General features: G+C 62.8%; 55 protein-coding genes and 1 pseudogene (1 of these 56 running past the window's edge). 22 read left to right on the top strand and 34 right to left on the bottom strand.

Going from position 1 to position 56372, the window contains the following annotated elements:
• Positions 1–116: 116 nt before the first annotated feature.
• Genes I1969_RS11080 through I1969_RS07515 form a run of 3 tightly spaced genes read right to left on the bottom strand, consistent with a single transcriptional unit; the run spans position 117 to position 4459 of the window.
• Complete coding sequence (locus tag I1969_RS11080; protein WP_229028327.1) at positions 117–2294, bottom strand: MurT ligase domain-containing protein; 2178 nt, start codon at positions 2292–2294, stop codon at positions 117–119.
• A 45-nt stretch (positions 2295–2339) separates the two neighbouring features.
• Positions 2340–3383 (bottom strand): hypothetical protein, encoded by a 1044-nt coding sequence (locus I1969_RS07510; RefSeq protein WP_161194305.1) that lies wholly within the window; start codon positions 3381–3383, stop codon positions 2340–2342.
• Positions 3383–4459, bottom strand: coding sequence for a tetratricopeptide repeat protein (locus I1969_RS07515; protein ID WP_195234271.1), 1077 nt, complete (start codon positions 4457–4459; stop codon positions 3383–3385). Before I1969_RS07515 ends, I1969_RS07510 begins: the two co-directional genes overlap by 1 nt.
• 500 nt (positions 4460–4959) lie before the next feature.
• Between I1969_RS07515 and I1969_RS07520 the strand changes: the two genes are divergently transcribed.
• From I1969_RS07520 to I1969_RS07540, 5 genes are all read left to right on the top strand, one after another.
• Complete coding sequence (locus tag I1969_RS07520; protein ID WP_022093871.1) at positions 4960–6183, top strand: iron-containing alcohol dehydrogenase; 1224 nt, start codon at positions 4960–4962, stop codon at positions 6181–6183.
• A gap of 131 nt (positions 6184–6314) precedes the next feature.
• A complete protein-coding gene (locus tag I1969_RS07525) occupies positions 6315–7370 on the top strand; it encodes a glycerol dehydrogenase (protein ID WP_229028335.1) in 1056 nt (351 codons plus the stop codon).
• Positions 7371–7521: 151 nt separating this feature from the next.
• Positions 7522–8775: a 4Fe-4S binding protein gene (locus tag I1969_RS07530; RefSeq protein WP_195234275.1), complete on the top strand. Its 1254-nt coding sequence runs from the start codon at positions 7522–7524 to the stop codon at positions 8773–8775.
• A gap of 113 nt (positions 8776–8888) precedes the next feature.
• Positions 8889–9965 (top strand): redox-regulated ATPase YchF, encoded by a 1077-nt coding sequence (gene ychF / locus I1969_RS07535; RefSeq protein WP_117800540.1) that lies wholly within the window; start codon positions 8889–8891, stop codon positions 9963–9965.
• Positions 9966–9976: 11 nt separating this feature from the next.
• On the top strand, positions 9977–10360 hold the full coding sequence (locus tag I1969_RS07540) for a DUF1648 domain-containing protein (RefSeq protein ID WP_118384797.1): 384 nt from the start codon (positions 9977–9979) through the stop codon (positions 10358–10360).
• Between the two features lie 9 nt (positions 10361–10369).
• Here I1969_RS07540 and I1969_RS07545 read toward each other — a convergent pair whose 3' ends face one another.
• On the bottom strand, positions 10370–10759 hold the full coding sequence (locus tag I1969_RS07545; protein WP_195234277.1) for a hypothetical protein: 390 nt from the start codon (positions 10757–10759) through the stop codon (positions 10370–10372).
• 76 nt (positions 10760–10835) lie between these two features.
• Here I1969_RS07545 and I1969_RS11335 point away from each other — a divergent pair, with 76 nt between their 5' ends.
• The gene (locus I1969_RS11335) at positions 10836–11054 is read left to right on the top strand and encodes a helix-turn-helix domain-containing protein (protein ID WP_035136926.1); all 219 of its coding nucleotides are present in this window, start codon (positions 10836–10838) and stop codon (positions 11052–11054) included.
• A gap of 21 nt (positions 11055–11075) precedes the next feature.
• Here I1969_RS11335 and I1969_RS07555 read toward each other — a convergent pair whose 3' ends face one another.
• The gene (locus I1969_RS07555; RefSeq protein WP_195234279.1) at positions 11076–12089 is read right to left on the bottom strand and encodes an asparaginase; all 1014 of its coding nucleotides are present in this window, start codon (positions 12087–12089) and stop codon (positions 11076–11078) included.
• A 267-nt stretch (positions 12090–12356) separates the two neighbouring features.
• On the opposite strand from I1969_RS07555, the gene guaA reads away from it, so the two are divergent.
• Complete coding sequence (gene guaA, locus I1969_RS07560) at positions 12357–13955, top strand: glutamine-hydrolyzing GMP synthase (RefSeq protein ID WP_035136929.1); 1599 nt, start codon at positions 12357–12359, stop codon at positions 13953–13955.
• Positions 13956–14572: 617 nt separating this feature from the next.
• Here guaA and I1969_RS07565 read toward each other — a convergent pair.
• Positions 14573–14986, bottom strand: a complete 414-nt coding sequence (locus tag I1969_RS07565; RefSeq protein WP_195234281.1) for a helix-turn-helix domain-containing protein — start codon at positions 14984–14986, stop codon at positions 14573–14575.
• Positions 14987–15126: 140 nt separating this feature from the next.
• Between I1969_RS07565 and I1969_RS07570 the strand changes: the two genes are divergently transcribed.
• From I1969_RS07570 to I1969_RS07580, 3 genes are read left to right on the top strand one after another with little or no spacing between them, the layout of a single operon-like run.
• Positions 15127–15330 (top strand): hypothetical protein, encoded by a 204-nt coding sequence (locus I1969_RS07570; protein ID WP_006681531.1) that lies wholly within the window; start codon positions 15127–15129, stop codon positions 15328–15330.
• 1 nt (position 15331) lies between these two features.
• Complete coding sequence (locus I1969_RS07575) at positions 15332–16402, top strand: site-specific integrase (RefSeq protein ID WP_195234283.1); 1071 nt, start codon at positions 15332–15334, stop codon at positions 16400–16402.
• Between the two features lie 5 nt (positions 16403–16407).
• Complete coding sequence (locus I1969_RS07580) at positions 16408–16830, top strand: plasmid mobilization protein (protein WP_006234663.1); 423 nt, start codon at positions 16408–16410, stop codon at positions 16828–16830.
• 14 nt (positions 16831–16844) lie between these two features.
• On the opposite strand, the gene I1969_RS07585 is transcribed toward I1969_RS07580, so the two are convergent.
• Positions 16845–17450, bottom strand: a complete 606-nt coding sequence (locus tag I1969_RS07585; RefSeq protein ID WP_271748097.1) for a restriction endonuclease subunit S — start codon at positions 17448–17450, stop codon at positions 16845–16847.
• 63 nt (positions 17451–17513) lie between these two features.
• Here I1969_RS07585 and I1969_RS07590 point away from each other — a divergent pair, with 63 nt between their 5' ends.
• Genes I1969_RS07590 through I1969_RS07600 form a run of 3 tightly spaced genes read left to right on the top strand, consistent with a single transcriptional unit; the run spans position 17514 to position 22238 of the window.
• Positions 17514–20714 carry a type I restriction endonuclease subunit R, EcoR124 family gene (locus I1969_RS07590; protein WP_195234287.1) on the top strand — a complete coding sequence of 1067 codons (3201 nt, stop codon included), beginning with the start codon at positions 17514–17516 and terminating at the stop codon, positions 20712–20714.
• Positions 20715–20767: 53 nt separating this feature from the next.
• On the top strand, positions 20768–21331 hold the full coding sequence (locus I1969_RS07595) for a restriction endonuclease subunit S (RefSeq protein WP_271748096.1): 564 nt from the start codon (positions 20768–20770) through the stop codon (positions 21329–21331).
• On the top strand, positions 21312–22238 hold the full coding sequence (locus I1969_RS07600; RefSeq protein WP_006234658.1) for a site-specific integrase: 927 nt from the start codon (positions 21312–21314) through the stop codon (positions 22236–22238). Before I1969_RS07595 ends, I1969_RS07600 begins: the two co-directional genes overlap by 20 nt.
• On the opposite strand, the gene I1969_RS07605 is transcribed toward I1969_RS07600, so the two are convergent.
• Entirely contained in the window at positions 22235–22792 is a 558-nt protein-coding gene (locus I1969_RS07605) for a restriction endonuclease subunit S domain-containing protein (protein ID WP_229028328.1), read from the bottom strand. The two genes, I1969_RS07600 and I1969_RS07605, sit on opposite strands and share 4 nt — an antisense overlap.
• Positions 22793–22852: 60 nt before the next feature.
• On the opposite strand from I1969_RS07605, the gene I1969_RS07610 reads away from it, so the two are divergent.
• Complete coding sequence (locus I1969_RS07610; RefSeq protein ID WP_195234345.1) at positions 22853–23404, top strand: restriction endonuclease subunit S domain-containing protein; 552 nt, start codon at positions 22853–22855, stop codon at positions 23402–23404.
• Positions 23401–23871, top strand: a complete 471-nt coding sequence (locus I1969_RS07615) for a restriction endonuclease subunit S (protein WP_229028329.1) — start codon at positions 23401–23403, stop codon at positions 23869–23871. The genes I1969_RS07610 and I1969_RS07615 overlap by 4 nt, the downstream gene beginning before the upstream one ends.
• Before the next feature lie 116 nt (positions 23872–23987).
• On the opposite strand, the gene I1969_RS11085 is transcribed toward I1969_RS07615, so the two are convergent.
• From I1969_RS11085 to I1969_RS07645, 5 genes are all read right to left on the bottom strand, one after another.
• The gene (locus tag I1969_RS11085) at positions 23988–25202 is read right to left on the bottom strand and encodes a restriction endonuclease subunit S (protein WP_229028330.1); all 1215 of its coding nucleotides are present in this window, start codon (positions 25200–25202) and stop codon (positions 23988–23990) included.
• Between the two features lies 1 nt (position 25203).
• Entirely contained in the window at positions 25204–27765 is a 2562-nt protein-coding gene (locus tag I1969_RS07630) for a type I restriction-modification system subunit M (protein ID WP_195234300.1), read from the bottom strand.
• Positions 27766–28302 (bottom strand): DUF4357 domain-containing protein, encoded by a 537-nt coding sequence (locus tag I1969_RS11340; RefSeq protein WP_411161043.1) that lies wholly within the window; start codon positions 28300–28302, stop codon positions 27766–27768.
• Positions 28303–28593: 291 nt separating this feature from the next.
• Positions 28594–28806 (bottom strand): YlcI/YnfO family protein, encoded by a 213-nt coding sequence (locus tag I1969_RS07640; protein ID WP_229028331.1) that lies wholly within the window; start codon positions 28804–28806, stop codon positions 28594–28596.
• Between the two features lie 142 nt (positions 28807–28948).
• Complete coding sequence (locus tag I1969_RS07645) at positions 28949–29251, bottom strand: hypothetical protein (RefSeq protein ID WP_006234653.1); 303 nt, start codon at positions 29249–29251, stop codon at positions 28949–28951.
• A 544-nt stretch (positions 29252–29795) separates the two neighbouring features.
• Here I1969_RS07645 and I1969_RS07650 point away from each other — a divergent pair.
• The 6 genes from I1969_RS07650 to I1969_RS07675 all read left to right on the top strand — a co-directional run bounded on the left by I1969_RS07650 (position 29796) and on the right by I1969_RS07675 (position 34549).
• Complete coding sequence (locus I1969_RS07650; RefSeq protein ID WP_040358739.1) at positions 29796–30167, top strand: YraN family protein; 372 nt, start codon at positions 29796–29798, stop codon at positions 30165–30167.
• A 206-nt stretch (positions 30168–30373) separates the two neighbouring features.
• Positions 30374–31138 (top strand): ParA family protein, encoded by a 765-nt coding sequence (locus I1969_RS07655; protein ID WP_195234302.1) that lies wholly within the window; start codon positions 30374–30376, stop codon positions 31136–31138.
• On the top strand, positions 31125–32081 hold the full coding sequence (locus I1969_RS07660) for a ParB/RepB/Spo0J family partition protein (protein WP_195234303.1): 957 nt from the start codon (positions 31125–31127) through the stop codon (positions 32079–32081). The genes I1969_RS07655 and I1969_RS07660 overlap by 14 nt, the downstream gene beginning before the upstream one ends.
• 211 nt (positions 32082–32292) lie before the next feature.
• Positions 32293–32739: a hypothetical protein gene (locus I1969_RS07665; protein ID WP_006234649.1), complete on the top strand. Its 447-nt coding sequence runs from the start codon at positions 32293–32295 to the stop codon at positions 32737–32739.
• Positions 32727–33998 carry a relaxase/mobilization nuclease domain-containing protein gene (locus tag I1969_RS07670; protein ID WP_195234306.1) on the top strand — a complete coding sequence of 424 codons (1272 nt, stop codon included), beginning with the start codon at positions 32727–32729 and terminating at the stop codon, positions 33996–33998. The genes I1969_RS07665 and I1969_RS07670 overlap by 13 nt, the downstream gene beginning before the upstream one ends.
• Positions 33995–34549, top strand: coding sequence for a hypothetical protein (locus I1969_RS07675; protein ID WP_006234647.1), 555 nt, complete (start codon positions 33995–33997; stop codon positions 34547–34549). The genes I1969_RS07670 and I1969_RS07675 overlap by 4 nt, the downstream gene beginning before the upstream one ends.
• 205 nt (positions 34550–34754) lie before the next feature.
• Here I1969_RS07675 and I1969_RS07680 read toward each other — a convergent pair whose 3' ends face one another.
• The 20 genes and pseudogenes from I1969_RS07680 to I1969_RS07770 form a co-directional block, all read right to left on the bottom strand.
• A complete protein-coding gene (locus I1969_RS07680) occupies positions 34755–35486 on the bottom strand; it encodes a class B sortase (protein ID WP_195234308.1) in 732 nt (243 codons plus the stop codon).
• A gap of 72 nt (positions 35487–35558) precedes the next feature.
• A complete protein-coding gene (locus I1969_RS07685) occupies positions 35559–37706 on the bottom strand; it encodes a VaFE repeat-containing surface-anchored protein (RefSeq protein WP_324248658.1) in 2148 nt (715 codons plus the stop codon).
• 183 nt (positions 37707–37889) lie between these two features.
• Positions 37890–38288, bottom strand: a pseudogene (locus I1969_RS11265) (thioester domain-containing protein); the annotation flags it as partial.
• A 12-nt stretch (positions 38289–38300) separates the two neighbouring features.
• On the bottom strand, positions 38301–38759 hold the full coding sequence (locus tag I1969_RS07690; RefSeq protein WP_195234312.1) for a DNA gyrase: 459 nt from the start codon (positions 38757–38759) through the stop codon (positions 38301–38303).
• Positions 38760–38868: 109 nt separating this feature from the next.
• A complete protein-coding gene (locus tag I1969_RS07695) occupies positions 38869–39870 on the bottom strand; it encodes a hypothetical protein (RefSeq protein WP_200831540.1) in 1002 nt (333 codons plus the stop codon).
• Between the two features lie 2 nt (positions 39871–39872).
• Positions 39873–40571: a hypothetical protein gene (locus I1969_RS07700; RefSeq protein WP_195234320.1), complete on the bottom strand. Its 699-nt coding sequence runs from the start codon at positions 40569–40571 to the stop codon at positions 39873–39875.
• A 30-nt stretch (positions 40572–40601) separates the two neighbouring features.
• Positions 40602–42203 carry a glucosaminidase domain-containing protein gene (locus I1969_RS07705; RefSeq protein WP_229028332.1) on the bottom strand — a complete coding sequence of 534 codons (1602 nt, stop codon included), beginning with the start codon at positions 42201–42203 and terminating at the stop codon, positions 40602–40604.
• Between the two features lie 2 nt (positions 42204–42205).
• Positions 42206–44683 (bottom strand): VirB4-like conjugal transfer ATPase, CD1110 family, encoded by a 2478-nt coding sequence (locus I1969_RS07710; RefSeq protein WP_073293312.1) that lies wholly within the window; start codon positions 44681–44683, stop codon positions 42206–42208.
• Complete coding sequence (locus tag I1969_RS07715) at positions 44652–45077, bottom strand: PrgI family protein (protein WP_073293314.1); 426 nt, start codon at positions 45075–45077, stop codon at positions 44652–44654. The genes I1969_RS07710 and I1969_RS07715 overlap by 32 nt, the downstream gene beginning before the upstream one ends.
• A gap of 12 nt (positions 45078–45089) precedes the next feature.
• Positions 45090–45305 carry a hypothetical protein gene (locus I1969_RS07720; protein WP_006234636.1) on the bottom strand — a complete coding sequence of 72 codons (216 nt, stop codon included), beginning with the start codon at positions 45303–45305 and terminating at the stop codon, positions 45090–45092.
• A gap of 83 nt (positions 45306–45388) precedes the next feature.
• Entirely contained in the window at positions 45389–47206 is a 1818-nt protein-coding gene (locus I1969_RS07725; RefSeq protein WP_195234322.1) for a VirD4-like conjugal transfer protein, CD1115 family, read from the bottom strand.
• Complete coding sequence (locus I1969_RS07730) at positions 47203–47754, bottom strand: hypothetical protein (RefSeq protein ID WP_195234324.1); 552 nt, start codon at positions 47752–47754, stop codon at positions 47203–47205. The genes I1969_RS07725 and I1969_RS07730 overlap by 4 nt, the downstream gene beginning before the upstream one ends.
• 57 nt (positions 47755–47811) lie before the next feature.
• On the bottom strand, positions 47812–48345 hold the full coding sequence (locus I1969_RS07735; protein WP_195234326.1) for a peptide ABC transporter substrate-binding protein: 534 nt from the start codon (positions 48343–48345) through the stop codon (positions 47812–47814).
• 202 nt (positions 48346–48547) lie between these two features.
• The gene (locus I1969_RS07740; RefSeq protein WP_195234328.1) at positions 48548–49336 is read right to left on the bottom strand and encodes an ATP-binding protein; all 789 of its coding nucleotides are present in this window, start codon (positions 49334–49336) and stop codon (positions 48548–48550) included.
• A gap of 14 nt (positions 49337–49350) precedes the next feature.
• The gene (locus tag I1969_RS07745) at positions 49351–49866 is read right to left on the bottom strand and encodes a hypothetical protein (RefSeq protein WP_075279313.1); all 516 of its coding nucleotides are present in this window, start codon (positions 49864–49866) and stop codon (positions 49351–49353) included.
• A 5-nt stretch (positions 49867–49871) separates the two neighbouring features.
• A complete protein-coding gene (locus I1969_RS07750) occupies positions 49872–50120 on the bottom strand; it encodes a helix-turn-helix transcriptional regulator (RefSeq protein ID WP_071129839.1) in 249 nt (82 codons plus the stop codon).
• Between the two features lie 78 nt (positions 50121–50198).
• A complete protein-coding gene (locus tag I1969_RS07755; RefSeq protein WP_101677789.1) occupies positions 50199–50417 on the bottom strand; it encodes a helix-turn-helix domain-containing protein in 219 nt (72 codons plus the stop codon).
• Positions 50418–50998: 581 nt separating this feature from the next.
• Positions 50999–51745, bottom strand: coding sequence for a hypothetical protein (locus I1969_RS07760; protein ID WP_101677790.1), 747 nt, complete (start codon positions 51743–51745; stop codon positions 50999–51001).
• Positions 51746–51747: 2 nt separating this feature from the next.
• The gene (locus I1969_RS07765; RefSeq protein ID WP_130811361.1) at positions 51748–52266 is read right to left on the bottom strand and encodes a hypothetical protein; all 519 of its coding nucleotides are present in this window, start codon (positions 52264–52266) and stop codon (positions 51748–51750) included.
• Between the two features lie 537 nt (positions 52267–52803).
• Entirely contained in the window at positions 52804–53586 is a 783-nt protein-coding gene (locus I1969_RS07770; protein WP_458795821.1) for a radical SAM protein, read from the bottom strand.
• Positions 53587–54076: 490 nt separating this feature from the next.
• On the opposite strand from I1969_RS07770, the gene I1969_RS07775 reads away from it, so the two are divergent.
• On the top strand, positions 54077–55189 hold the full coding sequence (locus I1969_RS07775; RefSeq protein ID WP_195234330.1) for an IS110 family RNA-guided transposase: 1113 nt from the start codon (positions 54077–54079) through the stop codon (positions 55187–55189).
• A gap of 577 nt (positions 55190–55766) precedes the next feature.
• Here the strand turns inward: I1969_RS07775 and I1969_RS07780 are convergent.
• Positions 55767–56372 carry the 3' portion of an Abi family protein gene (locus I1969_RS07780; protein WP_075844146.1) on the bottom strand. 357 nt of this gene lie beyond the right edge of the window, so the window shows 606 of its 963 coding nt (coding positions 358–963); its start codon lies beyond the right edge, outside the window — the gene reads right to left on this strand; the stop codon is at positions 55767–55769.

Here is a 56372-nt window from a genome sequence, read left to right on the forward strand (position 1 = left end):
GGGGCCGCGGGGGCGTTCAGCTAACTGCGGGAATGGCCTATTTGCTCAATGTGTTCGGCTGAGATCGGAAATCAACCCACCACAAAGGTGCCTGTCCCCTTTGTGGTGGTGAAGTGCTAGGGGAGGAGCTTCATGGCGGCGTCGTGGGCGGCGTGCTCGTAGGTGTCGTCGAGGGGTTTGAGCGGCAGCAAGGCGGCGGCCTGTGCATCGCCATGGTGCTCGAGGGCATGGGCGATCAGCCAGTCGGCGAGCTCGGGGTTCTTGGGCAGCGCCGGGCCATGCAAGTACGTGCCGATGACGCCCTTGTAGATCAGGCCCTCAAAGCCGTCGTCGCCGTTGTTGCCGGTACCCGTGACGACGGACGTTCCGAGCGGCGTGACGTCTGCGTCGAGCAGGGTGCGACCTCCATGGTTCTCGAATCCCACAAAGGGCTCGGGTGACAGGTCGGTCTTGACGGCGACGTTACCGATCAGGCGATTGGCGCCGCGCACGGTCTCAGCGGCAATGACCCCCAGACCTTCAATGCGATTTTCGCCCATATAGTACGAACGGCCGAGCAGCTGATAGCTGCCACAGATGGCAAGCAGCGAGCCGCCATCCTCAACATAGGCCGCGATCTTGTCTTTTTGGGCGAGCAGCTCGTGTGCCACGGCTAGCTGGTCGCGGTCGGAGCCGCCACCCATCATGACGATATCGGCATCGGTGAGATCGAGTGACTCGCCCATACGGACCTCGTCCACGCGCACGGGAATGCCACGCCAGGCGCAGCGGCGCTCGAGGGCGATGACGTTGCCGCCGTCGCCGTAGAGGTTAAGGGCATCGGGATACAGGTAGACGATGCGCAGCGGGTGCGAAAGCTCGACTGGCGCGATGCCGACAGGAAGAGCGCTGCCGTCGGCACGGGCTACGGCGCGCCCGGCAACAGCGTCGGCGGTGGCGCCTTTCAGCCCGTCGAGCTCCTTGACCAGCGGCGGGAAGGCCGTGTAGTTGGCGACGGCGTAGAAGGTGTCATCGGCGGCCTCGTCTGCCACGGCGCCAATTGCCTGCGCGACGTCCGAGATAATCGCGGCATCGATGCCGGCGTACTTGAGGCGCACCTGCATGTCGTGCGCGCGCGTGCCTCCGGCAAAGGCGACAAGACCCGGCGTGTCGGCGATGCGCTCAAAGTCGACGTCGTAGATCCACGATACATCGTGTCCGTCGGCGTCATTGTCGTTAAGGAAGAAAGCGCAGAGTCTGCCGCCTGCCGTCTTGATGGACTGGATTTGTCGATCGAAGCCTACGGGATTCTTAGCCAGGTTGGCCTCGACGGTGCGGCCGGCGATATCCCAGCGCCCCATACGTCCGCCGGCGGGGACGTAGGCATCGAGCGTAGGCTGTAGAAGCGCCGTATCCACGCCCAACTCGTGCGCGGCAAAGAAGGCGGCGGCAACGTTGTAGACCATGTACAGGCCGTTGTAGCGTGTGGCGATGTGTGCGGCAGCCGCGTCGGGCGCAGATCCAAAGACCAGGTCAAAGTCGTAGCCGTCGCAGCCGAGCTCCACGCCCGTCACGCGACGGACAAGCACAGGGCGGGCCCAGCCGCACGAGGGGCAATGGTAGGCGCCGAGCTGGCCGTATTGCACGTAGTCATACTCCAGCGGCGCGTTGCACTGTGAGCAAAAGCGCGAATCGCTAATACGGTCGGACTCGGTGTTGGTGGCGCCGTCGATGCCAAAGGCGATGTTTGCATTGGGAACGCGTGCGGCGATCGCGGCACACAGCGGGTCGTCTGCGTTGTAGATGAGCGTTGTTGCCGGAGAGAGCTCCAACGCATGGGCGATGACCTCCTGGGTGTGATCGATCTCGCCATAGCGATCCAGCTGGTCGCGGAACAGGTTGAGCAGCACGAAGTACGTCGGCTTGAGCTTGGGCAGGACGCGCACGGTGTAGAGCTCATCGCATTCAAAAACGCCCACGCGCTTGCCGCCGCCGGCTCGCTTGAGGCCGCTGCGCGCCTCGAGCAGTGCACCCACCACGCCCGGCTCCATGTTGTTGCCGGCGCGGTTGCATACCACGGTGGCGCCGCTGGCGGCAACGGCGTCGGCGATGAGGTTGGAGGTGGTGGTCTTACCGTTGGTGCCGGTGATCACCACGCTGCGGTCGATAAGGCCGGCGAGGTCGCTTAGCAGCTCGGGGTCGATCTTCATGGCGATGCGGCCGGGGAGTACGCCGCCCTGGCGTTTGAGGACAGAGCGCAGTCCCCAGCGAGCGATATCGCTCGAGGTACAGGCGAGAGATGAGCGGAGGTTCATGAAGCCGTTCCTAACATAGATGACATGGTCGGGGCGATCGCGTCGCTAAAAGCCGTAGCGGCGCGCAAATTCCTGGGCGAGCTGCGATACATCTTCGCAGGCGTTGGCCCAGGGGGCAAAGTCTGGGGTGTCCGAGATGATGCCGTCGGCTTCCCAAACCGCCTGGTGCGAGAGGTCCCAAGGGTCGCGCGGCTCGGGTCGGCAGGGAAGATACGGCGTCTGGTACATGGGGTTCAGCAAGAAGAACGCGCCACCCTCGCAGCGGTTGGCGAACTCACGCAGCGCGCGCGTCGCCGGGCGCATCTTGTTTGTTTTGAACAGCAAGATCGTGCGGGCGAGCAGGTACCAAGGAGAGTTTTCGAGTGCGTCTGCCCCCATCTGTTCCTCGAGCTGATGCGCCAGGGCAAAAAAGCCGTCCTGGTCTTCCAAGCGGGCGAGGGCAAGCAATACGGTGCCGGCGGCCCGGGTGGGATAGCCCTCCGCCTTAAGGACACGGCGAGCATAGTTGGCGGCGGCGCGGTAACGAGCGCTCGCCATGCACAGCTGCGAGATGGCCTCGAGCGTGTGGAGCCACCCGATAAGGGCCGGCTCGCTCACGGTGAGGTCTGCTGCGGTGACACCGTCGGCCAAAACATTATTGGCCCAGTAGTGCGGGGCCTCCATATCAAACCCGGGCACGCCCTGTTGCAGGTAGTCGGCCGTGCTCGTCTCGAGCTTCATCAGGTCGCCCAGGCAGGCGTCGACGGGCGTGTCCGCCAAAATGATGGCGAGCAGCTGGGCATCGACGGCCAGCGCATCGATGCGGACGATCTTGAGCAGCTCATCACGCATATCGTCGAACAGGCGGTTGCGCGTCTGCTCAAACTCCTCGTCGCTGCCCATGTCCTCGATGCGATGGAGCTCGTCGAGCAGGTGGCGATGAACACCGGCATAGGACAGCAGCGCCTGAGCATGCTCGGACTGCGCATACTTTTGGGGATTCGCGCTAATGTCGTTATGGACAAGCTCGCGTGCTGCATCGGTGAGCTCGGGGTGCGACGCCAGATAGGTGCGCTCCAAGTAGGCGGGGATGTAGACGCTCGGATCCATTAGAGGTCCCCTCCCTTAAATGGAAGCCCCTGCTCGGCTGCACGCAGGATGCGCTCGTCGATCTGGGAGCGCACGATGTCGTTGGTGGCGACCCAGGCGGCAAAGCTGGCGTTGTCGGGCGCGCCCAGGCCCTCCTGTAGCACCGGCGTCGCCTCGGACAGGGCAAGGACGAGCTCATCGGTGGAGCCCACGCCCACGTTGACGCGGGCATAGACGCCATCGGGAAACTCGGTTTGGAAGTAGAGCGCCTCGGCTGCGTGCGGGCATGAGCGCACAAGGATACGCAGGTAGTGCTCGGCGCCCTCGTAGTCCAGCTCGCGCCAGGCAGCGCTCATCAGCGCGATGAGCGTCCACGGGTCCAAGTCGCGCTCCGCATCTTTGGGACGACGGCGCAGCGGCGTGTTGGCGAGATAGGGGACGGAGTGGGCAGAGCGAAATCGCTTGAGCTCCTCGGCGGGGTATTCGAGCTTTGCCATAGCGAGCATCGCGGTGTGGCGGACACCAGCGGGGTCGTTGGGCGCAAAGTCCAAGCTGCGATTCGCGGCTTGGAGCGACATGCGGTAGCGTCCGCTAATGAGCGCGCGCGATGCCAAGGCGGCAAGCCAGCGCAGGTAGGGGCGGCGCATAAGGTCGCCAGCGGCCTCACGCTCGTAGGGGTCCTGCGCCGAGGCGATTTTGAGCGCCAGGTCATGCTCGACTTCATCGCGCTTGGATGCCAAGTACTGTACGTATTCCTCGTTGGAGCTGGCGGTGAGGGCGGTCAGCATGCGCTGGGCATCCCAGTTGGCCGGGTCGAGCGCGGCTGCCTCGCGGAGCATGTTCTCGGCAGCTGCCTCTTCTTGCTCTGCCTGGGTATCGTCAGGGATAAAGGGAATGCGGTAGTCGACAGCCTCGACCACCTTGGCAATGAGGTGCCCGGCGCGGTCGCGGTCGTGCACGATGAGCGGTGCGGGGTTGCGGGTGAATTGTTCCATCAGACGCTCTACGGCGGCACCGTCGGTGAGCGGGATATTGTCGCGGCGCAAGGCCTCAAGAACGAGGCGATGGCAATCCTCTTGAATGGGATCGAATGCCATGGGGCCTCCTTTGCTGCGGTTAGGGTTCAAATGTTTCTATATAAGGTTCTAGTTTACCCGCATGTGGCACACCGGGGGTGCCGCACTTGGACTTGCACCTTTGCACCACGAAGACGGATGTCGCACAAATGTCGGCACCTTGGACGACCGAGTGGTATCACGGTGCCGCAAACGGTCGATTTTTGGCGGCGAACGGTGCATATTTTGGAGGGGCACGGTCCTGCCCGGGATATGTAGTCAACCTTGATAAAACGTTTGCCCAGCTTGGGAGTATGAATGCCGCACAAGGGTCTTCAGGGATAGAAAAAACGTTTCATCATTGGCGGCTTTAGGTGAATAACTGACCAACCAGAACGGTAAAATAGTGTTTGTCTGAGCGTTGAGACGTTTAGACATCGCGCATTGTCATCGCCGGCAACGCGCAAACCGGTCCTAACGGAGCCAATTGGGTGCTCCGTTATATACGCAAGTCTAAGAGGGGCTTGTTTAGGAGGCACAGTATGGGACGTTTTACCAATCCTCGCGATCTGTACTTTGGTGAGGGCGCTCGCCACGAGGTGAAGAACCTCAAGGGTAAGAAGGCCATCATCGTTTCTGGCGGCAGCTCTATGCGCCGCGGCGGGTTCCTGCAGGACGTTGAGGCCGACCTCAAAGAGGCCGGCATGGAGGTCAAGCTGTTCGAGGGCGTCGAGTCCGATCCCTCCATCGAGACCGTCATGAAGGGCGCAGCCGCTATGCGCGACTTCGAGCCCGACTGGATCGTTGCTATCGGCGGCGGTTCGCCCATCGATGCTGCTAAGGCCATGTGGGTCTTCTACGAGTATCCCGAGGAGTCCTTCGACAACATTATCCAGCCGTTCAGCTTCCCCGAGCTGCGTCAGAAGGCTCACTTCTGCGCCATTTCCTCTACCTCCGGCACTGCTACCGAGGTCACCGCATTCTCCGTCATCACGGATTACGAAAAGGGCATCAAGTACCCGCTGGCCGACTTCAACATCACCCCTGATGTCGCCATCGTCGACCCCGAGCTCACCTACACCATGCCCGCCAAGCTGTGCGCTCACACCGGCATGGATGCTCTGACCCACTGCATGGAGGCCTACGTTTCCACCTGCGCCTCTATGTTCACCGACGCCAACGCTCTGCACGGCATCCGCGAGATCGTCGAGTGGCTGCCCAAGTCCTATGCTGGCGACCATGAGGCCCGTCAGCACATGCACGAGGCTCAGTGCATCGCCGGTATCGCCTTCTCCTCGGGCCTGCTCGGCATCGTTCACTCCATGGCTCACAAGACCGGTGCTGCCTTCGAGAACGGCCACATCATCCACGGTGCCGCTAACGCCATGTACCTGGGCAAGGTCATCCAGTGGAACTCCAAGGATCCCCGTGCTGCCGAGCGTTACGCTTACGTGGCCAAGGAGATCCTGCACCTTCCCGGCGAGACCAACGAGGAGCTCATCGCTGCGCTCGTCCAGAAGATCCGCGACCTCAACGACCAGCTCAACATTCCGCAGTCCATCAAGGATTACGCGAATGGTGGCGTGAAGGTCGACGCCGAGAACCCGCAGATGGTTTCCGAGGAGGAGTTCCTCGCCAAGCTGCCCGAGATCGCCGCGAACGCCGAGCAGGACGCCTGCACGCCCGAGAACCCGCGTGAGACCAAGGCTGCCGACTTCGAGAAGATCCTCAAGGCCTGCTACTACGATACCGACATCGATTTCTAATCGACTCCCACTGTCTTGCAAGGGGTCTCGCGCTCAATGCGCGGGGCCCTTTTTGCTATGGTGCAAAGGGATCAGGTTACTTTGCACTAATCGTTGTTTGATGAAGGGCGGATTCTCGTATGGCGCTTCCTATGGTTTATGGCGGTCCCGGCCGGTATGTTCAGGGGCCGGGCGAACTTTCGCGCCAGGGCAGGTATTTGTCATGGTTGGGCTGCGCTGCCTATGTCTTGTTTGACCAGGGCACCGAGGATCGGCTGTGCAAGCAGATCGTCGATGGATTTCTGGACGAAGACCTAAGCGAGCCATTCTTTAAGATTTATAACGGTCCGTGTACGGAAGAAGCCGTTGTAAAAATGGCTAAGGAAGCCCAGGCCGAGTATTGTGACATGGTGGTGGGCATTGGCGGCGGCAAGATGCTCGATATCGCCAAGGCCGTTGCGTATTATGCCGAGTTGCCGTTGTGCGTATGCCCCACGGCGGCTTCGATGGACGGTCCGTGCAGTGCGATTTCGGTGCTGTATCACGAGGACGGGTCGTTCGACCGCTACCTGATGCTCGAGAAGAATCCAGACCTAGTTGTGGTCGATACCAACGTGGTCGCGGCAGCCCCGCTGCGTATGACGGTCGCTGGCATGGGCGACGCGCTGGCAACGTACTTCGAGGCACGTTCGTGCGCCGCGGCGCATGGCGCCAACGAGCACGGTGGCACGCCGGGGCACTTGGCCCTGGTTGCTGCTCGGGCCTGCTATGACACGCTCATGGAGTGCGGCGTCGCTGCCAAGCGCGATCTCAAAAAGGGACGTATATCGCCGGCGGTTGAGCGCCTGATCGAGTGCAATATTCTGCTCTCGGGTGTTGGCTTTGAGAGCGGTGGCCTATCGCTTGCCCATGCCATCGCCAACGGCTTAACGATTCTGCCCGAGTGCAAGGCCATGCACGGCGAGGCCGTGGCATTTGGCCTGGTGGTGCAGCTGCGTCTGGAGCGTGCGCCCGAGCTTAATCAGGTGCTCGAGTTTTGCCAGCGCGTCGGTCTGCCGACGACGCTCGAGGAGCTGGGCCTTGGCGAGATTTCCGATGCCGACCTGATGAGCGTTGCAAATGCGGTCTTTAAAAACGAACGTAATATGGCCAACGAGCAGGCCAAGGTGACCAAACAAAAGCTCGTACAGCTCATGTGCGAGGCATAGTTTGGCGCTTGATTGAACTTGTGCAATCGAGGCGGCGATAGGCCATGGGCTATTTGCCGCAAAGATGCGCCGCGTGTAATTTGCCCGAGGCATGGGCCGATAGCGTATCATTATCTCTTGCTTGTTTGCACTGCTCAGGGAGGGGCCGCGCATGGCGCAGGAACACGATCTGTTTGATGACATTATCGAGATCAGCAAGGGTTTCGATTTTCTTAAAAACCCGCTTGGCGGTGTGACCAATGCACTCGATCCGTCGGCGCCGCAGTGGAATCCTGCCGACTACAAGGAGCGTCCGCGCGGCAACACCATTCCGTGCCTGACCTGCAAAAACGAAAAGAGCGGCTGCACCGCGTGCATGGACGTGTGCCCGGTCAACGCTATCGAGGTCGAGGAGGACGCCATCGAGATCCTCGACTCCTGCCGCAAGTGCGGTCTGTGCGCCGCTGTCTGCCCAACCGAGGCAATCATCTCGCCGCGCCTGGCGCCTAAAAACCTGTATGACGATATCGTCTCTGCTGCTACGAGCCACGAGACCGCCTACGTCACCTGCACGCGCGCCCTCAAGCGCATGCCGCGCGAAAACGAGGTCGTCGTTGCCTGCGTGGGCGACATTACGGCCGAGACCTGGTTCTCGGTGCTGGCCGACTATCCCAACGTGAGTGTGTACCTGCCGCTGGGCGTGTGCGATAAATGCCGCAACACCGGCGGCGAGGACATCCTGGGCGAGGCGATTGCGAAGGCCGAGGAGTGGGCCGGTACGGGCATGGGCCTGGAGGTCGACCCCAAGAGCCTCAAATGCCATAAGCGCCGCGAGTACGAGCGCAAGGAGTACATGGAAAAGATCGCCCGTACCACGGGCCTGACGGTGACCAAGCTCAATCCGGCGACGGCGGCGCTGGCTTCGGTGACGCAAAAGCTCAAGGCCCATCGCCATCAGATTACCCAGCTGGAGCGCACGCTCAACACCATGTGCGGCACCACGACGACCAAGCGTCGACGTTCGCTCACGCACGGGCGGCAGCTGGTGCTCTCGACGCTGCAAAACCACCCCGAGCTTGCCCAGAACATGCAGGTGAGCACGCCGGAGTGCGATTTTGACAAGTGCACGTCGTGCGGCGAGTGCATCAACGTGTGCCCCACGTTTGCCTGCGATTTGGTGGGAAGCGGTCGCTTTGCACTGGAGTCCACGTATTGCCTAGGTTGCGGAGCCTGCGTCAAGGTGTGCCCCGAGCATGCGCTCAAGCTTGTTGAGCACGATGCGTCCAATCTGGTCGTCGTCGACCCCGAGGCCGAGGAAAAAGCTGCTCAGAAGGCCAAGGCTCACGAAGAAGCTGAGAAGGTCAAGGCTGAGGCAAAGGCCAAGCTCGACAAGATGCTCGATCAGGTGGAGAAGCTCGCGGACTAGTCAGCGACCCCTATCTCTGCTTCATTTGCGCCGCTGCGGTGTCCGGATTCGCCCGGATGCTGCGGCGGCGCTATACTTATGAAGTTTGAAGTACCTGTACCAAAGGAGCTGTCGTGTCCCTTTCCATCGGTATCGTGGGCCTGCCCAACGTGGGCAAGTCGACGCTGTTCACCGCGCTTACCAAAAAGACCGGCCTTGCCGCCAACTACCCGTTTGCCACGATCGACCCCAACGTGGGTATCGTCGATGTGCCCGATAACCGCCTGCAAAAGCTCGCCGACATCGTTAACCCGGGTCGCATTGTGCCGGCGACGGTCGAGTTCGTCGACATCGCAGGTCTGGTGAAGGGCGCTAACGAGGGCGAGGGCCTGGGCAACCAGTTCCTGGCCAACATTCGCGAGACCGACGCCATCTGCGAGGTCGTGCGCTACTTTAAGGACCCCAACGTCATGCGTGAGGTGGGCCGCACGGGCGAGTTCGTCGATCCCGCCGGCGATGCCGACACCATCATGACCGAGCTCATCCTGGCCGACATGGGCACGCTCGAGAAGCAGCTGCCCAAGCTCGAGAAGGAGGCCAAGCGCGACAAAGAGCTCATGCCCAAGTTCGAGGTGGCCAAGCGCCTGCTCGCTTGGCTCAACGAGGGCAAGCGAGCCGCGTCCATGGAGATGACCGACGAGGAGCGTGCCGCCGCCAAGGGCCTGTTCCTGCTCACTATGAAGCCCATTCTGTACGTGGCCAACGTGGACGAGGATATGCTCAACGAGGACCTGGCGCCCATCGATGGCGTCAAGCCGTTGCCCATCTGCGCCAAGATTGAGGCCGAGCTTTCCGAGCTCGATCCCGAGGACGCCGCCGACTACCTGGAGAGCTTGGGCCTGGAGCAGCCCGGTCTGGACGTGCTCGCGCAGGCGGCCTATAAGCTGCTCGGTCTGCAGTCGTTCTTTACGGCCGGCGAGATGGAGGTCAAGGCCTGGACGGTTCGCCAGGGCGCGACCGCCCCGCAGGCCGCCGGCGTCATCCACACCGATTTTGAGCGCGGCTTTATTAAGGCCGAGGTCATTGGCTACGACGACTACATCGAGCTCGGCGGCGAGCAGGGCGCCAAGGCCGCCGGCAAGTTGCGTATTGAGGGCAAGGACTATGTCATGGCCGATGGCGACGTCGTGCACTTCCGCTTTAACGTGTAAGGACGACGCATATGTTCAAATATGGCAAAAAAGCCGGCTACATGGGCATCGCACTGCTGGTGCTTGCGGTGCTTCCGCTGGTGGTCGCAGCGTTTGTAATCCCCAACATTGGCCCCGAGGTGGCAACGAAGTTTAACGCAGCCGGCGAGGTGACGCGATGGGGCAAGAGCTACGAGCTGCTGGCGCTACCGGTGCTCAACCTGCTGCTGAGCGTGGCGACATACTTTACGGCGGGACGTCAAGCCAAAAACAATGATGACTCCGCCGCCATGGCGCGCATCGTGTGCGAACGCTACCTGCGCAACGGTTGCATCACGGGTGTGTTCCTCAACGTGATCAACGTTTACTTTATGTACTCGGCGATTACCGGAACGGGCTTTGGTTTTGGTTTCTAGCTTGTCCTTTTAGGCAACGAGCCTGCACGCATATTCAATGGCTGCTGCGAGGCCGCCGCTCGATCGTGGTTGAAAGACTACATCGGCGGCGGCCTCGTTTTCGTATCCGGCGCCGCGAAGGGCGAGTGCTATGCCGGCTTCTAAAAGGAGCGGCAGGCCGCGTTGGCTGGTTGCGATTACGGCAACCTGATTGAGCGAGCAGCCGTGCGTTTGGCATTGAATGGCAAGTTCACCTTGCGCCGGGCAAGGGACCAGAACGGCGACGACGCGACTTGATAGCAATGCAAATGCTGTGCGCTCATCGGGCGAAAGGCATTCTGCTTCAACGACGACGAGCTTGGGCGGTGCGCTGTTTGTGCGAAGCGTGGCTCGGTGCATGCGGACCGAAGAACCCGACATAGAAAACTCCTGTGTATTCGGCAAAACGTAAACTATAGTTTACGTTTATGTTCGGCTCCATTTCAAACTCGGCTGCATGGACGAACGTGCGAAACAGATTCTTGGCAGGCGGGTCGAAGAGACACGCAGGGACCTTGGTATCTCCAAGGTTGATTTTTGTGTGGCGACAGGAATCAGCCGACCCTACCTCGACCGAATCGAAGATGGGACGGCAAATTTCACGCTCAAGGTTCTATTTAAGATCGCGCCCGCACTCGGCATGACGGTGTCAGAACTTCTCGAGGGCATTGAATAGAAGATGCATATTGACCGGTGGTTACACCATCGGGATACGGTCGTGGTTGACTTGGCTGTAGAACAGGCGCTGAATTTCTGACGCATCACGTGACTGGCCGAGTGCCCACATGGTCTTGGCCACGAGCGTCTCGGTGGTCATGTCATCGCCGCGCAGGATGCCCGGATGATCGGCGTAAGCGCGGCCGACCTCATAAACGCCCAGATCGAGGCCCTCTTCGGGGACCTGTGTGGTCATGACGACGGTGCGACCCGAATCGACCCAGCGGAAAATCGCCTCCTGGAACGACTCGCCCGACTCACCAAACTCGGGGATACCGCCAATGCCAAAGGTCTCAAGGATTACAGCATCGTAGCTATCGGCTAGGGCGTCGAGGATGCCCGGGTTTACGCCGGGCGTAAGCTTGAGTACAAATACGCGCGGGTCGATGCTGTCGTAGAAATGCACCGAGTTTTCGTCCTGATGCGTGCCGTGAAGCCCGTTGCGCACGATACGGTCATTGCGGATGTAGGCAATGGGCGGATAGTTGACGCTAATGAATGCGTTGAAGCTCATGGTGCGCTGCTTGCGGGCGCGCGTACCGGCAATGGCGACGCCGCCAAACACAATCGACACATCGTGCGAATGCTCGTCGAGTGCATAGAGCAGGCTCTGGTACAGGTTGAGCTTGGCGTCGGTAAAGGGATTGCCCATGGGCTTTTGCGAGCCGGTGAGCACGATGGGCTTGGGGCTGTCCTGAATCAGGTAGGAAAGCGCTGCCGCGGTATAGCTCATGGTGTCGGTGCCGTGCAGAATCACGAAGCCGTCGTGGTCGGCATAGCCTTCGACGATGACGTCGCGGATACGCATCCAGTCACTGGGACGCATATTGGTGCTGTCGATGTTCATGGGCTGCACGACGTCGAGCTCGCAGAGGCCCGAGATCTCTGGGACGCTCTGGGCGAGCTCCTCACCGGTCAGGGCGGGGGAGAGGCCGTTGCCGTCCTCGGTCGATGCGATGGTGCCGCCCGTGGCGATGAGAAGGATGCGCTTCATGCTGGTATTCCTATCGTATTTGCCGCCGCAGAGGCGGAGTCGTTCGGCAGTATTGTGGCACAGGGCGTCCAATGTTCAAACGTATTACATCATCCGTAACGTTTGGTAACACTTCAATTGCCGTCAAATTGGGGCCTGGTCGTGCGTTTGCCGTGCGCTGATGGCTGCGAGGGACGAGAAACCCCATATAACGTGTACACTATGGAGGTTATTTTCGTTCATTCACGCGGGTGGGCACCGGCTCCCCGCCAACAAGAGGGGGATACCATGGATCAAAAGGCTTCCGCAAAGGTCCTCGTACTCGACTTTGGTGCGCAGTACGGTCAGCTCATTGCCCGTCGCGTCCGCGACCTCAACGTGTATTCCGAGATTGTTCCCTGCGACATATCGGCCGACGAGATTCGCGAGATGAACGCCTCTGCGCTCATCCTTTCTGGCGGTCCGGCCTCCGTGTACGCCGAGGACGCTCCGTCCATCGACCCCGCCATCTTTGACCTGGGCCTTCCCGTCTTGGGCTTCTGCTACGGCCATCAGATCACGGCGGTGACGCTCGGCGGCAAGGTCGGTCACTCCGAGGTGGGCGAGTACGGCCGCGCCACCATCACGCGCACGGCCGGCGCCAAGCTCTTTAACTCCACGCCCATGGAGCAGACCGTGTGGATGAGCCATCGCGACGCCGTTTCCGAGGTGCCCGAGGGCTTTACCGTTACCGCTAGCACCGACGTGTGCCCGGTTGCCGCCATGGAGTGCGTCGAGCGCAAGATTTTCACCACGCAGTTCCACCCCGAGGTCAAGCACTCCGAGTACGGTCAGCAGCTGCTGAGCAACTTCCTGTTTGAGATCTGCGGCCTGGAGCCCAACTGGAGCATGGACAACCTGGTCGAGACCATGACGGCTGAGTTCCGCGAGAAGGTCGGCGACGACCGCGTGATTCTGGCCCTGTCCGGTGGCGTCGACTCCTCCGTCGTGGCTGCGCTGGGCGCTCGCGCCGTGGGCAAGCAGATGACCTGCGTGTTCATCAACCATGGCCTGCTGCGCAAGGGCGAGCCCGAGCAGGTGGAGGAGGTCTTCACCAAGCAGTTTGACGTCGACTTTATCCACGTCCACGCCGAGGACCGCTATGCCGAGCTTCTGGCCGGTGTGACCGAGCCCGAGGAGAAGCGCCGCATCATCGGTACGCAGTTCTGGAAAGAGTTCTTCGCCGTGGCGCAGCAGCTCGAGACCGATGGCAAGCCGGTCAAGTACCTGGCTCAGGGCACCATCTACCCCGACATCATCGAGTCCGGCGCTCGCAAGACGGGCGGCAAGACGGCCACCATCAAGAGCCACCACAACCTGATCCCGTTCCCCGAGGGCGTGCACTTCGACCTCATCGAGCCGCTCGATCATTTCTTTAAGGACGAGGTCCGTGCACTTGGTCTGGCACTGGGCCTGCCGGGTCACATCGTGTTCCGCCAGCCCTTCCCGGGCCCGGGTCTTGCCATTCGCATCATCGGTGCGGTCGACAAGGAGAAGCTCGAGATCCTCAAGAACGCCGACGCCATCGTGCGCGAGGAGCTGGATGCCTACAATCAGCGTCTGTTTGAGCAGACCGGCGAGCGCAACTCCGAGCACAGCTGCTGGCAGTATTTCGCGGTTCTGCCCGACATTAAGTCCGTCGGCGTTATGGGCGACGAGCGCACCTACCAGCGTCCGATCATCCTGCGTGCCGTCGAGTCCAGCGATGCCATGACCGCCGACTGGGCCAAGCTGCCCTACGACGTACTGGCCCGCATCTCCGGCCGCATCGTTGCCGAGGTCCCCGGCGCCAACCGCGTGTGCTATGACATCACGTCCAAGCCGCCCGCGACGATCGAGTGGGAGTAGGCTGATAGGGTTCTGACCTGCACTTTTGAGTGCCGCACTGTGCCGCTGAGTTTCGTTTCGTACGAGAGTCATGGCAAAGCCGCCAGCGACGGCGGTGAGTAAATACGGTAATCTGGCCTCCGTTCCCGCGTTGGGACGGAGGCTTTTTCTTTGCCGTTTTACTCCCTTTCACCTGCGATTTCGCGATTTACTCCCCGTATTTCAAGACGACAAGGCACGGGGCGGTATTCGGAGGAACGGGAGTAAGAATTTATCCCAAGTGAGTAGACGTGCGATTTTTGTCCCCGATAACGAAAAGGGGCCGTTTTAGGTCCTTTGAAACTCAAATCGAACTCAATCGGCTTTTCGGCGGTCTCTGCACGGCGTTTCCCCAGGTGGTTAATGGGGAGTAAAGAATCTCGCCATCTCAATGAAAACGGGAGTAACCAGGGGAAATGCCGCGGCGTACTGCCGTGTGCCGCCATGTAAGCCACCGCGTCATTTACTCCCCGTTTACGCTTGAAATGCCTTGGCATGCAATGGAGAGTAAAAACTCAGCATACGCAGGTGCGAGCGGAGCTCACCGACTATCCTGGCGCCCTGATTCGGTTTTAGTGGTAGCGAAATGCGGAGAGCTGCTACAGCGAGGCTTTCCAGTCCTCGTACTCGGCGGCGTCGATCTCGCCGTTCTCGAGCCGTGCGCGCTTCTCTGCCCACAACTCGATCGCCATCGCGGCTTTGGGCGCGTGCGGCGCCTTGGGGTTCAGGGAGAGGCCCGAACCGTCGGCTGAGGGAACTATGCCGAAGGAGTCCTCGAGCCGCACGAGCAGCGATATGAGGTCGCCCGCGGTTTCGACGCCGTAATCCTTGAGGGCGTTGACGGATACGCCTAGTGCTGCGGCGATGGATTCGAGCAGCTCGGGCTTCACGGCGCGGATGCCGCTCTCGTAGTGGCGCACGGCCCCCTCGGTCAGGCCGACCGCCTCGGCAAGCTGCGCTTGCGTCATGCCGCGCGACTTGCGGTACCGCCTTATGTTCTCGCCTACGGACATGCGCCCTCCTCCTGGAATTACGTACCCGCACATCTTACCAGCGTACGCAAATGTACGCAATTCTATTGACAGTACAGATATGTACGTTTACTCTGAATCTGTAAACCGTACGTATCTGTACGCTAATGACAGGAGGAGCCATGGACGAGAAGGTGGCGAAGACGCCGAGGCCGCACATGCTGGATGCCGACGAGGTCGCGGAGCTGCTGAGGATCAAGAAAGGCAGCGCCTACGAGGTGATCAGGAAGATAAACGCCGAGCAGGAGGCGCGCGGGCGCGTGGTGATCCGCGGGCGCGTCCGGAGCGACGTCTTCGACGCCTTGTACTTCCCGGAGGTGGACTGACATGCCCGTGTACAAGGACGACAACAACGGCACGTTCTACGTGCAGTGCTACTACCGCGACGCCCGCGGCTCGAAGCGCCACAAGACGAAGCGCGGCTTCTCCTCCGAGGTGGAGGCCGCCGTGTGGGAAGGCCAGTTCAAGAGCCTTAACGGCGGGGCCATGGACATGACGTTCTCCGACTTCGTGGAGGTGTACGCCTCCGAGGTGAAGCCTCGCATACGCGAGCACACGTGGATCACCAAGGAGTACATCATCAACGACAAGCTCGTGCCGTTCTTCGGTGACATGCGCATGTGCGACGTGAGGCCGATCGACGTCATCAGGTGGCAAAACGAGCTCACCGAGCACCGGGACGCCGAGGGGAAGTCCTGGGCGCCGACCTACCTGCGCACAGTGAACAACCAGCTAAACGCCATCTTCAACCATGCCGAGCGCTACTACGGCCTCACCGACAACCCGGTGCGCAGGGTCGACAAGATAGGCTCGAAGAAGGGCGGCGAGATGCAGTTCTGGACCAAGGACGAGTACCTGAGGTTCAGCGAGGCCGTCATGGACAAGCCGCTCTCGTTCCATGCCTTCGAGCTGCTCTACTGGACGGGCATACGCTGCGGCGAGCTTCTGGCGCTCACGCCGTCCGACTTCATGCTGGAGAGCTCCCGGCTTCGCATCAACAAGTCGTACCAGAGCCTCCACGGCGTGGACACCGTGACCGACCCCAAGACGCCCAAGTCGGTGCGCACGATCGTCATGCCCGCCTTCCTGCGCGACGAGATGGCGGACTTCATCGAACTGCGCGACGACGTTGCGCCCGACGAGCGCCTGTTCGCCGTGACCAAGCACTTCCTGGCCCACGAGATGGAGCGCGGGTGCAAGGCGTCTAGAGTGAAGCGCATCCGCGTACACGACATACGCCACAGCCATGTGAGCCTGCTGATCGAGATGGGCTTCTCCGCGCTGGCCATCGCCGAGCGCATGGGCCACGAGGCGGTGGACATCACCTACCGCTACGCGCACCTGTTCCCCACGAAGCAGGACGAGATGGCCGCCGCGCTCGACGGAGCGAGGGGGTAAGAAGGATGCCGTGCGAGAACAGCGCCCGCAAGCGCAGCAAGACGATGGCGTTTCGCTGCACGCCCGAAGAGCACAAGCTCATATGCGAGATGGCTGCCTGGAGCGGCATGCTCAGGCAGGACTACATCATCGCTAAGCTAACCGATACAGAGGTTGAAGTGAGGCCCTCCGTGAGCATGCAGAAGGCGCTTAAAGACTCGATGGTGGAGTTGGCCAAAGAGGTGAAACTGGCGGCCTCCTACGGCGAGTTGAGCGATTCTCTGCAGCAGAGGCTCGAACTTGTGATGAGGCTCTTCCTGGCGCTCAGCGAGCCGATAGACGCACCAGCGGAAGAGGAACCGCAAACGAAGGCGCCCTCGGCTGTGCCGAAGACGCCTGAAGCTGGCGCCGATGGCGACATGAGCATCTTCGGAATGGGGCGCGGGTAGCGTAATATCCGAAGCTATCCTTGAAGAGTGGACGCGAAATTGGTTCTTGATCCATGTGCGCAAAAGCAGAAGATGGGACCCATACGCTGATGAAGGGTGATGAGGGTGTCGAGATGCGTCATCATCGCGGCGATTTCACGCTGCTCTTGCCTTGAAGGTAACCAGATTGGCGTCTTTTTGCCGGTCTCTATTGTGTAAGTTCCAACTGTTCCAATGCCTGCGGCCTCATTGATATAATTCTGAATAGCGCTAGCTGTAAAGCTGTGATAGAAGAAACCACCGTCAATGCTATACCGATTTTTAAACCAGATGATGTTTCCGTCTTTGAAGTAAACGGGATTGTCGCTGGTCACAAGCCATGGAACACCTATAGTTCCAACGCCTGTTACGAGCAGATCGCCAACTGAGACCTTGCCAGATTGCGCCGAGTATTCTTTGTACATCTCAGAAGATATAAACAAAGGGTCTTCAATAGACTCATTCTTGGCAAACGAAACAAGGTCACGTGCACGCAAGAATCGCACACCCTCATCTGTCCAATCTTCTTGATGAACCCTACGCACCGATGCGACATCCATTAGCTCGCCCAACTTACGCTGTTCCCAGGTAGATGTATCTATGTCTTATAATGATTGCCAATTGTTAAGTGCATAACTTTTTGCAGTTCGTAGATAGGTTTCGCCATGGTTTTCGATAAAGAGGCCGCGTTCGAGGAAGCGGTCATCACCGTGCTGAAGCAGCACGGCTGGGACGACGCGGGGGGCGTGCTTCGCTATCCCACCGAGCAGGACCTCATCAACAACTGGGCGAAGATTCTATTCCAGAACAACGCCGACATAGACCGCCTGAACGGCTGCCCTCTCACCCAGGGCGAGATGGCGCAGGTCATCGAACAAATCGAAACGCTCAAGACCCCGCTCGCGCTCAACGGGTTCATCAACGGAAAGACTGTCGCCATCACGCGCGACAACCCCGACGATGCGCTTCATCTGGGCAAGGAGGTGAGCCTGAAAATCTATGATCGTCAGGAGATTGCAGCCGGCCAGAGCCGCTACCAGATCGCTCAGCAGCCTGTCTATCCTGCGAAGAGCAAGATCTTGAACGACCGTCGCGGAGACTTGTGCCTGCTCATCAACGGCATGCCGGTCATCCATATCGAACTCAAGCGCAGCGGCATCCCCGTCAGCCAGGCCACCGGTCAGATCGAGAAGTATGCCCACGAGGGCGTGTTCACCGGGCTCTTCCGCCTGACGCAGATCTTCGTGGGGATGACCCCCGACGAGGCGCGCTATTTCGCCAACCCCGGCACGGGCGCGTTCAACCCGAACTTCTTCTTCCACTGGGAGGACTTCAACAACGAGCCCGTCTGCGCGGGCGACAAACCCGGAACAGACGAATGGAAGCGCTTCACCTCCACGCTGCTCTCCATCCCTATGGCACACCAGCTCATCGGCTTCTATACCGTGGCGGATAGCTCAGACGGCTGTTTGAAGGTCATGCGCAGCTACCAGTACTACGCGGCTGCTGCCATATCCGACAAGGTGCGCAGATGCAAGTGGGACGAGAGGCCCAAGAGCAGCGCCCCGGGGCGTCCTGGCGGCTATATATGGCATACCACCGGCTCCGGCAAGACCATGACGAGCTTCAAGTCGGCCCAGCTCATAGCTGACTCACACGACGCCGACAAGGTTGTCTTCCTCATGGACCGCATCGAGCTGGGCACGCAGTCGCTCTCCGAGTACCGCGCATTCGCCGATGACGCCGATGACGTGCAGGGGACCGAGAACACGCAGGTGCTGAAGTCGAAGCTCGCGAGCGACGACCCCAAGAACCGCCTCATCGTGACCTCTATCCAGAAGATGAGCAACGTGAAGGCCGGCGAGGGCAGGATCACCCAGGCGGAACTCGACCGCCTGGCTGCCAAGCGGATTGTGTTCGTTATAGACGAGTGCCACCGCTCAACCTTCGGCGACATGCTCCAGGACATACGCCGGGCTTTCCCAAACGCGCTGTTCTTCGGTTTCACGGGCACGCCGATCCTCGACGAGAACCAGAAGAAAGGCTCCACCACCGCCATGGTGTTCGGTGAGTGCCTGCACCGCTACAGCATCGCCGACGGCATCCGTGACGGCAATGTGCTGGGCTTCGACCCGTACATGGTGACGACCTTCGACGACCACGACGTACGCGAGGCCGTGGCCCTCGAGCAGGCTAAGGCCTCGAGCGTCGGCGAGGCCATCTCCGACGAGCGCAAGAGCAAGGTCTTCTATCACTACATGGACCAGGCGAAGGTCCCCATGGGTCCCATGGTTGACGGCGCTGGCAACCACATCAAGGGCATTGAGGACTTCCTGACCCGCGCTCAGTACTGGCCCGATACGCCGCACCACGGCAAGGTCGTCGAGGATGTGCTGCGGCGCTTCCCTGTGCTTTCCCACGGCAACAAGTTCCACGCAATTCTGGCGACGAGTTCCATCCCCGAGGCTATTGATTACTACCGCGCCTTCAAGAGGGAGGCACCGCAGATGAAGGTGACGGCGCTCTTCGACCCAAGCATCGACAACGATGCCGGCTCCACTGTGAAGGAGGACGCTCTGGTCGAACTTATCGAGGACTACAACAAAGCATATGGCCAGGAGTTTACCATTCCCACCTGGCCCGCCATGAAGAAGGACATCTCAGCGCGCCTTTCCCATAAGAAGCCCTACGTCAACGTCGACGCCAACCGCGAGAGCCGCATCGACCTGCTCATCGTGGTGGACCAGATGCTCACGGGCTTCGACTCCAAGTGGCTCAACACGCTCTATCTCGACAAGGTCATCGACTACGAGAGCATCATCCAGGCCTTCAGCCGCACCAACCGCCTGTTCGGCCCTGACAAACCCTTCGGCACCATCCGCTATTACCGCCGTCCCCATACTATGAAGGGCTACATCGAGGCCGCGGTGAAGCTGTACTCGGGCGACCGCCCGCTCGACATGTTCGTGCAGAAGCTCCCGGACAATATCGCGCTGATGGACGCGCGCCTTCAGGAGATACTCATGGTCTTCGAGGCAGCTGGCGTAGGAGACCTCTCCAAGCTCCCCGCATCGCAGGAAGCCAGGCGTAAGTTCGCCAAGGAGTTCGTCGAGCTCAACGAGTTCCTCGAGGCCGCGAAGGTGCAGGGCTTCACATGGGAGCAGGACACCTATGAATTCGAGGAGGAGCCGGAAGAAGGCGAGCTGAGCGGCAAGTCCTTCTTCGTGCAGCCGGTCATCGACGAGCGGACCTACCTCATCCTCGTGCAGCGCTACAAGGAGCTGTTCGCAGGAGGGGGCGGCCCTGGCGACGCGCCTGAAGCACCCTACGAGCTTGATGGTCATATAACTGAGATCGACACGGGGCTCATAGACAGCGACTACATGAACGCGAACTTCGAGAAGTGGCTGAAGTGCCTTGAGCAGGACGACGAGGGGCTCGCCGCCGCGCGCGAGGAGCTCCACCGATCGTTCGCGTCCCTGAGCCAGGATGACCAGCGCTTCGCCGAGCTGTTCCTTCACGACGTCGAACGAGGGGACGCCGCCCTGGAAGACGGCATGACGCTGAGGGATTACATCACGACCTATGCACGCAGGGCGAAAAACGCTCAGGTCGAGCGAGTCGTTGAGGCGCTCGGCATAGATGGCGATCTTCTTGCCACCATGGCTGCGCTCGACCTGGCGGAATCGAACATTAACGAGTTCGGGCGCTTCGACGATTTGAAGGACTCGGTGGACAAAGCGCGCGCCAAGGCCTTCTTTGAGCAGAAGGAGGGCAAGACGTTTCCCCTGTTCAAGGTGAACACCCGTGCGGCGGCGCTGTTGAAGAAGTTCATCCTGGAAGGCGGCTTCGACATCGACGAATGAGCGGCGATTTTGAACAGGCGAAATCGAGAGTTTGTCAATCCGAGGGGGCGTATGTGAGCGTGCGTCCCCTCGCTTCATCTTGGGAACAGCGTAAGCTGGGAGAGCTTGGTTCTGTCGCCATGTGCAAACGCATTTTCAAAGAACAGACCACAGAGCAAGGAGATGTACCTTTCTATAAAATCGGCACCTTCGGAGGTACTCCAGATGCCTTCATTTCGAGGGAACTTTTCGACGAGTATCAGCGGCTTTATCAGTTTCCAAAAGTCGGCGATATTCTGATTTCTGCTGCCGGAACGATTGGCAGAACCATCGTTTACCAAGGTGATCCTGCGTATTATCAAGACTCCAATATCGTGTGGCTACAACATGATGAGCGACTCGACAACGGCTTTCTGCTCCAATTCCTTAACGGAAAAAGCTGGAGCAGCCTAGAAGGGAGTACTCTAAAAAGGCTTTACAACAAAGACCTTCTTAATGCCGAGATAGCGATCCCATCTCCTGATGAGCAACATCAAATCGGGTCGACCTTTGCGAGGCTCGACGACATTATCACCCTTCATCAGCGTGAGCCGCCTCACACGATGAAGGAGGGTAAAAATGTCGATCAGCATCAATGAAGAATCGCTTTTCTGCGATTACTACTCGGAATGGATTAGCGTTTACAAAGAAGGGGCCATCCGTGAGGTCACCATGGGAAAGTACCGGCTCACGCAGTCTTGGCTTGCCAAGCTGATTCCAGACCTCAAGATAAAAGATCTCGACCGCACTTCGTACCAGCAGCTCATCAATGGTTACGCAGAGCACCACGAGCGCCAGACAACCATGGACTTTCACCATCAGCTTAAGGGAGCGATCCTTGACGCGGTTGACGAAGGACTCATCCCCCGCGACCCCACGCGCAAGGCCATCATCAAAGGGAAACAGCCGCGAGCGAAAAAGATCAAGTATCTCAACCAGTTTGAGCTTCATGCCATGCTCGGCGACCTTGATTTATCAGGCGGGCCGAGTTGGGATTGGCTTATTCTCATAGTCGCTAAAACGGGCTTGCGCTTCTCCGAGGCCCTTGGGCTTACCCCCGAAGACTTCGACTTCGCACATCAAACGCTCTCGGTGAATAAGACCTGGGATTACAAGAACGGCGGCGGATTCGTCCCCACGAAAAACGCCTCATCAGTGCGGAAGGTTCAACTCGACTGGCAACTCATCATGCAACTTTCCGGGCTACTCAAAGACCTTCCACCGACTGAGCCCATATTCGCGAAGGGAAAGGTCTATAACTCGACGGCTAACAGCGTTTTAGCGCGCCACTGCAAAAATGTTGGCGTGCCTGTCATATCCGTCCACGGGCTGCGGCATACGCATGCATCACTTTTGCTGTTTGCCGGCGTCTCCATCGCCAGCGTATCCCGAAGGCTCGGGCATGCGAGCATGACCACCACTCAGGAAACCTATCTGCATGTCATTCAGGAGCTCGAGAACAAGGACATTGACATCGTCATGAGAGCTCTTTCGACTCTAATTTAACCTGTATCAGCAAACCGCGACTCACGCTGATGAAGGGTGATGAGAGAATCAAGTGCGTTCAAAGAAGCGCCTATCGCGGATTGCTCCAATGCTGTCGGGAAGCAAATTTGCGTATCCTGCAGAGCCATCTTTGAGATGGAAACGACTTTAATTCCCTGCAACAAGGGCAATAGCTGATCATGGTACGCGGGGGCGTTCAAGTAATGGCCCAAATAACCAGATCCAAAGGGAAATTTGGGGCGCGCAGGTATTGTATGCAGGCCGGAAATAACGGGCTCATTTGGTAGTTTAACCAGTTCAACGCATTTTCCCGCAGATTCGTCTTCAGCCGTGTCGGCAAAAATAACGTCGCCTATGCGAAGCGTCGAGTTCGCGTATTTCGAAAGTATCGACTTGTCGTCGGCGAAGGGCAATTTACCCGAATCGAGCCCAAGGCAATCGCCAAACTTAATGAGAATGTCTCCATAATGGATGTTGCGAGCGCCGCCGCTTTCGGAATTTAAATCAGCACGAGATAGCGTGTTATTTTGCAGAAAGTCGAAACAGTCTCCCAACTTACGCTGTTCCCAAGCGGTTATTCGAGACAAGAAACTTCATCTTGGGAACAGCGTAAGTTGGGAGAGGTCTTTGAAGAGTATTCTGAAAAGAACAGGGCTGATCTACCGCCCCTTACCATTATTCAAGGCGGCGGAACTGTTTACCGTGACGAGTCAAATCGAAACCTTCAATTTGATAAGAACAGTCTTTCAAACTACAAGGCCGTCGATCCCGATGATTTCATCGTTCACCTTCGCTCATTCGAGGGAGGACTAGAGAAGGCAACATGTTGCGGTTTGATTAGTCCTGCATACCATACTTTCCATGGTGATGGCATAGACTCTGATTTCTATTATCTTTATTTCAGATCGAAGCGATTCATTGATACAGATTTAAAACCTCATGTTTACGGAATTCGCGACGGTCGAAGTATTGATGTCGATGGAATGAAAACAATTTCCATTCCGTGGGCAACGATTAACGAGCAGAGGGCGATAGGAGGCTTTTTCAAAAGTCTCGATTCTCTCCTCACCCTTCATCAGCGTGAGTGCCAATACCATAGCTTGTGCGGGTATCTTCTTGGGAACAGCGTAAGTTGGGCAACTGTGGGACAACCTATGGCGGTTTGACCGGCAAAACCAAAGAGGATTTCGGTCACGGCAACGCAAGGTTCATCCCGTATACCAATGTCTTCGATAACCCACTGACGGACACGAAGCGACTCGAGGCAGTCGAAATTGATTCGAGCCAAAACCAGGTTGTGTATGGTGACGTATTCTTTACTGTGTCATCTGAAACGCCGGATGAAGTCGGAATGTCCTCTGTTTGGCTCTCTGACCAGGAAGATGTTTACCTCAACAGCTTCTGTTTTGGTTACAGGCAAGATTCAACGTTTGACCCGCATTACCTTGCTTATATGCTCAGATCAAGTTCGGTGCGTTCCAATCTCACTCTGCTGGCTCAGGGGATCTCTAGGTTCAACATCTCCAAAAACAAGGTGATGGAGTTAAGCGTTCCTGTTCCTTCTGTGGTAGAGCAGAAGCAGCTTGGCCAATACTTTACCAAGCTCGACAATCTCATCACCCTTCATCAGTGACAGCTCGGCGACAATGCGAACGACAATTATTCCTCGCAAAAACGAAAAACCGCCGATTCGATATAGCGAAATCGGCGGTTTTGAGACTCGAAATTAGAAGCAACTCACGATAGCTATTAGACAAACATCCTATCCAACAGCGATTTCTTAGTATTTCTCAATAACTCAAGCTTACGCTGATGAAGGGTGATGAGGGAATTCAATTCTATGAAGAAGCATCCTATTTGCTTTTGTTCTTCCGTTGAGCATGGCAAAGTGATCGCAGTTTCAAAGAAATCGTCTGGCGCAATATTAAGCAGCCCGTGATTTCGCGCGCCTTCAGCAGCAATCATCTGAACCGCACCATGCCAACGATTCGTCTCGTAATAGGTTACCAAAAAATCAGGGTCTCCTAGATCGAGCCCGAAGCAGATGTACAGCGTGGATAAGCAGCCCTTTTCATACTTGGTCAGGCGTTTAATCGCTCCCCATGGACTGTCGCCCGAAGTGCTCTTGTTGTAGGCGAACTCTCCGTTCTCCAGCAAGTAATACCCGCTCATATCACGGCTAGCGACTTGATTGTTGAAGTAGCCGCGCTGGTCAACAAGCCCATGCTGAGCCGAGATGGTGAGGGGGAGGTCAGACTGATTGCCCTCGTTTTTCCGGATCACCCGATGAGCAACCTCTCCCAACTTACGCTGTTCCCAAGGGTCAGTAAAACCGGCGAAGCGGATTTCCGGGAATCGCTCACCCGGTTTGGGAAACATCTTATCAAGCATCGATTTTTTCAACTGAGCGAGCTTGTCGTACTTACGCTGATGAAGGGTGATGAGGTTGTCGAGACCCACTAGACAATCAGATATTGCTCGCTGTTCTTCGATGGTCGATGGTACTTCAGCCGTAATTTCAGCGAAACGTTCGTACCTCAGAGTTTGCGTATCCTTGGAATTGCCCTGGGAGTTGCAGAGGTATTTGTAAAGCAATTCAGGCCTCTTCAACAGGTAGCCAAAGCAAGTCGAGTCAAGCTCGACTACAGGCTTTGCAACCACATAAGCTGGGCTTACGATACCGTTGTACCTGCTTGAACCGACCGCGCCCTGCCACATGCGCATGCTGTTGTACACGATGTCCCCAACGCGAACAATCTTATAATTGGCAATGCTTGCGCCAGGATTGGTGTCTCTTTCGGATTCGGATGCCGGATAGATACCGTTGGCTACGCTAACCGACAGGATTTCTTCGGTTGAGGAGCGCTCATCGCTTTCGACAAACAGCTCCCCCAACTTACGCTGTTCCCAAGGGTCAGTAAAACCGGCGAAGCGTATCTCAGGTACATTGGTCTTTTCCGCCATACTATTCACCTCCCAACAGTTTCCGCAGCTCAGCAATGCCCGCCATATCGTGCTCGTTGCCCGTGAGCTGGCCCAGCATCGCTGCCAACTCGCTTTCCGCCTCTGCAATCTGGTTGCATACGTCCGAATAGGTTGTCGCGTACTTTGCGTTCAGTGCGACGACCTTTGCGATGAAGTCGCTTACGACAGCATTGGGCAGCTCGAGCAAATCAGATTGCAGCGGCTCAATCCACTTCGCAGCAAGCAATTCGTCGCACTGGGCGTCGGTCAGGCCCTCGATAACCTCCTTGGTCTTCTCCTCGAGCGCGACAAGCGCCTCCTTCCTTGCCTTTTTGAGATTTTTCTCCTCGTCGAGAAGGGACTGAGCGCGCACGAGGCCCCGCTCGAAGTCGCCGTCCGGATGCTTGCCGATGCTTTTCACGGCCTTCTTGAGGGACGCCGCCACGAACGCGCCGTCATCGCTGAAAACGTCGCTCGAGCTCTTCTCCTCCTCATCGAGGTTATCGAGAATCTCGTCGAGTTCTTGGGAGATCTCACTTAAACGGGAGTCGCGCGCGGAGATTTCCTTGACATCGTCGGCGAGCAGCTGTTCTTGGACGAGCGCAAACGGCAAGATGCGGCCCGTCCAGCCATCCTGCACCTCGACGTCTTTGCCGTTCTTCTTTTTTATCACCATATTCGGATCGACTTTGCGTACAGCCCCTTTGCCCTCGGTTTGGATAACCTCGAGGTCGCCGGAGATGCCCGTCCACGCATCGTCGAGAGCTTGGTAGGCATCGTACCCGTCGACGAGCGCGACACCAGAGAGGGCGTCGCGGAGCCGCTCTGCGATATAATCCTCCTCGGCCACGGCATCAACCTGCGATGAGTCGTCTACCAACCTCTTCCGCAGCTCTGCGGGCAGATGAGCCAACGCATCTCGATACCCCGCCAGGAAAGAAACGACGTCGGCGTTGGCCTTCACCGTTGCCGCCACGTCGTCCGTCATGGAAGCAAGGCACGACCCGCCGCCCTCACCGAACAGCTGGCCCTTCAGGCTTGGCCACACTTTCCAGTAGCGGTCGAGAGCATCGACCTCGGCTTTCGGAACCCCACCGAACATGGTGGCGTACACGTCCCAGCTCTCAGCAGCTTCGGACGAATCAACATAGCGCGGAATGTTGAGGTTGTAATCGTTGGCGCGTATCTCGTCGATGGTCACCAGGCGACTGAACTTGTCGATGGTCGCCCCAGTCGTGACCGCGTCCACGATGCGGCGTATATCGCTCGCGCGCAGCTTGTTGTTTTTGCCTTCCTTCACAAAGTGCTTCGACGCGTCCACGACCAGCACGTCGCTGCTCTCGCGCTGCTTGCGGAGTACCATGACGATTGTCGGGATGCCGGTGCCGAAGAAAATGTTGGCGGGAAGCCCGATAATTGCCTGGATATGGCGGTTCTCCACCAGGTTCTTGCGGATTGTGCCCTCCTCGCCGCCGCGGAACAGCACGCCATGGGGCAGAACGATGCACATGATGCCGTCGGGGCGCAAGTGGTACAAATCATGCAAGAGGAAGGCATAGTCGGCTTTGGATTTGGGGGCAACGCCGAACTTGAAGCGCGGATCGAGTTCCTTGTCTTCCGGATCCCAGTTTTGGGAGTAGGGCGGATTCGACACCACGGCATCGACGAACAGCGGATCGTAGGTCTCGTCCTTGTTCTCGACCGTATCGAACCAGGGCCAATCGTCTTCGAGCGTATCGCCATTGCGCGCCACGATGTTGTCGGGGAGTATTCCGCGCATGACCAGATTCATGCGCGTGAGGTTGTACGTGTTCTCCTTAAGCTCCTGCGCATAATACTTGATGGAGTTCGGGTCGCCGTTGCGTCGCGCCACTGCCTTGCCGATATTGATAAGCAGCGAGCCCGATCCGCTCGTGGGATCGTAGATGGTGATGTTCTCGCGTCCAGCTAGGTGCCACGAGACTATCTCGCTCATGAGCATAGACACCTCGTGCGGCGTGTAGAACTCGCCGGCTTTCTTACCGGCGTTGGCGGCGAAGTTGCTGATGAGGTACTCGTAGATGAAGCCGAGCACGTCGTAGTCCTGGCGACCGTCCATCGGGATGTCCTTGATGAGGTAGATGAGATCGCGAGCGGCCTTGGACTGGCTCCGTGCGTCGGTGCCGAGTTTGGAGAGACCGGTCCGCAGCGTGTCGAAGATGCCGTCGAAGACACGCTTGCGGGCGGGATCGATGTTGCGGCTAAAGGCAGAGAGGGCGTCGCGAACGTTCGAAATCTCGAAGTCGCCGCCTTTGGCGACCCAGGTGGAGAAGAGGTTCTCGTAGGCGATGAAGTAGCCGCACTCGCCCTTGACAAACTCGACCGTCTCCTCGTCGTCCTCCACGAGGCTCGGCAAATCCTCCTCGGCGAAATCACGCGCCTTCAGGCGGGTGACTTCGGTCTCGGAGAGGAACTTGTAGAAGATGAAGCCCAGGATGTAATCCTTGTATTCATTTGCCTCGATTTTCGAGCGCATCTTGTTGGCGGATTCCCATATCTTTGATGCCAATTGCTGCTTGTTCATCTAGTTTTCCTCGCTTCTATAGACTTGGTTGAGCGTTTCTCCGTCGTCGCTTACCCATTCGGTCCAGCCGTTCTGGCTGCCGCCGAGCACGAACACCGCCGCGGCGCTGGGCGTCGGGAACTCGAGATCTCTGGCGAGCTCTGCGATACCGCCCGAATCGCCGAAGATCTCCCTGCGCGCGGCCGCGACGGCCGCGTTTTTCAGCACGGGTCTCGAGAGGTTCACTTTCGAGCCAGCGAGCACGGTGAAGTGCCCGGTGGCCTTGTCGTAGCGTCCCGCCCCGCGTATGCCGTTCTTCTTCGTGTGGAAGACCGCCGGCGGGACCCTGGTCGACCCTGTCGAGGTCGTACCCCAGAGCTGACATCCTGAAGAGGATCCTCTCGTGCAGGCGCTCGACGGCCTCTTCCTTGTACGGGTCGACGTAGGGCTTGGGCGTCGCCGAGTTGTCAGTCTCGTACGAGCCGTGGGTACGCACGTAGTCGATGGCCTTCGCCTCGAGGACGTCCAGCGCGTCCCTGCTGATGTTCTGATCGTCATCGAGGAACATGACGGCCTTGTTCCAGAACTCCTTCTTTGCCTTGTGTGCGTCGAGCCGGGCGATACCCTGGGTCGTCTGCCCAGCGTAGACGCGGCTCACGTTGCCGTGGTCCTCGTCGAGCAGGTAGTAGATGCCGCGCTGCGGGATGTTCGGCAGCGACTTCGCCTCGGCAAGGTCCTCCCTCGGAACGACGACGGTCACAAGCGACTCGCCGTCGATGCGGCAAATACGTATGCGGTCCGGCTGCGCGTCTATGAGCTGGACGGTGAAGGTCTTGACCCGAATCACGCTTATGCCCCCTTCTTCGCGAGCTCTTCGATCATGCACGTGCGCACGAAGGCGGAGAAGCTCATGCCCCGTAGGGCCGCTTCCTCCTTTGCCGCGTCACGCAAGGTGTCGGGGATGCGCAGGGTCACGGAGACCTGGTCTCCCTCTACCAGGAAGCTTCTGATCTCGGTTTCGTCGGGGTTGCCCTTGATGAGCTCCTTGTAGCTGCCAGGCATCTGTGCTCCCATCGCTCGAAATGCAATACAAATGCGTTTGCAGCATTATAACGCGGCGACACGGGGCGGCACTGGGAATAGAGGGACAGCCGATGTCCAGGCCCCGTACGAGCGCAAACGGCGAAGGAATCCCTGGCTGGGCTTAGATGGTCTCTTTCGTTCGGGTTCTCATCTCTTGGTTTTCGCGGGGTCTGAAATTGGCCCGCTCCTCGGCGTAAAGAATCTCGTTCTGTGCCTCCAGAATGCGCGTGGCGTCCTCGATGCGACCGGCGCACCTCTGGCTTATCGACCTCAGGGCAAGGATTCCCTCGACGTCGAGCGGGTCCAGCTGGTCGGCGTGCGCCAGGGACTCGAGCAGCTGGTCCAGGCCCTTCGCCAACCTCCCGGCATCCGCCAGCGCATCGAGCAGCTCAAGGCGCTCAGCCTTCTCTTCGCAATTCAACATCAGTTTGCCTTCTTCTACCAACTGACGTGCTGTGCACCACCGTAGCCGTTCCGCAGGGGGAACCATCTCGCCGCCAGCGATCCCGTGCGCATATCGGCCGCAAGCGGCGCGGGAAATGTCGTCCCGATGCGGACCGCGTCACCGCGACTCGGCAGCGGCCCGTTGTCCGCGCCGCGACGTCGCCGCCAACCCCCGCGAGCGCCCCCGCAACCGCCGACGGGTCGCATCCCATGCCCGGAGGACCTCGACGCCCATGCCCGATTCCATGCCACACGCCTGCGCCCCTCCGACCCGAAACCCGCCCCGGCGCTCCTTGGACGCGCAGGGTCGCACGCCGGCAGGCGGCCAGCAAGGGCCGCGACACTTTTCCGGGTTCTTCGCCCCATGCGCTGCGCGCGCGAACAACGCGAAAAACCGACGTCGGGAGATTTCTATAACCACGCCCGACTTCGCTTCCTCCCTTGCCGGCGCGCCCGCGCTGCATGCGACTCACGCGACGCAAGGCACGCCACAGGGGCGGGCCTCAGAGCCTAAGGAGCAAGACATGAACGACATGAAGGAAAAGGCGATGGGCGCGGTCAGGGCCTTCCTCGAGCGCAAGGGCTACGAAATCGTCGACGAGGCCTGGCAGGGACCCGAGGGCATCGGCGGGATCGACCTCGTGGCGGTGGACGAGGACGGGACCCTGGTCTTCGTCGACGCCACGGTCCGGATCGGGACGGACGGCTTCCCCGAGGCCCACAGGGCGCGCGGGCTGCGCGAGGCGCTGGCGGCGAGGTGGCTCGCCGGCAACGGCGACGACTACGCCGACACCCCGGTCCGCTTCGACGAGGTGGCGATGATGGTCGTCAAGGAGAACCGCGCGCTCCTTCGCCACCACATCAACTGCTTCGGCGAGATGGAGCCGCTCTCCTAGGCGGCGCGCCCGGCCCCGGGCTCCCGGGGCCGGGCTTTCCCCCGAAACCGTGCCCGTGTACCACGAAAGCGTACATATCCGTACGTTTTCGTGGTACACTCCGCTTGTCGGACAAATCCGTACGGTTTTGTCCCGACGCTCCGAGACTCGGGGCGCGCCGGACCGGATGCGGCGAGGCGCGCCCCACGCTAGAGAGGACGCGACCCATGCGCACGATAGCCATTTCCAACTACAAGGGCGGCGTCGGCAAGACGACGACCGCCGTGAACCTGGCGGCGATCTTCGCCGCCCAGGGCCTTCGGACCCTGCTCGTCGACCTCGACCCGCAGGCGTCGGCCACCGACTTCTTCGGCCTCTACGACCGCGCCGCCTCCGAGCGGCGCACATCGGTCGAGCTGCTCTACGGCGGCGCGCCCGTGGAGGAGGTCGCCTACGCCGCCGGGGAGAACCTCGACGTGGTGGCCTCGACCATCGACCTCGTCGACCAGAACGAGATGCTCCTGCGCGAGCAGCGCCTCAAGTTCGCCCTCGACGACGCCTCGGGCTCCTACGACGTCTGCCTCATCGACTGCAGCCCCGTGATGCGCAGGCTCGCCTTCAACGCCTACCTCGCCGCAGCGGAGGGCGGCATGGTCGTCATCCCCGTGAAGCTCGACTCCACCGTGATGCGCGGCACGGCGCTCACCGTGGAGGCGACGCGGTCAATCGCGGACGCCCTGCGCATGCCCACGCCCCGCTGGAAGATTCTCCGCACCTGCGTGCCCGGCCGCATGACCAACGCCGAGGCCACGGGCGCGGCCGTGCTCGACGGGTTCTTCCCAGAAGAGCAGTTCGAGACGGTCATCCACGCGAGCAGCAAGGTCTGCGAGGGCAGCTGGCAGTGGAAGCCGGTGGCGGCATTCGAGCCGGGGAGCCGCCCCGCGCGCGACTACGAGGCGCTCGCCGACGAGGTGTCCCGTGAGCTCGCCTAGCCAGGTGGCCGCGGGCTTCACCATCACGGGGCTTCTCGACGGCGCGTCGCGCACCCGCGGGCGCTACCCGGTGTCCGAGATCGCGGTGGCAGACATCGCCGACCACCCGGCGAACGCCGCGTACTCCATGGACCCGGCCGGCATAGCGGAGCTCGCCGAGTCCATACGCCAGGACGGCCTCACCGACCTGCCGCTCGTGCGAAAGGTCGGCGACGGCTCGTGGCAGATGGTCTCCGGGCACCGCCGCAAGGCAGCCTACGCGCTGCTCGCGAAGGACGACCCCGCCTACGAGAGGATGCCCTGCCGCGTGATAGAGGGCATCGACGACGAGCGGGCGGTGACGCTGCTCCACGCCGCGAACTACTTCACCCGCGCGCTCACCGTGACCGAGCGCGCCGCCGCAACCGAGGCGCTCAGGAGCGACGCCGTGCGCCTGCGCTCCGAGGACCCGTCGCTTTCCGGCATGCGCGTCGACGACGTGAAGGCCGCCATCATCGAGCGGCAGACGGGCCGCAAGGTCTCCGGCAAGACCATCGCGCGCGAGGAGAGGCTGGCCCGCCGCATCGCCGAGGACCTCTCGCCCGAGTGGGCCGCAGAGGCCGACCGCGGCAACCTCAGCGCCGAGGCGGTGCGTTCGCTCGCGGGCATGCCGAAGGAGCGCCAGGCGGAGATGCACGCCGCGATGGAGCCCTGGCGGCGCACCAAGCGCGAGCTCTCCGACTACGTGAGGAGCGAGGGGAAGGCGCAGGCTGGCCCCGACGGGCGCATCGCGAAGGCCGCGAGGCTCGTCGCCGACTTCCTCGAGAGCCCGCCCGAGAGCCCGAGTGCGGCCGACCTCTCGCTGCTGCGGGAGATGGCGCTCATGACCGCGCCCTACGCGGAGGCGGGCGCAGGAGCCCAGAAGGTTCGAAGAAGGGCCTCACACTCGAAATCCAGCAAGTAGCCTATGGCGTCCGACACTTCGGTCGGGCGTCCATAGCACTTGGGGACCGGGCGGCCTCGGATCCGTCATGCCGCGGGCCGTTCGGGAGCCCGCTTTCGCGAGGCCCGGTCCCAGAGGCGGTGCCCGAGCCGGGCCGCCGCCTGCGGGGGATCCCCCGCGCCCCTAGAGAGACGCGCCCGCCGCACGGCGGGCGCGAGGAAAGGAATCCGCCATGGAAGAGGAAGCCGGCACCGCCAAAGGCAAGGAGCGCCGCGTCACGTTCCGCATGGAGGGAGGCGACTACGACGCGCTCTGCGAGCGGTGCGAGCGCGCCGGCCTCAGCAAGTCGGAGTACCTGCGCTACCTCGTGCGCATACCGCTGTCGACGGAGGCCAACGCGGGAGACGAGCACCGCATACTCGTGGACCGCAGGGCCCTGTGGGCGATGTCGCGGGAGCTCACGAAGTGGGGCTACCACTACAACCAGGCCGTGCACGCGATGAACCTCATCAACTTCCACGCCCGCCACGGGCACGTCGACCGGGACCTCGTCGCGGAGAGCATCCCGACGATCGAGCGCGAGCTCGCCGACGTGAACGCCGCGGCCCGCGAGATGACGGCGGAGCTCGGGCGCATCGGCGCCGACTCGCTCGTGGAGGGCTCGCCATGCCGATCCTGAAGCCGATAAGCGGCCACGGCTCGACGGGCGGCATCCGCCGCTACCTCGAGAAGGGAGGCCGCGCCCTGGCGCGCGACCTGTTCAACCTGAGCTACGACGAGCGCGACGCCGGCGCGCTGGGGGAAGACGCCAAGGAGGCCTGCGCCTGGGACGCCGAGATGGACGCCACGCGCGCCGCGTTCGGCACGGACGCCCCCTGGAGGGGAAAGCCCGCGCGGACGTTCAAGCACTTCGTGCTCTCGCCGGACCCCGGCGACGACATCGACCTGGCGGCGCTGCGCGAGCTCGCGTGCTCGTGGGCTCTCAAGCACTTCGGCGACCACGAGATCGCCATCGTGTACCACGACGACAACGCCCGCAGCATACCGCACGCGCACATCGTCGTGAACAACGCGAACCTCCGCACCGGTTACCGCATGCAGACCCAGCACCCCGAGGACCTCAACCGCGACCTTCAGGACATGGCGCGCGAGCGCGGGCTGTCGGGGCTCTCCAACGACCGGGCGGCCGTATCCCCCTCGAAGGCGCGCGGGCATGCCGGCGCGGGCGGGCCCAGGAGCCGCAGGAGCGTCTACCTGGGCCGTGTCGAGAAGGAGATCATGCGCTCGGGCGGCTACTCGTGGGTCGGCGACATCCGCGCCCGTGTCGCGCTCGCCAAGACCACGGCGCACGACGAGGCGGAGTTCCTCGGCGTCCTCGACGCCCTGGGCGTGCACGTCGCCGACAACTCGGCCAAGGCGAGGCGGGACGACTGGGTGTTCAGCCTGGCCGAGGAGCCGTCCAAGAAGGTCAGCGGCGAGCGGCTGGGGTTCGTCTACGGCAAGGAGATGCTGCGCCGTCGCTTCGAGCGCGAGGGAGCTTACCGCCCCACGGACTCGAGCGCCGCGCGCATCCGTGGGGCCGCCGAGCGAGCCCTCGAGCTCAACGACCTCTCGGAGCTGAGCAGGCTCTCCTCGGCGCTCGAGACCTGCGCGAAGTTCGACGTCGAGTCCATCGAGGAGTTCGGTCTCAGGATGTCGACGCTCGAGCGGCGCGGCCAGGCGGGCGGCGAGGGCTATCGCCGCCTCGAGGCTGCGCGCGCCTACATGGCAGAGAACGGGCTCATGCCCCTCAAGACCCGATACGGGAACGATGGCGGGCGCGGTGCGGCCGAGGGAAACTTGCGCGACGGGCGCCGCGGGGACGAGCAGCAGCGCATACTCGCCGCCGAACGCCAGCGGACCCAGCAGGACCAGCGCAGGGAGAGGGGCCGGAGATGATGGCGAGGATAGAGTACGAGGACGGCAGGACGACGCTGTTCGACACGCTCTCGTTCACGGAGGGGTCGCCGTTCACCGGCGCGAACATGCTCACGGAGTTCGAGCTCGAGATGAGGGATGAGCCCGAGAAGGGGCTCTGGCTCACGGCGAACTGGCACCAGGTGCGCGACGACTGGCGTGTCGACGCGCCCGCGGACGGCATACCGGCCGCGCGCAGGTCCCGCGGCTGGCGCTTCATGCTGGCATCGGAGGCCGAGCTCGGGCGCGCCCGGCGCGTCCTGCTCGACGGCGAGGAGGCGTTCGCCCGTGTGCGGGGATATCTATGTGATGCCGCTGCGATTTCCGCTTGCTACCGCGAGCACGTGGGCCCTCCCTCAAAACCGCTGAAGTCGCAGATAAGGGACCTGCAGCGCGCTCTGGGGAGGGCGGAGGTCCCGGGCGTGCCCGACGAGCTGGCGAGGCTGCTCGCGGAAGAGAAGGAAGAGGGCGCCGACGAGGGCGCCCGCAAGGTTAAGGAAGATTGGGGTGACGTCGATGAAGAGGCTTGGTAGGTTCCTCATGGCGGCGCTTAAGGTCACGCTGGGCTTTTTCGTCTGGCTGTTCCGCGCCGTGTTCAAGTGGGTGATGTGAGAAGAGGCGGGCAATTGCCCGCCTCTTTCCGTTGTGCGATTTCGATTTCCCACGGCTAGTCCCGGTCGTCGTCGCCGGCTGCGCAGCAGGCGTAGGCCGTGAGCGTGAGGAGCCCCATGAGGAGCCCTATTCCGAAGGGCGCGAATCCCATCCTTCCACCTCCTTCGCGTAGACGACGGTGCGCGAGTTGCTCGTCTGGTAGCTGCACGTCACGAAGGCCCAGGCCTGCGCGACGTCCGAAGGCTCTTCCAGGACGACCTCGCAGCGGGACAATTTGTCCCCGAGGTAGGCGTCGAGAGCCGCCGCGTCGGCGAAGTCGGTCCGCTTGCCCTCCGAGCTCGCGTCTACCACGTCGGCCGCGAAGACCTCGAGCTCGATCTCCTTCTCGCGGGTGAAGACCCGGATGGTGCGGTGCCCCTCGGCGAAGCCGCGCGACGAGTACTGCGCGAGCGGCGCGAACATGGTGCCGTCGGACATGTGGTGCCCGTAGACGATGACGAGCGGGCTCTCGGCGCCCTGTGCGCACCCGGCGTCTATGTAGGGAGCGCCCCAGACTGAGCGCTCGCCGCCGGCGTCGTGCGTGAGGTAGAAGTCGGGCGATTCAGGCCGGCCCTGTACGATCGGGTAGTCGACGGTCGTGCCCGGCACGCGCACCCATGCGACGACGGAGGCGGGAAGGGCGTCCCAGTCGATGCCGTCGCCCGCCTCTTGCGCCCCCATCGCCGCGCCCTCTTCCGTTGCGGGCACCTCGTGCACCCCGTACGGGTTCCTCTCGGGCTGCGGCAGGACGGCGAGTGTCCCCATCGCCAGCAACGCCACGGCGACGGCGAGCGCCGTGGCGGCTTTCCCTTTGTTCATGTCCTCCCCCGTTCGCAGGGGAGGCCCCGGGCGAGCGCCCAGGGCCTCCGGTTCGGTGTCGATGCGGCGCCGCTACTCTTCCGGCTCTTCGTCTGCCGCGTCCTTGCTTGCGCCGGCCGTCTTGCGCTTGCGGTACGCGAGCGCTCCGCCCGCGCCCGCCGCAGCTGCCAGAGCGATGCCCGCGGCCACGGCGTAGCCGGTGCCGTCGGGGGCGTCGGCCCCGGTCTTGGCGTAGGGCTCCTCGGGCACCTCGGGCGTGCCGGGGTTGTCCACGACGACGCTCTGCTCGGCAGAGTCGATGTCCTCGTGGGCCGCCACGACGTTGCCGGCGGAGTCCAGGACCTTCTCGAAGACGACGAGCTCGTCTCCCTCGGCCAGGCCCTCGGTGTCGAACTCGAAGGTCACCTCGACGGTGCCGGAGGGCGCCTCGGGCTCGAAGGGCGTGCGCGCGGTCACCCCGTTGCCGTCCTTGTCGAGGAACGGATCTCCGGTGCCCTTGTCCATGAGCGTGCCCACGGCGATGTAGGTCTCGCCGGGGACGAGGCCCTTGTAGGCCACCGTGTCGACGACCTTTGCCTTCCCGGCCTCGATGACCTGGTCGCCGTCGGCGGCGTCAGCCGCCTGCGTGCCCACCTCGACGGCGACGTGGACGGTCTGGCCCTCGTCGGAGAGGTCCGCGTGCGACGCCACCTCGGCTCCGTCCTTGCGAAGGCTCTCGAACGCGACCAGGTCGCGGCCGCCGAGCAGGCTCGCGTCGAAGGAGATCTCGACGTCCTGGCTGCCCGTCGAGAGCGCGGGCGCGAACTCTGCCTTGGCCTCCACGGGCATGCCCGAGGCGTCGGCCACGGGCTCGCCGGTCGCCTTGTCGACGAGGGTCGCCGAGAGCTCGTACTCCTCGCCGGCCTTCAGGCCCTCGTAGGCGACCGCGTCGACGACCTTGGCCACGGCGTCGGCCGAGACGTCCTTGTCGCCGTCCGCCCCGTCCTTTGCCGTGGTGGAGATGCGCGGGCCCTCCTGGTCGTCGAGGCCCATCCACACGGCCTTCGCGACCGTCGAGTCGCGATCGACCCAGAAGCTCCTCGTGATGAGCTCGAGGCCCTCGTTGGCATCGCAGCGCAGCTCGGTCATGGTGTAGGCGCCGTACGGCAGGGCCGCCAGCGAGTCGTCGACCGGCGCCGAGGAGCCGTCCTCGCCGAGCGAGAACCAGATGCCGGCCTTCGGGTCCATTTCGGCGGGCTCGATCGGACCCTCATGGCCGAGCAGGGCGTCGTTGGCGTTGGTGTCCCTCGAGTGCCTGTTCCAGCTGCTCGCGGTCGACGCGTCGCCGTTGCGGTCCGTGACCAGCACGTGAGTCTCGCCGGTGGCCGCGTTCTCGATGGCGAACGGGACCATGAGGCCGGCGTTGTCGGACTCGCTCTTCTTGGAGAGCTCGAGGTCGTTGCGCACCACCTGGTCGCGGAACTCGAGCGCGGCGCCGTCCGCGGAGGCGCTCACGATCTCGCCGCCGGTGCGGACCTCGAAGGTGCGGGGCTCGCCGTCGGTCAGCAGGTAGCTCCCGTTCGTCGCCGTCTCCCGCACGTCGTAGGTCCCGTACGGCAGTGCGTCGGCCGCGGTCTGCGCGGTGTAGGCGCCGGCCTCGTCGTTCCATGCGGTGGTCAGCGTGGCCACGGCTTCGCCCGGCTCGCGCCATTCGCCGCCAACGAGGACCTTGTGCGCCGAGCGGTTCGTGACGGTGAACTCGATCCCGTCGAGGCCGGGGTGCTCGCCAGGCGCCTCCTTGTGGCCGCTGCCCGCGAGCGCCTCGGACGCCTGCAGCTCCTTGTCGGACTTGGTCACCTGCACGCCGCCGCGGAAGACCTCGTCGGTCACGGGGTCGCCCGTGAGGTCGCGCATCTCGTCGGCCTTCACGGTGAACGTGACGGAGGCGTCGCTGGCGTCGTAGCCCTCGGGCGCGCCGGACTCGACGATGCGGTAATTGCCCGCGGGGAGGGTGTCGGCGCCGGTCGCGGCGACGTGCGACCCGTCCTCGGGCGCGGTCTTTATCGTGGCGCATACCTCGCCGTCGGCGTAGTACTTGCCGCCGACCAGCACGTAGCGGCCGGTCTCGTTAACGACGGAGAAGCTCGCGCCGTCGAGCGAGGCGTCGCCCTGGGGCTCCGCGCCCGCCTCGGAGTCCGTTTTGGCGACCTTGACTCCGCCTGCGGACCAGCTGAAGCTCACGAGCGTCTGAGAGCCGCCGCCGGTCCTGACGCAGAACGCCTCGAACCCGGCGGATACCTTGCCGGCGCCCGCCTTCATCTTGGCGAAGGTCCCGCCGATCAGCTCGGATTTCGCCCAGGAGGCGAACTCGGCGCTCGTGCCGTGCGTGGCAGCCGACTCGGACCCAGAGTAGGCGTAGGCGATGAGCACGTGGCTCGCCGCGGCGTACTTCGCGTCGTCCCAGCCGCCGCCGTCGTACCAGCTGCCCGGGAACATCGACGCGTCGAAGCCGGGAGAGCCGAACGAGTACCAGATCGCCGCTGTCACGTCGCCGCTCGGCACGGGGCTCGTCGAGTAGGAGCCCGGCGCGGGCGTCGGGGACGAGGGCTCGGCGCAGTAGGCGATGTTCCCGTCGGCGCTCATCCACGTGGTGGCGAAGCCGCCGTAGGGGATCTTGCCGCCGATGGACACGTCTACCGTGCTCGGCGCGGCGTAGGCGGGCGAGGCCGCCACGGAGGCGAGCAGCGCCCCCGCCGCCAGGATGAGCGCCATGGCGCATCGGAGGAGCTTTTCCTGCAGGGTGCAGTCTTTCGCTGCGTTCATCTTTCCGCCTCCCTATCTCTCGACGCTTCGCTGTGCGCGGGGCGCCTCGTGCTCGGCGGCGCGGCTCGCCTGGCGGGCGTGCTCGGCGCGCTCCGCGAGGTAGCGCGAGCGCCCTGCGTCAACGGCCTCCTTGAGCTGCGCGGGCATGACCTTCACGGTGTCCTTGACCGCGCGGCCGTCCTCGTCGAGCTCGGGCTGGCCGTCCGGGCCCATCACCGTCTTCCTCAGCCACACCTCGCGGTTCGCGAGCAGCGGTATGTCCCGGAAGTCGGCCCCCTTGAAGCGGCTCTCGTTCACGAACATGGGGCTGAACTCGTAGCCTCCCACGTCCACGCCGTCGACGACGGTGCCCTTGGGAAGGGTCGCCGAGTTGAAGGTCCTGGCCTCGCCGGTCGCGCGGTCGGTGTACTCGATGCCCTCGCGCACGAAGCTCTTGTGCAGCGAGAGGTACACGTTCTTCCTCTCTTCCATGTCTTTCCTCCTTTTCGTCGTTCGTCTGTGCTTGTCTTCTTCCGCCGGGACGCGTGCCCCGGCGCGGCGCCCCTATCTCATGGCGACCGCCTCCTTCCTCGCTTTTCCGTTAGAAGCCGCTCACGATGTCGCGCGCCCAGGAGCCGCTCTTCACGAGGGCCAGGATGAGCAGCACGCACATGGCCAGGTACTGCAGCGCGTAGGTGAGCCCGTTTGCGACCGCGTCGGCCGGGGTGCCCGTCCCGGGGTTCGCCCCGGTGAGCCCGCCGAGCACGAGCGGGAACGATATGAGCAGAACGAGGATGATGACGCCGGCGATGCAGACCGCCCCGAAGCTCTTCAGGTAGCCAAGGCCTATCTGGCGCGTGGCGTCCATGCCGAGGAACGCCAGCGGGATCGGGGCGAACGCGGCCATGATGTAGAGCTGGAGCGCGCGGGCCCAGCAGACCACGAGGGCGACGACGTAGGCCGCCAGCACCACGACCCAGCTGATGAGGCTCACGACGAGCATGGCGATGAGCGACGGGATGTCGTCGTCGGTGGTGACGACGGACGCCTCGGGCAGGTCGAGCGCGCCTCCGGCGCCGAAGAGCGCCTCGACTCGGTCGATGGCGAGCCCGCAGACCTCGTAGATCGACGCCATCAGGTCGAAGCTGTTCTGTATGAGGAACAGGAACACGGCGAAGAACACGAGGAGGAAAACGACCTCCTTGACGCCGGGAAGGCTCTGGCTGCCGTCCATGCGCTGGGAGATCTCGATGAGCTTCAGGGTGAAGACCAGGCCGAGCACCCCGCACCCGATCGGCAGGATGGCAACCTGCCATACGCCCCGGGCGACGTCGTGCATGGTCAGGTCGCTCGAGCTCGTGAGCATGTGCGCGAAGTCGGCCGAGAGGATCCCGTTCGCGCCGATCGACCCGAGCACGCCCGTCTGAGCCTTGAACATCCAGTTGCAGCAGTCTCGCAGGAGGCCGCACAGCCAATCGTTGACGTCCCCGGCTATGTCGGCGTATGCCGGCTGCGCGGGGACGAGCAGGAGCGCGCAGAGGGCGAACGCCGCCGCGGCGGAGATGGCGAACGCCCTGCGGCGCTGCGCCTTGAGCGCCCGCACGGCTACATCGCCTCCAGCGAGCCGCCGCGCGAGACCACGGTGACCACCGTCGAGGCGGGGTCGTCGAGCGTGAAGGTCGTCGACGCGACGTTCCCGGCGTAGTCGAGCCACACCTCCTTGTCCCAGGTGGCTCCCGCCGCCTGCGGGGACACCTCCGCCGCCTTCCCGGCGACGGCCTCCTCGATGGAGGCGACGTCTGCGCCCAGCGCCTCGGAGAGGCGGTCGTCGGTGCCGGTCACGGAGAACGCTCCGTCTTGCGCCTTCTGGAGCGCGTAGGCCTGCGTCAGGAGGTCGCATGCCAGGGTGCGGGCGTCCCCGTCGCCCGAGACCTGGATGAGCGAGAGCCCTCCCGCCTTGTCGCCGGTTCCCTTGACCTCGATGGGCACGCTGAGCACGCCGCCGGCCTCGGAGGGCTCCTCGGCCGAGAAGAACCAGGCGCGCTCGGTGCCGCCCGCGCTCTCCACCATGGCGCCCTCGACGATCCGCAGCGTGGCTGTCGGGTCGTCGGCGCCCGTCCATGCGGTGTTCCAGAGCGCCTCGGCGCCCGAGGCGGCCTTCCCGGTTGCCGCGTCGGCGCCTGCAGCCGCGGGCTGCTCTTGCTCCTGGGGACTATCCTGCGCGCCTTCCTGCGGGGCGATGGCGCAGCGCGCCGCGCCCGCGCCGAGCGCCACGGTGAGCGCGCCTGCCGCGACGGCGGCCATGACCCTTGACTTTCCCTGCATTGGTTTCTCCTATCTCGCGGTGAGCGCGCAGCTGAAGCTGCCGATGCCGCTCGCCATGCGGCACACGTCGCCCGTTCGCGGCTCGTGTATGTACCTGTCGTCGCCGATGTAGATGGCCACGTGGCCCGAGCGGTAGAGGATGTCGCCGGGCTTCGCCTCCGAGAGCGGTATGCGCCTGAGCTCCTCGTACTGGGAACCCGTGTAGTGGCTTATGCGGATGCCCGCCTGCGCGTAGCAGTACTGCGTGAGCCCGCTGCAGTCGAGCGCCTTGCCGGGGGTCGAGCCTCCCCACACGTAGGGCACGCCGAGCTGGCTGTACGCCGCCTCGACGATCGCGTTCCCGTTCGCGGCCGGGTACTTCAGGTCCTCGACCGTCATGGAGTCGAGCCGGTAGAGGCCCCATTGCGCCATGATCGACTTCAGGGACTCGACGTAGGACGAGTCGGTCGCCCAGCCGGCGTCCTTGAGCCCCTCGGCCATCCTGTCCGAGTCGCGCCTCTCGATCGCCTCCCGGATGAGGGCGTTGCCCGAGTAGCGCTCCGCCTGCAGGAAGACCCTGCTGCGGAAGCGGATGCACTCGGCGTCGCCGGTGAAGCGGATGAAGCTCGCCGTGATCTGGGTGTGCTCGCCGGGCACGTACTCCTCGCTGGTGGCCCAGTTCGCCTTGCCGGCCACCTCGGGGCAGCCCGCGTAGCCCGACCACCACTTCATGCCGAAGAGGTTGTGGTCGCGCTCTGCGAGCCGGCTCATGCGGTCGCCCTGGCCGGACTCCTGGATGATCTGCGCGATGGTGCAGCCCGCCGGGTGCCCGTACTCCTCCTGGCACTCGAGCGCCGCCTCGACCATCTCGTAGGTGATGTAGGGCGGCAGCCCCTCGAGGCCCTGCTTGGAGGCCGCGTCGTCCCAGAAGCCGAACAGCGCGCTCAGCAGCTGCGCGACGGCGAGCGCGCAGGCGACGAAGGCCACGATGCCGGCCACCGCCCCGAGCAGGGCGGGCGCTGCGCCCGAGACCGCGCCCGCGATCGCGGAGGCGGCGCCCTTCGACCCCGCGGCTCGGGCCGCCTCGCCCGACGCCTGCGCGGCCGCCTGGGCCGCCTGGTGCTTGGCCGGGGCGGTCGCGCCGGCTGCCTCGGGGCCGCGCGCGCCTCCCTTTGGGGCGCCGAGCGCGGTCGCCGCCTTGCGGCTGCCTTGGGCTGCTTTCTTCGCCTTCCTCTGCCGCAGCCTTCCCGCGGCCTTCTCGGCCGCACGCCCCGCGTCGTACATGCCCGAGGCGCCCTCGAGCTCCTCCGAGTCGTCGAGCTGGGAGACGGCCTCCCGGGCGATCGCCAGCTTCGCCGCATCGACGCGCGAGCGCATCGCGGCCGCCGCGCGCCGGTCGCCGGCTGGTTGGGACAATTTGTCCCCGAGCCCGCCTTCCGGCGCGTCGGGCCTGGAAGGGCGCCCCTTCGCCGTTGCGGCGGGGCCTCCCGCCTCGTCGAGCGGGCCGGCGCCCTCCGAGACGTTTCCCAGGGCGTCGCGCTCGGTCTCCGCGACGTCGCCCGCGGTGAGCACGTCGCGGCGCTGCGCCCCGACCACCTCGAGCATCCCGCCGCCCTCGCTCGGGCCGGCCATTCCTATTCCTCCGCCTCTCGCGCCGCCCGGCGCATCTCGCGCTCGGCGACCTCTGCGGGCTTGGTGTTCCACAGGTCGTAGAGCGGGCCTTTCGGGAAGTCGTCGGTGATGGGCACGCGGATCCCGGCGCTGATGAGCAGGCCCTCGCCGGGCTTGACGGCGTCGCCGATGTAGCCGCGCTCCGTGGCGGAGAGCTGGAGCATCTCCGCCCATGCGTCGAGGTCGGCGGTGGACTGCTTGTGCAGCAGGAAGAACTCGGAGTTGAGCACCATGTCGCGGGCCTCGGCGTTGGCCAGCATGTGGCTCGTGTTCTGGCTGATGCCGGTGCAGATGAGGCCGAACTTGCGCCCCTCGCGCCACAGGCGGGCGAAGTACTCGACCACCGTCGGGTGCGCGAAGAGGCTCTGCACCTCGTCGATGTAGAGCCAGGTGTAGTTGGGGCGCGGCGGCGTTACCATCACGCGGTTGCGCACCATCTCGAGCGCCGTGATCATGCCGAACACGCGCATGTTCTGGCCGAGGCCGTGCATGTCGATGTTGGTGATGCGGTTGTCGAGCGCCACGTTGCTCTGGCCGTTGAAGAAGGAGAACGCGCCCTTCACGTAGCGCTCGTAGCGCAGCGCGATGTCGGCGGCCTCGGGCTCGGGCTGAGCGAGCAGCGCCGCGTGGAAGTCGCCGAGCGTGGGCAGGCGGCCGTCCCTCGCGCACTCCCGGTACGCCTCGCCGACGCAGCGGGCGATGATCGAGCGGTCGCGCTCCGGCAGGCCCTCGCGGCCCTCGGCCATGAGCGCGCTCGAGAGCGCGAGCACCGCGTCGGTCTTGTACGCGAGCTTGGCGGCGTCGGCGCGGTCCGCGACGTCGGCGGTGTCGAGGGGGTTGAGCACCGCCGAGCATCCCGGGGCGAGCTCGACGTTCGCGCCGCCGAGCGCGCCGACGAGGTTGCCGTACTCGCCGGCCGGGTCGAAGATCACGACCTCGTCCTCGGGGTGCGCGAGCACGGTGTTGGTTATCTCGCGCTTCACCGAGAAGCTCTTGCCCGATCCGGGCTTGCCGCACACGAAGCCCATGGGGCTCGCCAGGCGCTTGCGGTCGCACAGCACCAGGTTCCCGCTCTCCCTGGACTGCCCGTAGTAGCCTCCGCCCGCCTCGTCGAGGCTCTGGCTGGCGAAGGGCATCTGCATGGCCACCTGCCCCGTGGTGAGGTAGCGGCTCACGGTGACGTGGTTGTCCCCGAGCGGGAGCACCGAGTTGAGAGCCTGGCGCTGCCGGAAGTGGAGCGGCTCGAGGCCGATCGTGCAGCCCTGCGCGACGCTCGTCACCTGCTGGACGCGGCGGTCGAGCTCCTCGAGGCTGTCGGCCCAGGTGTAGACGAGGCCCGTGTAGACGAACAGGCGCTCGGACTTGTTGCGCAGGAAGTCGAGCAGCTCCTCGGCCTCCTCCTTCGAGAAGCGCAGCTCGGGCGGCAGGATCTGGTAGTCGTAGCCCTTCTTCACGGCGCTCATCTGCTCGTCGATGATCTCCTTGTCCATCCAGTCGATCTGGCGCTTCACGAGCGCGAGCGCCTCGCTCTGCGCGATGGGCTGCACGTGCAGCGTCACGTTGAGCGGCAGCGGCAGGTCGATGATGGAGGCGAGGTAGGTCTCCTCGATGACCGACCCGAAGCTGCGCACCGCGAGCACCGCGCCGTAGCGCCCGTCGCTGCGGAAGCAGTCGGACCTGCCCTCGGGCTTGAAGTCGAGCGTGGAGGGCATGACGAAGTCCTTCGTGCGCGCTCCCGACGTCGGGGACAATTTGTCCCAGGAGAACTCGAAGCGCGACCCCGGGCGCAGCTGCCCCTGCAGAAGCTCGAGCCTCTCGACGCCGTCGAGGGCGCGCGACGAGCAGCGTATGCGCGCGAGCGTCTGCTCCACGTCGCCCCGGATGCGCGCGAGCTTGGGCACCGCGGCGTCGACGTCGTCGGCGCCCACGGCGTAGGTCAGGTAGCGGTGGCGCACGAGGTTCGAGACGCCCTCGCGCATCTTGTCGTTGAGGATCCGGTTGTACTCTTCGGCGAGCCCGGCGGTGGCGCGCTCCCCGGGCTCGAAGAAGACCTTGCGGCCGACCTCGTCGGCGGGGATGGGCGCGTTCACTACCTGGAGCTGCACGTGGGAGTCCGCCGGGAAGTAGTTGAACAGCGAGCTCATCACGGTGAAGGCCGTCTCGCGCGCCTCCTTGCGCGCGGACTGGTAGCTGATGTCGGAGAACTCGACCGTCTGGCTGAACACCCCGGGCATCACCTGGGCGATGCCGTCCCTGTACATGGCGTCGTAGCCGACGTAGGCGGCCATCTCGCGCGAGCGGTCGCGCTCCCGGCGGCGCCTCTGCCGCTCGGCCTCCGCGCCCTTCGAGGCGTCCTTGCGCCCGCCCGTGCCGCCGAGGAGCAGCCCGAGGGTGCTCGGGCGCTTCGGCCTATTCTCCTTGTTGCTTCTTGCTCGGCTCATAGAGCTCGGCTCCTTTCTTCCTTGCCCTGCGCCTCGCGCGACGTCCCGGGCGGCCCGGGCGCGGCGAGCCCTCGGGGAGGCTCCCGGCGAGGCAGGGCTCGTACGCGAGCAGCTGCGGGGAGAGCTCGTGTGCCGCCAAAAGCGGCAGCAGCTCCTCGGCGCGCATGCCGAAGGGCCGCCAGAACCCGGCGAGCCAGAACGGCATGCTGCAGAGCATGATCGGGAAGGCCGCGTCCGCGACGTCGGCGTGCAGGCCCAGGTGGACGAAGGCCGCCGCCCCGACCGCGCTGCCGAAGCCGAGCGACACGCATGCGAGCGTGCGCAGGCTCATCTTCCCGACGATCTTCTCCTCGTACTCGCCGATGTCCTTCTGCACCGGTATCCGGAGCGCCATCCGCGACGCCCCCTATGCCGGCAGCCAGGACGTGTCCAGCTGCCCGAAGTAGACCGACGCGGCGATGATGATCGCGCCGCCGGCGATGGTGGAAATGGCGGTCGCGATCTGCGGGCCGCCCTGCTGCTCCCTGATGGCCAGGCCGAGCGAGACCGCTCCCCACACGACCAGGAAGCCGCCGAGGAAGGTCACGCAGCCCGACACGAGCTTGATGACGTTTGCGAGCATGCTGCTCTCCTTTGCTTTCGGTTGACGATGTTCCTTGCTGCTCCTCCCCCGCGGCGGGGGAGGCCCGCGCCGTCGCGGCCCCGTCACGAGGCGCCGTCCTTCCGCCTGCGGTACTCCGCGAAGTCGAACGGGCCGCGGCGCGCGGCCTCCTCGAGCAGGCTCGAGCGCGGGTGGCGCTCGAGCCGGTACTTCCGGTCCATGAGCGGCATGCACCCGTTCACGAGCACGAGCGCGTCCTCGCGCGGCATGCGCGCCACCTCGGCGGGCTGTATGAGGTCGCGCTCGGAGATGCCGCGGTTCACGGTCCGGGTCCAGCCGGCGCCCCGCGAGTCGCTCTGCGTCTCGCTCGCCACCGTCTGCTTGCCGGCCATCTTGCTGATCTCCTCGTTGGTCTCGTTCGCCTTGCCGCCCAGGTAGAGCAGCGTGTCGCAGGCGTTCACGATGGTCTCGGCGTTGTTGTCGCCGTAGGTCTCCTTCAGCTGCGAGAGCGACTGGACGATCATCGAGACGGCGATGTTCCTGCTGCGGGTGACGGCGATGGTCCGCTCGAAGTCTGGTATGCGCCCGATGTTGGCGAACTCGTCGAAGACGAAGTGCACCGTCGTGGGCAGCGAGCCGCCGTGCGCCTCGAGCGCCTCGGCGCAAAGCGCGCTCACGGCTGTGTCCATGAGCAGGGCGAACAGGAAGTCGAAGGTCGAGTCGGTGTCGCTCATAGACGCGAAGAGCGCGACCTTCGCGCCCTCGTCGCCCATGTGGGCGAGGTCGAGCTCGTCTTCGGAGGTGAGGTCGCGCACGGCGCGGATGGAAAGCGGCTTCAGGCGGACGTTGCAGCTCGAGAGCATCGACTTCATGGTGTCGCCGGCGGCCACGCGGAACTCGCGGTAGCTCGCGAGCGCGAAGTCGTCGGGGGGCGCGGGCTCGCGGACCTTGACCCACTCCCACGCGCCGTCCTCCTCGGCGAAGCCGCGCAGCGAACCGCCCTCCGCCGAGGCGCCGCCGCGCCTGACGTAGCGCTCGCCGGTCTCCAGCTCGCGGAACACCATGTCGAGCGGGCTCATGTAGCCCGGGTCGTCGCGGGCGTCGGCGAGCGAGAGCAGCGTGAGCAGCCCGTCGAGGTTCCGGTCGGCGGGCTCGCAGTGCATGACGAGGTAGGCCGTGAGCGCGGTGTAGACCAGGCGCTCGGCCTTCTCCCAGTAGGGGTCGCCCTTGTGGTCGGCCTCGCCCTCGGTGTTGGCGACGATGCCGCGGGCGAAGCGGATGACTCCCGCCTCGTCGCTTATGTAGGCTATGGGGTTGAAGCGCATGGAGCGCGTGAAGTCGATGGTGTCGAACGCGCGGATCTCGTAGCCGAGCTCCGCCAGCGCGCCGCCCATCTCGCGGATGAGCGTGCCCTTCGGGTCGGTCACGAAGAAGCTGGCGTTGGCCTGCAGGAGGTTCGGCTTGACGTAGTAGCGCGTCTTGCCGGTGCCGGGTCCTCCAACCACGAGCACGTTGTCGTTGGTGTCGGTGGAGAGGTCGAACCTGCGGCTCACGAGGCGGATGCGCGCGTTGTCGGTGAGGATGATGTTGTTGTCGGGGTCCTTGGGGTCGCCGAAGGGCGCGATGTCCTTGCGCGTGGCCCACCTGGAGCTACCGTGCTCCTCGCCGTCGCGCCGGGCCCCCTTGGTCCCCAGTGAGCGGGCCCAGGCGAAAAGTGCGCCGCACGCGCAGGCGGTCCCGGCGCACAGGGGAAGCGCCTCCGCGGAGAAGACGCGTCCCGCGCGGAGCGCTGCCGGGATCGCCGCCATGGCGGCCTCCGGGTCGAGGATCGGGTTCGCGCCCGACGCCGCTATTGCCGCGGCCGCTGCGTCTCCCATGGCGAACGCGGCTGCGGCCAGCGCGGCCGCCGCCTGCCACCTCATCTCTCGGGCCCCTCGATCTGGCGCGGGCCGCGGTCCCGGCCGATGTCCTGGCTGTGGGCCCTCGACGCCTCGCGCGCACGCTCCGCGCGCTCCGCCAGCCGCTCGGGCTCCTGGCGCCTCTCGGCGATCTCGGCTAGCCGCTCCCTCGCGCGATCGGCGGCCTTGCCCGTCTCTTGCTCCAGCTGGCGGAAGGCCTCGTCGACCTCGGGGGCGTCCTCCACCTTGAAGAGCAGCCAGTCGCGGCCCTCGCCGGGGATGATGTGGTGCTCGACCGACGCGGCGCGCAGCTTGTCGGAGACGACCTCCTTGATCGTCGCGTACTCGGGAAGCCCAGAGAGCTCCTCGAGGCTGAGCTTCGCGTAGGTCGGCGCGCCGTCGGCCGCGATGGCCTCGGCGCGCCCGCCGGCGATGGTCCCGCGGATTCCCGCGAGGCGCTCGGAGAGCTCCCTCGCGCTGCGCGCCATTGCCTCGGCGCCGGCCTCCTGGCCGATCCTCAGCATCCAGTCGAGCAGCTTGCCGCCCGCCTCGTCCCCGTAGTCGCTCGCCATCCCGCGCCTCCCTTCCAGTCGAGATGAAAAAGGGGCGCCTTCGCGCCCCGGTCGTCCCTATTCGGCCCCGACGGCCCTCTCGCGCGCCATTGGGGCGCGGGCTTCCTGCCCGGCGTGCGCGCGGCTCGCCTCGCGGGCGGACGCGGCGCGCTGAGCCAGCGGCTCGGCCGCCTTCTCGTGCAGATGGGCCCACTCGCCGCTGCGGCACTGCTCGGGCGTCGCCTCGCACATGTCGCGCATGGCGCGCTCGAACCGCTCGGGCTCCTGGGCGATGGCGCCGAAGCTCCAGCTCTCGAAGCCGGTCCATGCGTCGCCGTCGCGCTTGAGCGTCCACCACTCGTCGCCGCCGTTCACCTGCTGGATGAACGCGAGGTCGCGGTAGCAGAACCCCTGGCGTATGGCCCAGTTGCCCGAGCCGAGCGCCTCGCGGAGCCTGTCGAGGCTTTCCGTGCGGGAGAACTCGTAGGGGTACTCCTCGAGGAACGGGTCGTCCTGCCAGTCGAAGCCGCCGACCTTGAGCCAGCCGTTCTCCTGGCACTTCTCCACGAGCCCGTCGTGCTCGCGGCCGGTTATCCTCTCGAATCCGTCCATGGGCGCTCCGCCTTTCGTTTTCCGGTATGGCGGGCGGCGTCCTCGCGATGGGGGCACGGTGCGAGTCGGAGCAGGCGTGCGTGCCGGCGCGCCGGCGCCGCCCAAGACGTGTATAGCGATTTCGATTGCGGCGGGCATCGGGGCCGCCCGCGATGGGTCGAGCTGGGTCGAGCCGTCCGCGCCTCCACGGGAAGCGCACAGGTCAGCCGCGCCGGCGCCTGTCCCTTCCGCCCAGGTAGACGGGCCTGCAGGTCTGGGAGATCCTGCTCGCGATGGCCTCTGCCGTGACGCGCTCGCCGCGCCTCGCGAGCCTGTCCGCCAGCGCGCCGGGCGCGTAGTTCGACGTGACGATGGTCGGGCGCATGTCCTCGTAGCGCGCATCGAGCACGCTGAACACGGTGCCGACGGACCATTCGGTCGCGTCCTCCTTGCCGAGGTCGTCGAGCACGAGGACGTCGCACTTGGCGTACCGCGCGACGGCGGCCTCGGTGCCGCCCTCGTCGAACGTCGCCTTCACGCGCTCGAGCATGCCCTTGGCGGTCGTGAAGGCGACCTCGTAGCCCGCCTCGGCGAACAGCCTGGCCATGGCGGAGGCGGCGTGCGTCTTGCCGGCACCGACGCCCCCGTGTATGTAGAGCCCGGCGCCACCGTTGCCCGCGAACGAGGCGATGTACTCGGCGAACTCGGGGCGGTCTGCCTCGGCGGCCCAGTAGCGCCTGGGGATGCCCGCGCGCGCGAGCACCTTCTCCCGGCGGGCCTCCTCCTCCTTGGCGGCGAGGTTGGCGCGCCTTCGCGCCTCGGCCTCCCGCTCGCTGACCGCGCCCTCGCACGGGCAGGGGGCGGCGGAGACCCAGGCGACCCTGCCCGCCAGCGCCGCGCCGAGCGGATCGAGGGCGGCGCCGCAGTGCGGGCACGCCCTCGGCTCCGGCTCGTCGAAGGAGAGCCCGGCCGCACGGGCCTGCTCCAGGGTGATGAGTCCCGCTCGGTCCATCGGGCGCCCCTTCCTTATCTTCTGAAGTCCTTGTTGTCCCTTTTGCTTATTGGGTGGCATATCGTCAGGGGTTTCCCTGTCATCTCGTCAGGGGTTCGGGCTGCGAACCCTGACGGTTCGTCATCCTTGTTCGCGGTGAACCCTGTCATCTCGTCACCCTTTCGCGCCGGGAACCCTGACGAATCGTCAGGGGTTGCCAGCGCTCCGGGCGGCAGCCTCTCGCGCACGATGCGGTACCGCTTGGTTGCGTGCCCGCGCGCCGGGGCGTGCACGCCGCATTCCTCGATGAGGCCCTGCTCGAGCAGGTCGCGGATGGCGCGGTATGCGCTGCGCTCCTGCACGTTGAGGAACCGGGCCAGGCCGCCCTTGCTCTCGAAGTAGCCGCACCCGGCATCGCAGAAGCCGAAGATGCGCGCGTAGACGAGCAGGGGAAGGCCGGAGAGGCCCAGGTCCGCCATCATGAAGTGCCGTACCGTCGTGAACTCGCGCGGGGAGGGGCCGTCGCGCCCCCTCGGGCCTGCGGCCGCCATCGGCGCTAGCCCCTTCTGGGCGAGCCGACGACGCTGTTGCGCTCGACCCATGCGACGAGCTCGTCGTGCAGCACGATGCCGTCGCGCGTCTTGCCGCCGATGTAGCGGATTGGGAACGGGTCGTCGGGGTCTTTTGCGAGCCGGTACATGGCGTCGCGGCTGATGCGCAGCATCGCGCACGCCTCGTCGGCGCCGAATATCGCGTTGGTCGATGCGATGAGCCTCACCTGGCTCCTGCTAGTGCTCTTGGTCATGGTCGTCCTCGAGCTCCTTTCGTCTCGAGGCTCCCTCGCGTGCCCGGCCGCGGGCGGCTCCCGGGGCGGTCGCCGCCGTCATTTCCTGCCGCTCCTCGATTCGATGTAGGCGTCCACGGACGCCCTCGAAACCAGGAGCTTCCTTCCGAGCCTGTACGAGTCGATCTCTCCCGACCAGATGAGGTCGTACGCCTTGTTTCTGCTCGCCCTCATGTACTCCTGCATCTCGATCACCGTCATCCATTCGTCGCGGTCCTGGCTTCCCTCGGGCGCGGCGCATTCGGCTGCGCGTGCCATGGTTCCTCCAATCTTCCCGTGCGGCACCGCGCGGGCACGCCGCGCGACACCGTGTGCCTCTTCGTCTGCGCGACGATTGAACCGCCTGATGGCGATCTGCGCGCCCGACGGGAACGGAGACGGGTCGAGGTGGGTCGAGCTGGTCGGGCCTCCACGAAACGGCCATGAGCCACGTGCCTTAGCTCTCAGCTAAGTCCCTGAAAAGAAAAAGGCGCCCATGCGGGCGCCTGCCTAGGATCGAAGATTGTTCGGTTGTGGTCGGAATGCTCGTCTTCCGCGGTGCTGTCGTCCGGGGTCCGGCATCTGTCGTTCGCCTCTTCTGTCGTGTTTGATGTTGCGTGTTCTGCGAGCGACCTTGCGCGGGCCTGCCGGCCCGTTGCCCCAGGTGCACCCGGATAAATGGTACCCATCCGTTGGGACATGGCCTGTTGCGGTTGGCGATTCGGCTGAGCGGGAGCAGACGAACGGCGAAGGTATGCGCAAGGACGCCCCGTAAGGCTCGGTGGCCTTTGCGTTGCTTTTTTGGAACCCATCTGCAATACAAGAATTCCCTTGCTAGGCTGGGTTCTTCTCCGCCATTGCTAGATGGCGAATCCCCAAAGCCGGCGCGTCACGCCGCGAGCGGACCTTCTTATCGAGCGGAACAGAGAAAGAATGGGCTCGTAGCTCTTCTCGGAAGAGCCGCTTCTCGTCCCCCTAAGCAGGACGGCATCGTCAGTCCCGAGGATGTAGCTCCAGTAGAAACCGTCGTAGATCATCCACGGGCTTTCCCCGCGCTCGCCATAGTGGACGCCTTCGCCGATGGTGGCATAGGGCGCGAGCTTGGCCGCGGCAACCCTGAATCTGGCGGCGGGAAGGTCGCGTTTCCTGGAGACGTACTCGATTTCGCACCAACCCGTGACCAGATCGCAGCTCATGTCTATGTTGTCCTCGAGGGCAGGTCCCCACGTCCAGAACCGCGCCCACGTCGCCTTCTTGCCGACGCCTCCCGCAAGGGGCTCCTCACGGGAGACGGGCGCGGGGAGAAAGCCCACCTTGGGTTCGCCGTCGGCACCGTTGTACCATCGGGCGTAGGCGAAGCGGGTCCCGTAGAGCTTTGCGACCTGCTCGTCTTCGCGTGCCGCGAAAAGGCGCTCGAACGGTTCCGACTCCTCCTGCGGGATCAGATAGCCCCAAAGGTTGGGGCAGGCGATGTCCGTGTGGCCCTCCGGCCCGTATTCGGCCGGGTAGAACGTGCCGTCTGCCTGGTCCTGAAGCGTCTCGATTGCGTCGAGGATTGCGTCGTCTTCCCAAAACCAGCTGTCGCGCAGGCCTAGATACGCGCCCATGGCTATTTTCCCTGTTGCTTGGCGGGGAGGGGCTTGTCCCACTTTGCGGTATCGGGATTCCAAGCGGCTGTGAAATCGTCGTCCATTCCCTCGCAGGTGAGGCTTACGTTCCCTGCGGAGGGTTCAGGCTCCAGCTCGAGGAGAACTCGGTTGCCGCCCCTGCCGGTATTGAGCTCGAAATCCAGGGAGAACGAGAGCCCCGCGGCTTCGAACCCGCAGTATACGCTTAGAATCTCGGCGTCGAGGGCGGGTACGTTCTCATAGCTGAACCTGAGCTTCGGCGGGATGGTATGTGCCGGCAGCGCCTTGAAGAGGATGCCGGCAATGGTGTCGGCGATGATACCATCGTGCTCGTCTCGCCAGTCGCGGTTCTCCGGTGAGGCCTCGTCGTCGAACATCCCGTTTGCAGCGGCGTCTTTGCGGTGCCAGACGTCGTAGTCGAGGACGAACGGCAGCCCTTCTTCCTTATAGTACGCATTAAACTCACATCTCGTTTGCCATTCAAATTGTGCAGGGTTCATTTTCTCACCCCCTTTCGTTCCCGGGGGCGGGTTGGTGTTCCCCTTTCGGCTGCCCTCCACGGAAGCACCGAAATTTTGCCAACTCAAACAGCAAACTTTTTTCAAATTTTTTTGAGGACAGCAAAATGCGCCCGTCTGCAAAATGCAAACGGACGCAAAGGAATTAAAAAATGTATTTATATGATTATACAGTTCATATTCATGGGTAGAAATTTCCCCGGCGGTGGTCGGGCTTTTTTTGATATGTCAATGACCGTCGGATTTTGTCGATAGGGTATGTGCTTCATGGCGGCTACCTCCTTTTAGCCGCCGCTTTTAACAGTGATACCGCGTCATTTCATTAGAAGATAAAAAGAAACGGCGGCTTTGGTTTTTCAAAGCTGCTGCGGAAATCAAAGAACGACAAGCAACAGTTCTGATTTTGCTCCAATATGGTTATTGGGGGCACAAATTAAATCAAAAAAGAGCCGATAACAGCAGTATTTCAAACTGCATATTATCGGCTCTGCGTCTGTGCGTCTGGCTCTTTTAATTAAATTATTTTTGTTGTTTTTTGGCTTTATTATATGTATTAGCTAACTGTCCACAAGCTGCTTTAATCTCTCTACCATGAGAAACTCTTATGGTAACTTCAAGTCCTGTTTGCTCTAATTGATGTTTGAACGCAACCATTTCTTGTTTTTGTGGTGCTCTAATTTTTGAATTACTCGTCGGGTTGTATTGCAGCACGTTAATCATAACATTTTTGCCCTTAAACCATTTTGCAAGTTGCCTTATATCTGAGGAACGGTCATTTATACCTGGTAAAAGCAAATACGCAAATACCACTTTTCGATTATGCCTTTGTGAATAGGACAATGCTTGCTTAACAACATCTTCAATAGCGTACATGTGCATATGAGGAATGATGCAGTTTCTCGCAGCCTGTGTTGCTGCATGTAAAGATATTGTCAACTGAATTTTTAGATGTTCTTCGCGCAATTTTTTTAATTGATTAACTGGACCAACTGTTGATACGGTAATGCCGTCGGTTGGAAAGTTAAGTCCATTTCTATCTCGAAGAATATGGATTGCTGCAATCAAGTTGTCGTAATTGAATAAAGGTTCTCCCATTCCCATAAAAACGATACGATTTACTTTTTGACGTATCAATATGACCTGCTGCACAATTTCAGATGGTGTTAGATTACGAACGAAACCATTGCGTCCGGACTCACAAAAAATACAGCCAACAGAACAACCAACTTGCGTACTTACGCAAACAGTCCCACCATCTCGCCGTTTAATAAAAACCGTTTCGATATACCTGTTGTCTTTCAATTCATAAACATACTTTTCAGTATCGCTACTTTTATAGACTTTTTTTGTTGATATTGATAGATTTTTTTGTGAAATGGCTGTTTATACAATTCCGCATATAAGGCTCTTGCTTTATCCTCTCCAATTACTTCCGACATTTCTTTGTAAGTAAATCCGTATGGGTCATTCAATATTTCCGTAAGTGTACTTTTAGGTAAGTGTTTCATTTAATATCCTTCCTTTTGTTTTTCAGAGTTTTTGATTATGATTTCTAATTTTTCAAAAAAGCCCATATTGAAAATGGGAAAAATCTTTTTTGATTTCAATGCTTATCGAATACGCATGCTATGTAACATAAACATTTCCCCCTTTTAATAATACTATACAAGACGATATGAGCAGGACATAAAAAAGTTGGAAGCCCCTCCTGCATGCATATCCGCGGATTAGGCCGACAATAGAGGTGTCCAAACCGCCAGCGGCCACGCCGCATTCATGGAAGGGGCTTCCGATGAGCAATGCTACCACTTTCGTAGGGCTAGACGTGCATGCCAGGCCGGTGAAGGCCTGCGCGTTCGTCCCGGAAACGGGCGAGACGATCAGGAAATCGTTCGGCTACGAGCCCGGCGAGATCGCCTCATGGGTGTCCTCGCTGCCCCAGCCCGCCAGATGCGTCTACGAGTCGGGAGTGACGGGCTTCCACCTTTGCCGCGAGCTGAACGCGATGGGCGCCGCCTGCGTGATCGGAGCCGTTTCCAAGATGCACAAGCCCGCCGCGGACCGCGGCCGCAAGACCGACAGGCGCGACGCGCAGTTCCTCGCGGTGCAGCTGGCGCTGGGCGTGGTCACCGAGGTGCACGTGCCCGATGCCGAGTGCGAGGGCGCGCGGGATTTGGCGCGGGCGCTGGCCGACGCGCGCGACGACGCCGTGCGCGCCAAGCAGAGGCTTTCGAAGTTCCTGCTCAGGCACGGGCTCGTCTACGACGAGAGGAACGCCGCCGGCCAGAGGCGCAACCGCTGGACCGGGGATTTCTGGGCGTGGGTGGGCCGCATCGACCTCGGGGACGCCGCCGCCATGGCGACGCTGGACCACTACTGCGAGCGCGTGCGCGAGGCCGACGCCGCCAAGGCCGCGCTCGAGGCGAAGGTCAAGTCGCTGGCCCAGCAGCCTAGATGGAAGCCGACCTGCGACGCGCTCAAATGCCTCAAGGGTATAGACGCGGTCACCGCGGCTTCGATCGCGTGCGAGGCCGACGGCTTCGCGAGGTTCGCCACGGCGTCGGGCTTCGCGGCGTGGGTGGGCCTGGTGCCCTCCGAGCACTCCAGCGGCGAGTCCCGATTCCGCGGCGGGATAACCAAGGCCGGCAACAAGCACCTGAGAAAGCTGCTCGTCGAGGCCGCCTGGCACTACAAGGGAGCGTCGAGGTCGCCGAAAGACCTGGCCAAGGGGCAGGTAGTCGACGCAGCGACCAGGCGACACGCCAACGCGGGCGTGAGGCGGCTCGTCGACAGGCGCCGCTCCATGGACGATGCGGGCAAGCAGAGCAGCGTGGCCAACGTCGCGGTGGCGCGCGAGCCGGCCTGCTGGTGCTGGGCCGTGGGCCGAATGGCGGAAGGCGCCTAGCGGGAGCGCCGCGCACATATCCGGGTCTTTCCCGGAATTCCCGGGCTCGACGGGCGTCGGCCTCCATCCTCGGATTTTTTTCGTGCGGCGGCGAAGCCGCCACGCACGCCAAAAGACAGACGAGACGGAGGGGCCGGCCGTAGCAACGAGATGCACCGGCGCATTCTGCGCGATGGGCGAATATTAAACTGCCAGACGGGCGTCGATCCGACACGCGCTGTCAACGGGGATTGCGGAGGAGATAGATTGGGCCAAGGGCGAACGAAATCGCCCTTGGCCCTTCATTGCCTATTGACAATGTCCTGCTCATATTATAAAAGGCGCCCACGAGGACACCTACAGGCTATCTTCGAACTACTTGGTTGGGGCAGACGGAGGAAAAAAATAGGGCAGAATCGCTCTCACGATCCCGCCCCGCAAACCCGAGGGTTTCTAACTGGCTCCATTATTCCGGGCTTCTCAGTTCTGTCATTGACCCAGGTATCATCCGTCTCCTATAGCGAGTGAATATAAAAATAGGGCAGAGTCGCTTGCGCAAGTCCGCCCCTAAAACCGTGAAGGTTTTGCTATCTGCAGGCTATTCTACCAACCCGAGCGATTCTGTCAACCTGCGAAGGAACTCGAGCGCGGAGCGAGCTGCGGCGTCGGGCCCCTTGTCGGGCAGCGCCTCGGTTTCGCCGTCGGCCCTGGCGAACATCTCGGCGAGCTCGGATGCGGCGCGCGAGCGCGAGGAGCCCTCGGGTACCAAGCCGGAGTGCGCCACGAGCACGGTCGCGACCTCCTGCATGGCCGTATTCCCCATCCACTTCCTCCTGGTCGCCTTGGGAATCCCCACGGCGGCGACCCTTCGGGAGACGCCGCTGGACGCCGAGCCCCGGGCGGCGCCCCTCTCGGCGAAGCAGTTGATCAGGCACGAGCCGTGCGCGGCGCAGTTGCGGACGGACTTCACGCGCTTGAGGTCGTAGTGGGAGGCCTCGAGGCGCCTGTCGCCCCATCGCCTGGCGCAGAAGCGCACGAAGTCGATGAGGGTGCCGAACGAGGTGAGCTCAAGGAAGGCCCAGGCAGGCATGTCGCCGGAGTACTTCGCGTAGAGGCTCGAGCTGTAGGGGCTGCGGCCGCTCATCTTGAGCTCGCGCAGGCGGTACTCCCTGTTTGCAGTGGTAAGCGATGCCATGTAGTCGGC

Source organism: Collinsella aerofaciens, from assembly GCF_015548375.1.
Classification (GTDB): Bacteria; Actinomycetota; Coriobacteriia; order Coriobacteriales; family Coriobacteriaceae; genus Collinsella; species Collinsella aerofaciens_AB.

Coding starts and splice junctions, on each gene's coding strand:
- I1969_RS11080 (WP_229028327.1), bottom strand. CDS start 2,294: ATGAACCTCCGCTCATCTCTCGCCTGTACCTCGAGCGATATCGCTCGC.
- I1969_RS07510 (WP_161194305.1), bottom strand. CDS start 3,383: ATGGATCCGAGCGTCTACATCCCCGCCTACTTGGAGCGCACCTATCTG.
- I1969_RS07515 (WP_195234271.1), bottom strand. CDS start 4,459: ATGGCATTCGATCCCATTCAAGAGGATTGCCATCGCCTCGTTCTTGAG.
- I1969_RS07520 (WP_022093871.1), top strand. CDS start 4,960: ATGGGACGTTTTACCAATCCTCGCGATCTGTACTTTGGTGAGGGCGCT.
- I1969_RS07525 (WP_229028335.1), top strand. CDS start 6,315: ATGGTTTATGGCGGTCCCGGCCGGTATGTTCAGGGGCCGGGCGAACTT.
- I1969_RS07530 (WP_195234275.1), top strand. CDS start 7,522: ATGGCGCAGGAACACGATCTGTTTGATGACATTATCGAGATCAGCAAG.
- I1969_RS07540 (WP_118384797.1), top strand. CDS start 9,977: ATGTTCAAATATGGCAAAAAAGCCGGCTACATGGGCATCGCACTGCTG.
- I1969_RS07545 (WP_195234277.1), bottom strand. CDS start 10,759: ATGTCGGGTTCTTCGGTCCGCATGCACCGAGCCACGCTTCGCACAAAC.
- I1969_RS11335 (WP_035136926.1), top strand. CDS start 10,836: ATGGACGAACGTGCGAAACAGATTCTTGGCAGGCGGGTCGAAGAGACA.
- I1969_RS07555 (WP_195234279.1), bottom strand. CDS start 12,089: ATGAAGCGCATCCTTCTCATCGCCACGGGCGGCACCATCGCATCGACC.
- guaA (WP_035136929.1), top strand. CDS start 12,357: ATGGATCAAAAGGCTTCCGCAAAGGTCCTCGTACTCGACTTTGGTGCG.
- I1969_RS07565 (WP_195234281.1), bottom strand. CDS start 14,986: ATGTCCGTAGGCGAGAACATAAGGCGGTACCGCAAGTCGCGCGGCATG.
- I1969_RS07570 (WP_006681531.1), top strand. CDS start 15,127: ATGGACGAGAAGGTGGCGAAGACGCCGAGGCCGCACATGCTGGATGCC.
- I1969_RS07575 (WP_195234283.1), top strand. CDS start 15,332: ATGCCCGTGTACAAGGACGACAACAACGGCACGTTCTACGTGCAGTGC.
- I1969_RS07580 (WP_006234663.1), top strand. CDS start 16,408: ATGCCGTGCGAGAACAGCGCCCGCAAGCGCAGCAAGACGATGGCGTTT.
- I1969_RS07590 (WP_195234287.1), top strand. CDS start 17,514: ATGGTTTTCGATAAAGAGGCCGCGTTCGAGGAAGCGGTCATCACCGTG.
- I1969_RS07600 (WP_006234658.1), top strand. CDS start 21,312: ATGTCGATCAGCATCAATGAAGAATCGCTTTTCTGCGATTACTACTCG.
- I1969_RS11085 (WP_229028330.1), bottom strand. CDS start 25,202: ATGGCGGAAAAGACCAATGTACCTGAGATACGCTTCGCCGGTTTTACT.
- I1969_RS07630 (WP_195234300.1), bottom strand. CDS start 27,765: ATGAACAAGCAGCAATTGGCATCAAAGATATGGGAATCCGCCAACAAG.
- I1969_RS11340 (WP_411161043.1), bottom strand. CDS start 28,302: ATGACGATCAGAACATCAGCAGGGACGCGCTGGACGTCCTCGAGGCGA.
- I1969_RS07640 (WP_229028331.1), bottom strand. CDS start 28,806: ATGCCTGGCAGCTACAAGGAGCTCATCAAGGGCAACCCCGACGAAACC.
- I1969_RS07645 (WP_006234653.1), bottom strand. CDS start 29,251: ATGTTGAATTGCGAAGAGAAGGCTGAGCGCCTTGAGCTGCTCGATGCG.
- I1969_RS07650 (WP_040358739.1), top strand. CDS start 29,796: ATGAACGACATGAAGGAAAAGGCGATGGGCGCGGTCAGGGCCTTCCTC.
- I1969_RS07655 (WP_195234302.1), top strand. CDS start 30,374: ATGCGCACGATAGCCATTTCCAACTACAAGGGCGGCGTCGGCAAGACG.
- I1969_RS07665 (WP_006234649.1), top strand. CDS start 32,293: ATGGAAGAGGAAGCCGGCACCGCCAAAGGCAAGGAGCGCCGCGTCACG.
- I1969_RS07670 (WP_195234306.1), top strand. CDS start 32,727: ATGCCGATCCTGAAGCCGATAAGCGGCCACGGCTCGACGGGCGGCATC.
- I1969_RS07675 (WP_006234647.1), top strand. CDS start 33,995: ATGATGGCGAGGATAGAGTACGAGGACGGCAGGACGACGCTGTTCGAC.
- I1969_RS07680 (WP_195234308.1), bottom strand. CDS start 35,486: ATGAACAAAGGGAAAGCCGCCACGGCGCTCGCCGTCGCCGTGGCGTTG.
- I1969_RS07690 (WP_195234312.1), bottom strand. CDS start 38,759: ATGGAAGAGAGGAAGAACGTGTACCTCTCGCTGCACAAGAGCTTCGTG.
- I1969_RS07700 (WP_195234320.1), bottom strand. CDS start 40,571: ATGGCCGCCGTCGCGGCAGGCGCGCTCACCGTGGCGCTCGGCGCGGGC.
- I1969_RS07705 (WP_229028332.1), bottom strand. CDS start 42,203: ATGGCCGGCCCGAGCGAGGGCGGCGGGATGCTCGAGGTGGTCGGGGCG.
- I1969_RS07710 (WP_073293312.1), bottom strand. CDS start 44,683: ATGAGCCGAGCAAGAAGCAACAAGGAGAATAGGCCGAAGCGCCCGAGC.
- I1969_RS07715 (WP_073293314.1), bottom strand. CDS start 45,077: ATGGCGCTCCGGATACCGGTGCAGAAGGACATCGGCGAGTACGAGGAG.
- I1969_RS07720 (WP_006234636.1), bottom strand. CDS start 45,305: ATGCTCGCAAACGTCATCAAGCTCGTGTCGGGCTGCGTGACCTTCCTC.
- I1969_RS07725 (WP_195234322.1), bottom strand. CDS start 47,206: ATGAGGTGGCAGGCGGCGGCCGCGCTGGCCGCAGCCGCGTTCGCCATG.
- I1969_RS07730 (WP_195234324.1), bottom strand. CDS start 47,754: ATGGCGAGCGACTACGGGGACGAGGCGGGCGGCAAGCTGCTCGACTGG.
- I1969_RS07735 (WP_195234326.1), bottom strand. CDS start 48,345: ATGGACGGATTCGAGAGGATAACCGGCCGCGAGCACGACGGGCTCGTG.
- I1969_RS07740 (WP_195234328.1), bottom strand. CDS start 49,336: ATGGACCGAGCGGGACTCATCACCCTGGAGCAGGCCCGTGCGGCCGGG.
- I1969_RS07745 (WP_075279313.1), bottom strand. CDS start 49,866: ATGGCGGCCGCAGGCCCGAGGGGGCGCGACGGCCCCTCCCCGCGCGAG.
- I1969_RS07750 (WP_071129839.1), bottom strand. CDS start 50,120: ATGACCAAGAGCACTAGCAGGAGCCAGGTGAGGCTCATCGCATCGACC.
- I1969_RS07755 (WP_101677789.1), bottom strand. CDS start 50,417: ATGGCACGCGCAGCCGAATGCGCCGCGCCCGAGGGAAGCCAGGACCGC.
- I1969_RS07760 (WP_101677790.1), bottom strand. CDS start 51,745: ATGGGCGCGTATCTAGGCCTGCGCGACAGCTGGTTTTGGGAAGACGAC.
- I1969_RS07765 (WP_130811361.1), bottom strand. CDS start 52,266: ATGAACCCTGCACAATTTGAATGGCAAACGAGATGTGAGTTTAATGCG.
- I1969_RS07775 (WP_195234330.1), top strand. CDS start 54,077: ATGAGCAATGCTACCACTTTCGTAGGGCTAGACGTGCATGCCAGGCCG.